A 45,024-nucleotide genomic window follows, 5' to 3' on the forward strand; every position below is an offset into this window, starting at 1 on the left:
CGGAGTGAACCCGCTTTATCACTATGCAAAGTATGGGATAAAAGAAGGGCGATACCCATCTGGCGAATTCACCGGGCGAAAAGCGCCTAACGCGGAAGAGTTGGCCGCCCATAAACCCGCCGCTCAGCGACGTTTTCATGTGGACAGCGCTGCTGTTGCGGCGCTACCACCCGTCGCCAAGCGAAATGAGCTGTCAGGCGGCGTCCAGGCTCTTCCGGTCGCTGGCAAGAACATGGCCATTTATATCCATGTCGCCAATGCGGATGACCTGGCCTTGGCGATGCCGTTCCTCGTCGATCAGACCGGGCAATACCGCGTCCATCTTTCCGCCGACAGTACCCAGTACGCGGCAGTCGTCGAGGGCGCGAAGAGGATATCCACGGATATCAAGGTGTCCGAGCTGGCGCAAGGGCGGAAGTGGTGGAGCTTGCTGCTGCCGCTGCTGAAGGCGGACCGGATGGAGTTCTTCTGCTGCATGAGTACTCAGCAGCTTCGCACCTGGCAGGATCAGGGCCTCAGTCGCTTGCACCAGGAACGGCTGATCGCCCTCAGCTTCCAGGGGCTGATCGGTTCCGAGGCAGTGCTTTCAAACGTCGTGGACGCCTTCGCGCAAAACCCCGATGTCTGGCTCATTGGCTCTGCGCTGTTCCATCGCCCCGTGGCCGCCGCAAGGGGCTTCGATCCTGCGGCTATTCATCCGATTCTGGATCGATGCTCTTCCAGCCTGGCGGGTGACTGGAGTTATTTTGCGAACCATATGTTCTGGGCGCGAATCGGCTTGCTGGAGGCGCTAGCGGAGCTACTCGAGGGCGTGTCCGAGGCTTCGGATCTGGAAGTCGCTGGCGCGGTAAGCCTGCTGCCATTGCTATCAGGGAAGAAGGTCGCGCTGCTTCACGCGCTCGATCGCTCGGCCCGGGCCCATGGGGTAGAGATACCGCAGTCTGGCGATGTTCCGTATACGAGCAGCTTGAAGAACACCATCATTCAAGAAATGAACCTGGGGCAGGACTACGATAGGCTTTTGTCGAGCGCCATGGTTGACCAGGAGTTCTATCGAACCCAGTGCGACCAGACCCAGTTCGAAAATTATGATGCGGTACTCCACTATCTCCGATTCGGTGCGCATCTGGGGCTGGACCCTAGCGAGAGTTTTTCCACCCGGAAGTACCTCTGGCGCTATCCGGATGTCGCACGAGCCGGCGTGAACCCCCTGGTTCACTACATAAAGTATGGAGCGGGCCGCCAGGCTACTCCCGTCTTGTCCAGCTCCCGGGGTGATGGTCGATATCGAGTCTTCGTGTCGTGCTGGCTGAAGAACAAGGAGTCGATACACGACGGGCTATTGGAGCTCTCCGAAAGGTTACTGGCCGATGGCGTGAGGACGACCTTCGTCACCAATGCTGCGACCTTGCTTTCGGAGCCCGGGGTCGAGGCGCTCTCGACGGACTTCCTGATTTCCAACCTGTACCCCAAGTTGTCTTCCTGCAACGTCAGTTTCCCCGATTGGTTGACAGAAATTGTGGAGATGACGAGGTGTTGGGAAGAGGTAATGATGACGTCGGGAGGCGCGGGAGGAGACGTCGGCATTGAAGCGCGAGTCAGATCCGCTTACGCCTTCTGGAAAGTACTTTTTGAAGAGTTCAAGCCGCGGATGATGCTTATCTGGGGCAGTACTGCGCCGCTGAGCAAGCTCCACTACAGACTCTGCCAGGATCTTTCCGTTCCTTCGCTGATTATTGAGCGCGGGCATTTCCCTGGAACTATTTCGATTGACCTGCTTGCTCAGTTCGGGCGAGGCGGAATCAATCTCAGGCCTCACTCCGCCCTGCTCGCCAATGTGAACTGTTCGGAGAGTGACATTCGTCACTATGCTGAGTGGGTGCGCAAGAATCAGGAGTCGCCCTATTCGAGCAAGAACTCCAAGGAGAACGTAGAGGAACTACTGTCGACCTTCCGTGCCGAGCACCGGAAAATTGTCCTGTTCATTGGCGTCAACGACCTGGGATCGGGCACGGCTTATGCGGGACGGGTGGGAGTGGAGGAGCACTCGAGTTTGTTCAGTTCCTCCTTGCAGGCGTTCCACGCGGTCAGGGATGCGCTGCGCGCTATCGATCCAAAAGCGGTGCTCATGTTGAAGCCGCATCCGTCCGACAAGACGAACTATTCAGCTCTGCTTTCGGAAAGCGATGTCCTGGTGGACTCCCATAACATCAACTCGCTGATCGTGGCGGCTGATGTTTGCGTTTCCCTGTCCACTACGGCACTGGCCCGGTGCATGCTCGAAGCCAAGGCGACATTGAATGTCGGGATATCCGATATCAGCATGAAAGGTGCTGCCTATGAGTGCTCGAGTCTGACCGATATTCCTGTACAGCTCAGGGCTGCGTTGCATGGGGAAGGGCTCGAAGAGCGTAGCCGTAAGGGCTTTGCGTTTATTAAATATATATTTGAAGAGCAGTTGGTTGGTATCGATGAAACCACTCCTGCGAGACTCGACATAAGAGATCTGAGTGAATTCATCAGTGGCCGGATAGCATCGAACCTGGTCGTGGGTAAAGTTGATGAGCGACTTCAGGGGCGGAACTTGCTTCGCCGACTCTTCAATCCTGCCAATCCCATCTTCTACAAGGAAGACTACAGTACGGCCGGCGTGAAGCCCTCCCGTGGTGTGGATGTGGTCATTCCGGTGTACGGCGACGCCGCCATCACTAAGACATGCATAGATAGCGTGCTCCTGGCTAGGGGGCAGGATGATTACCGGATCGTCGTGATCTTCGACGCCAGCCCCTATGACGACGTCAAGGCGCTGCTGGAGGGCTATCGTTCGACGGAAGGCGTAGTCGTGCTTTTCAATCCCGTCAATGTGGGATATCCCGCTACAGCCAACAGGGGGATGGCCTACTCGCAGGATAGGGATGTCATTCTGCTCAATAGCGATACGCTCGTTACCCCAGGGTGGGTAAGCAGGCTGCAGCGCCATGCGTATTCGTCGGACGAGGTTGCCACCGTTACGCCGTTCTCGAACAATGCGTCCATTTTCAGCCTTGCAGACTTCCCGCGAGGCGCAGAGCTCCATGGCGGTCTCGAGGAAGTCGCGAGGGTGAATGAGGTACTGGCTTCTGCCGGCGGCGATACGATCGACGTGCCAGTGGGCCACGGCTTCTGCATGTACGTGAAGCGCACCGCGTTACGGGAACTGGGTTTCTTCGACGAAATTCTCTTTGGGCGGGGCTACAGCGAGGAAGTGGACTTTTGTCTGCGCGCCCGCAGTCTCGGCTTCAAGAACGTCTGCGCAACGGATGTGTATGTCGGCCATGTAGGTGGGGTGAGTTTCGCAGACACCGCCAATGCGCGGAAAGTGGCAGCTCGCAAGATAATCTCGGATAAATTCCCGGACTATTTCCCCGAGATCAAGAAATTTGTGAGTGCGGACCCGTTCGCCAGCTACAGAAAGCTAGTTTGAAAGAACTATTTTTGATGTTGAGTATTCTTGGTCGTGTTATTTGATCTCCGGCCACCAAAGGAGGAAACTTGGTGATTCCCGATCGTAAAAAGTTAACGGTGCTGGATTGCACACTCCGCGATGGCGGCTATTACAACAACTGGGATTACCCGACCGGCCTGGTTCGTCGCTATCTGGAGGTCATGAAGCGAGCGGGAATCGACTACGTGGAGCTTGGTCTGAGGACCGAGTCTGCGGATTCATTCGCCGGGCCGTACGCATTCACGGTCGATGAATGGATCAGGCACATTGGCGTTCCTGAAGGAGTGCGCGTCGGTGTGATGTGCAACGCCAAGGACCTCTTGAAAGGTGGCCCGGGTGCAGTAGAGCGATTTTTTGCGAAAGCTGAAGACTCTCCTGTCGAGCTGGTGCGAATCGCTGCTCATTTTTCAGAGATAGATAATTGCGCTGAAATTGTTCTGGCTCTGCATTCGCTGGGGTATCGAGTCGGCTTCAACTTCATGCAGTCGAATGGTCGCTCTGCAGAGGAACTGAGCAGCAAGGCCAGGCTGCTCTCCGAGTGGCCCGTCGATGTGCTTTATTTCGCCGATTCCATGGGGAACATGTCGGCGAAGGACGTTGCATTCATAGTTGCCGCCCTGCGCGATGGGTGGGACAGGGAGCTTGGCTTCCACGCTCACGACAATATGGGGTGTGCGTTGAGCAACTGCATGGCCGCCATCGAGCTGGGGGTGACCTGGATCGATGCGACGGTGCTGGGGATGGGGCGTGGCGCGGGTAACGCCCGGATAGAGAATCTCTTGCTGGCCCTTGCCGAAAATGGAGGTCATGACGTCGACCTCAGCAGCTTGCTCAACCTGGTAGTCGAGGAATTCCAGCCACTGCAGAAGAAGTACGGCTGGGGGCCCAACCTCTACTACCACCTGTCGGCAATGTACGGGGTGCACCCGACCTATGTTCAGGAGATGCTGAGCGACGACAGATACAAGCCCTCGGCAATCATCACCGCATTGCGCCGGCTGGGCGAGTCGGGCGCTACGGGCTTCTCCCAGGATAGATTGCTGGACGCTACGCAAGAGCAAAGGGATTCCGTGCTGGGTACCTGGAGCCCGAAAGGATGGCTTCAAGGGCGGGATGTCCTCATGATCGGCCCGGGCTCGGGGGTAAAACAGCACCTTGAGGGGCTGCTGCATTACATAAGCACCAAGAAGCCGTACGTCATCTGCATCAACAGCAATGATTGGTTCCCTGTCGACAAGGTCGACGCGTGGGTCGCCTGTAACCGGCAGCGCCTGCTGCTGGACCGGGACTTTTACGCGAACAACCAGGGAACCCTGGTCGTGCCGGTCGGCTTGATCGACGAGGAAGAGCTTTCCGTGTGGAAACACTGGAATATCCTCGACTATGGCATGGTCGTTCAGAAGGGCCATTTCGAAGTAGGTGAATTGACTGCCGTTCTTCCTGCGGCCCTGTCGGCCATTTATGGTCTCGGGATATGCAGTTTGGCTGGTGCCAATAGAGTCTTGCTGGCCGGATTCGATGGCTACGAGTTGGGCGATCCCCGTCATAGCCAGATGGAAATGGCGTTGAAGTGCTACCGGGATTATCAGGACTCCATACCGCTGGTAGCTATTACGCCAACTTCTCTTTCGCTGCCAGAGACGTCTCCGTACGCGCCGCGGATCTAGTTAATACACTATGTGGTCGGCTCGGGGGCTACTGCCCTCGGGCCTTTTTATCTCAGAGCCTACTTGAAATAATGATAACTTCGAACGGCAGCTCGCCAACCCACAGGAACTGCTTTGATCTAGTCCGGCATTTTGCGGCGTTCATGGTGTTGTTCAGCCATCATTTTGCATTATCGGGAATGACAGAGCCTTCTTTTTTGGGTATGCATTCGCTGGGTGGACTGGCAGTTGTAATTTTCTTTTCGATATCTGGCTATCTGGTCACCAAGAGCTTCGTCCGCTCGGCCAACTTCTATGATTATCTGGAGAAGCGGGCGAGGAGGATATTTCCTGGCTTGATTGCCTGCTCTGCGGTAGTCGTATTCGTTGTCATACCTTTTTATGTGGAGCTGGGCTATTTCGACTATCTCAGCGAAGAAAGGACCTGGAAGACCTTCCTTTCGGCGTCCATGCTGCTGGGCATAAGGTATGCGGGAATTTTTTCTGATTTTATCTATAGCGGTACGATAAATGGCAGTCTCTGGACTTTGCCAATCGAGTTTCTGTGCTACCTGATTGTTGGTGTCGTACTGGTTTTCTCCAGAACTGTAAAGGCACCTCTCGCTCTTCTTGTGGTCAGCTTCGTAGGTATGCTGGTTGTTCGGGAAAACTCCATAAATTATACGTTCTATGCGATTTCCCTCGAGCGACTCATGATGTTCCTCATGGTCTTTTCGCTGGGTGGTGTGCTTGCGCTCACCGAGTCTATTTGGATGGCAAAGACCAGTAGGATATATCTGATAGTCGCCTCTATGGCTGTTCTCTTTGTTTTCAAGGGCCGGCCGGAAATGATGGTGCTTGGCAATATGGCGATCTGCGTCATTGTGATCGCATTTTGTACCTCCTTCTCTGAAAGCCTGATTGCCGGACGGTTCGATGTTTCGTACGGGGTTTATATTTACGCCTTCCCTGTGCAGCAACTGGTTATCAATAATTTCAGTTACGGACTTTATTCCGAAATGGCGCTTTCGGCGTTATTCACTCTTGTCCTCGCGATTGCGTCCTGGTTGCTCGTCGAGAAGCCTATGCTCAAGCGGGGCAAGGGCTGAAGTGCAGGCAAATACTCAACGTGATCCTCAAGGCGCCATATTCGTGTTACAGATTCGAGCTGCATGACTAGCGTTTTAATGAGGGTCCTGCGCAAGGCTTCCTCTTTGATGAGGAGCCTGTCCGGCCGGTTGCGCAGGAGCTTCTTTCAGCGCTGGCGAGCGCGTCAGTGGAAGGACAAGCATTCACGTGTCTTCATATCCTGCTGGTTGAAATCGACTGAGTCTGTCCATGGTGCGCTTGTTCAACTGGAGCGGAGTCTCGCGAATAAAGGAATTCGGCTGACCTTTGTTACAGATGCCCCCGTTCTTGTGAGTTCCTTGCGCCTGGATATCATTCGCTCAGGGTTCTTCGTCAGCTCTCCACGGCGCTATGACTCACCTGTCCCGGACAATGTGGCTCAATGGCTTTCAGGGATACTGAGCTACGAACGGTTCTGGCTCATGTCTTCCGGCAGGCCGTTGCCTGATCTGCAGCGGCATAGCGAGGCGATCAGCGATGGTTATCACTATTGGCTTGAAGTGCTGAGGGAAAACCGTCCGGCGCTAATGTTGGTTTGGGGAAGCACCGCGCCACTGAGCCAGTTGCATTTGAAACTGTGTGGCGAGTTATCCATCCCGGTGCTCGTACTCGAAAGGGGGCACTTCTCCGGAACCCTGATGCTGGATACGGTTGGCCAGTTTGCTTTCGGCGGCTTTGGGCTACAGCCTCAACGGGTATTGTTCGGTAAGTCGCAAGGGCAAGGCGGAGCATATCGCCACTATTTGGAGTGGGTTAAGTCAAACACAGCGCTACCTTACGCATCGTATAACGTTGCTGCGCTGTCAGAATTCCGCGAAATGCTGGAAAGTACGAAGAAAAAAGTGATTCTCTTTATCGGGGTCAATGATCTTGGGACTGGCAGTCTTCTCTCCTCTTTTGGAAGTTGGCAAGAAAGTGACAATCCTTTCTCATCGACACGTGCGGGATTGAAGTCAGTCATAGATGCGATGAACGTGGTCGCCCCCAATGACATTCTGCTTTTCAAGCCTCATCCATCCGATCGTGGAAATTACGCTGACCTTGTCACAGGGAACGTCCATCTTGCCAAAGATGTAAACATCAATTTCCTGATAGAGAATGCGGACGTTTGCGTTTCTCTTTCGACTACCGCCTTGGCCAGGGTATTGGCCAGCGACAAGCCGCTGGTCACGCTGGGCTTCACCGAATTGAGCCAGAGAGGTGTTGCCTATGAGTGTCAAACGATGCAGGAAGTGCCCGCCATGCTGCGGGCTGCGCTTTGTCGTGACAATTTCCCGGAGCGCGTTACCAACGGGCATGCGTACATTGGCTCTCTATTCGAGAATTACCTCATTGCAATCGACCAGGATGTTCCTTGCCGGATTGATATGGAGGATCTGTGCGAGTTCATCGTCGAAAGGGTGAGACACTGTGGGTAAAGTAATCCAAGGCATCGTCCCTGTGGGTTGCTGCCATGTCTCATGCATGGACAAACCTGAGGGGCAGGTATGATTCAGAAAGGTATCGTGTGGCATCAGGGTAATGTGACCCGCCAAGAGCGAGAAGGATTACTGCAGCAGGCCGGCGTCACGATCTGGTTGACCGGCTTGAGCGCATCCGGCAAGTCGACACTGGCATTCGCTCTGGAGCGTCGATTGCTTTCGGCCGGAAGGGCCTGCTTCACCCTGGACGGGGATAATGTCCGCCACGGCCTGAACAGGAATTTGGGGTTCTCCATTCAGGACCGCTCGGAAAATATCAGAAGGGTGGCTGAAGTTGCCCGGTTGATGAACGAGGCGGGACTGATAGTGGTCGTTGCGTTGATCTCGCCATTGCGTGCCGATCGGCTCATGGCAAAAGAGGTCATTGGTGCGGAGTGCTTCAAGGAAGTGTATGTCAGCACTCCACTCGAGGCCTGCGAGGCCAGGGATCCGAAAGGGCTCTATGGAAAAGCAAGGGCGGGAGAGCTCGCCGAGTTCACCGGGATATCTTCGCCCTACGAGTCTCCTCCTATGCCCGATCTGATCATCAATACACTTGAAGCGCATATTGATGATGCAGTCGAGCAGCTTTACGGACTTATCAAGAGTTCCTGATTCGAGGTTTCTATGCCTGGCCGGCAATTTGCGTGTTGAGAAGCGACTCGATACTGTCCTGAATGACAATTTTTTTGTCGCTGAAATATGCCGACCACTCTTTGAATTCGCTCCACGCGCTCAGGAACACGAAGTCCAGCCCAGCCGCCGCGGCGCACTGATGATCGAAGCGGCTGTCGCCAATGAACAACGCTGGCTTCTGAATGTTTTGCCGCTCGATTTCTCTTTCCAGTATGACGTCCTTTGGCGTTGGGCTGCCAAAGATGCCGCCGTCGAAGTATTCCGTCAGACCGCGGGCCATGAATACGTCCCCCAGCTCTGCCTGATCGCCGCCCGAAACAATCAGCCAGCGGCTGTCGGCAGTGATCTCGCGCAGCTTTTCGAGGCCGGGCGCGATGGCGCAGGTCAGGAGTCCATCGCGGACAAAGTTTGCGTAGTTTTCAAGGACTACCTCGAGTTCGCTGTCCCACGATGTCCTGTTCAGGATGTCGCGGAAGAAATGCTCGAATTTTTTATAGCGAGAAATACCACCATTTGCGACGTGGAATTCCACAAGCTTGGTGGCTGGGTCCTTTCCATAGTCCAGCGCCGCTCGGTAGAAGGCATCGGTTTTTATCCGATTGGAGTCCAATATAACCCCGTCGCAGTCGAAGACCAGGCACTCGTACTTGCTCAGAGTGGCATTCATGGGAGCTTGCCTTCCTGAATTGCAGCTTCGGCGCGCAACACGTCCTCGGGATTGTCCACGGCGATTGAACTGGTGGACAGTTCGATCATCCTTACTTCCCAGCCAAGTTCCAGGAAGCGAAGGATTTCGATGTCCTCTATGCTTTCCAGTGGAGTCTTTTTCGTTTGCGAGCTGAAAGCCTCGAGTGCTTTGCGGGGGAAGGCATAAACGCAAACCTGGCGATGGCCAGTAATGAACCTGTCGTCTTTCGTTCCGGGAATTGTCGCGCGGGACATATAGAGCAGTCGCCCATCAGGACGCATTACAACTTTCGGTGTACTGGTACTGCGGAAGTGCTCTTCCTCCAGTATGGGGCAGAAGCCGTTGAGGACATCACCCGGGAAATCACTGATCTTTTCGATAATCGATCTGAGGTCCTGCGGATTGAACAGGGGTTCGTCCCCCTGGACATTGATGAACACTTCAGAGTCAATCAATCTTGCGCATTCGGCGACCCGGTCCGTGCCGGTGAGGCAATCTTTCGAGGTCATCAGGACCTGGATGCCATGTGCTTCGCAGACGGTCTTGATTCTATCGTCGTCAGTTGCGACGAAGATCTTTTCCGGAGGGCAGGCCTTTGCACATTGATCATAGGTTCTTATGATCATCGGAATGCCGCATATCTCTACGAGTGGCTTTCCGGGAAGTCGGCTGGACTCATATCGTGCCGGAATGATAACGCTGAAATTGTGCTCTTTCTTCAAGTTGAAGCTCTCCGTCGCAGCAAGCGGAGCATGTTACACCTCCCCCAGTCCGCGTGGCTACCGCACCCGAGGGGCGGCGCAATGCCCAGTGTATGTTCTGGTCCACCGTTAAAACAGGGGAGATGTCCTGCCGATCCTTTCGTCGGATGGCGAGTTATTTTGGACTGGCGACTTGCTTAGTGCGGGCGCTTTTCGATGTTCCTGTATGTATCTTGTCTGCCGCTGCTCATTGATGATGCTTGGTTTATTCGGATAGTGCGATTGTGCTTTAATGGGCGGCCATATTTGAGGCGCATGGCTGCTCGCACTACTACAGCGAGGGGCTTGTTAGCGCCATCAAATGTCGTCGGTATGGACGGGGCCCCGCGGCATCAAAAGGTTCTCTGGGAGTATTCCGTGCACGAAAGTTGAGTGCGGTGTCCTTTTGTTCTTTAAGGGGGAGATCCCCAGCATCCGGAGTCGCGAGCGGGGCTTTCGAGTCCGCTGGCAGTGTTCGGGTTTATATTTGACGAGTGGGGACTTCCCATTTGCGCGTGTTTTTTTCAGATTTCTTGGCAGGACGATCTGCCTGCTATTGGTCCAACTATCAGAGGAAGGGTATGAAAAAAGAACTAATGGCGGTGCTTGTTGCAAGCGCCATGTTGAGTTTGCAAGGGTGTGGCGATGAGTCCAAGTCGGACAAGGTCGGCACTGCCGCGCCTTCTCTGACCGAAGCCGCCGTGGTATCCGCGGTGGGAGCCCCTGTGGTGAAGCGTATCGTCAAGCAGGGAGAGGCTTGCGCCATCAGTCGCTACAAGTTTTCTCGTGACACCGTTGGCATGACGCTGGAGTTCAGCTGCGGTCGCACCAATATTTCCTGGCACAAGGCTGAAGGGGAGTCTGCTAGCCAGGCCCAAGCCGGTCAGGAGCTCGCGCGGCGCGCGCTGGCGGGCATGTCGGGTGCCGATGGCGCCGAAGTGGACGCGGCTCTGAAGGGAGAGGTTTTCCGCCTCAAGAGTCTTGGTCGTGGCTTGAAACTGAGTGGCTCCTGCAAGTCCAATAATTGCCTCATTACCATCTCGGGAGAGGTTGCACGAGATTCTGAGGTTGCAAAGAGCAGCAGCTAATATATTCCGCAATTCGGAGCATGGGGGCTGGGCGGGGGATAATGACGACCGGATCTGCCCCAATGCTTCATAGGTTGATTAAGCCAAAAGAAATGATGCCTGTATGTTTGAGTCTAATTCTCACAGGAGAATGCCGGTTTCGGCTGCGGTCGCCTGGGAGTGGCATCCGTGACTGGTCGCCAACGCTAGAGCTTTTTTCGAGCTGCCTCGTTCGATGTAGGCACCGCGCACCATTTCATCTTCGGTGCGTCGGGCACAATCCTGAGCGTCGCGTTTGGTGCGGAAGGTCTTGGAGGTGGTCGGCCGGCCGGTTTTTCGGATAACCGCTTTCCAGGTGCCTGAGGGGGACTTTACGAAGGTTGCCATATGTTCTCCGAGGGTGGCTCGGCACAGGACTGTACCGATTGCGTACCTCGGGAACATCTGATTACGGGGTCAAAAACGAAGAGTCGTTCCAAACCCTTGATGTGTATGGTGCCGGCACCAGGAATCGAACCCGGGACCTACTGATTACAAGTCAGTTGCTCTACCAGCTGAGCTATACCGGCTAGAAGGGGCCGCCATTATAGCGATTGGGCGGGGCGAGTAAACCTCTGCGAAGCAGGTTGGAGAGGTTTTGTGCATCAGCGGCGATCGGCTTATGCACAATGGTGATGCTTTTGGGTGCGGTGGTTCTGGAAATTTGTGCGCTGTGTCTCGGAATTCGGCAGGTTGTTGTTTCTATTCGACTTTTGGTTTGCGATTAAAAAGTGATCAGTCCGCGTCGTTCGCGTAGACGGAGGCGTTTCGGCGGGTTGCCCAGATTTCATCAACAAAGTTATCCACAGGTTCTGTGGGTAAGGCTCAGCGTTCGGCCAGAATCAGGATGTTCCGTGGGGTGAGCTGAGTAGGGCAGAAGCTGCCGAGCCTCACCTGGTAGCCCTGCTCCTCGAGATACAAGGCTCGGTCCAGTAGCAGCCAGAGTTCCAGGGGCCGACGGAACAGGCTGCGGGGGAGTTCCAGGTTGCGCACCACGGCTAATCGTTGCCAGCCGGTGATTTCCAGTGCCTTCCAGTCGCATTCTGCTGGCTGAGGGAGTGCCTTTAGCTCGCAGAGGCCCACGCAGTACGCGGAGAATGGCTTGTCCAGCCAGTTGGTGGCGAGAGAGGGAACGGTTAGGTAGCTGTCTTCGCCAGTCAATTTCCGTTGCAGCAGGTCGAACGCCAGCCTTCGTGCCATGGAGTTGTCGCGCTGGCGGCGGTCGCGAGCGCCGGCGGTGACGGTTTCGCTCATCGGCAGGCGCAGGTCGGCTCGGCTGAGATGCAGTGTGGACGCCTTGGCTGCTGCGGAAAGCGGCTCATAGCTCGGCGTCCGGATGCGGTTGTAGCAGCAGGGGGCGACGGCCAGTTGGCGGCAACCGGCCTCGCTGGCCAGTTGCAGCAGGCGCACATGCAGATCGCCACAGGCGTGCAGCGCAACCGCGGTGTGCTCGGCCGCAACGTGGCGTATGGCGTTGTCGGCCAGGGCATCTTGCTCGCGGTGCTGGGCGGCGAGACCAAGACGCTGGCTGAGTTGCTGGCCACCAGCTACCAGCCGCGGGTCGAGTTCGATGCAGGTCAGTGGTGTGCCGTCATGGGCCAGGCGCCGCCCCAGGTGCCCCTTGCCGGCGCACCAGTCCAGCCAATGCTCTGAGGACTGGCGAAAACCCAGTCGGCTGGCGAAGGCATTGATCTGCTGCCATTTGCGTCCTGGCACGTCCACCGTGAAGGCATTGGGTAGCGTTTCTGTCCATACCGCGGGCAGTTCGCCAATGCGGCAAAGTTCGGCGGAGCGAGCTGCAAGCTGTGGATAAGGGGCCGGCGCCTGCAATTCTTCAGGGCGATTGTGGATGGCGTCGGCATCGGCCAGGGAGCGTTCGCGGAGCCATACGGCCAGCTCAGGATGCTCGCTCTCCCAAGGCAGCGTCAGTTCGGTGAAGGGGGCCGGTCGCCAGATCGACTGATGCGCGCAGAGGAATTCATCGAGGGCGGTGAAGCGTTCCCGCAGGTGCGGGCCTTGGAGGGGCGCGGGGCTGGTCATGCTGGCGAAGCGATTGGCGTCAGGGGCGGCGATTATAGCGCCGCCAAGGCCGCTCCTCATCCGGGGACGAGGAGCGGTCGAGGCTCAGCGGCCCTGGAGGGCATCCACCCGCAGTTTGTGCTCGAGCAGGCGGAAGGCCCGAACCAACACGTAGGCGATCAGCAGGTAGAAGAGGCCGGCGGCAAAGAATATCTCCACCGGCAGGTAGGTGCGGGCGATGATCGTCCGCGCCATGCCGGTGAGTTCCAGCAAGGTGACGGTACTGGCCAGGGCGCTGGCCTTGATCATCAGGATCACTTCGTTGCTGTAGGCGGGCAGGCCGATGCGCGCGGCGCGCGGCAGGATGATGTAGACCAGTGCCTGGAAGCGTGACATGCCGAGCGCCCGTGCTGCCTCGATCTCGCCTGGCGGAACGGCCTGGATGGCACCACGCAGGATTTCGGCGATGTAGGCCGCCGTGTGCATGGTCATGGTGATCACGGCGCACCAGAACGGGTCGCGCAGGTAGGGCCAGAGCGGGCCTTTGCGCACCGATTCAAACTGCGCCAGGCCGTAGTAGACCAGGAAGAGTTGCACCAGCAGCGGCGTGCCACGGAAGAAGAAAATGTAGCCGTAGGGCAGGGCGCGAACGTACCAGTGGCGCGATGCGCGGGCGATGCCCATTGGCAGCGCGAGGATCAGGCCGGCGACCACCGCAATGGTCACCAGCTCCAGGGTCAGGACTGCGCCTTGGGCCAGTTGCGGCAGGTATTTGAGGATGACTTCCCAGTTCATGCTGCGCTCCGCTTGAAGCCACGGCCTGCGCGCTTCTCAAGCCAATGCATGCCGATCATCGCAAGTATGGTCAGGCCCAGGTAGATGAAGGCGGCCACCATGTAGAAGGTGAACGGCTGCTTGCTGGCGGTCACGGCGATCTGCGAACGACGCATGATTTCCTCGAGGCCGATCACGGAGACCAGTGCGGTGTCTTTCATCAGGATCATGAACAGGTTGCCCAGACCCGGCAGAGCGATGCGCCACATCTGCGGCAGGATGACCCGCCAGAGGATGCGCGCCTTGGACAGTCCGAGGGCCATGCCGGCTTCTCTGTGTCCTTTCGGTATGGCCAGGATGGCGCCGCGGAAGACTTCGGTGGCGTAGGAGCCGAAGCACAGGCCCAGGGCAATGGTGCCGGCGGCGAAGGCGTTGAGTTCCAGTTCTGGAAGGCCCAGCCATTCGCCAAGGGTGCGCATCAGGTTGACCGTGCCGAAGTAGATCAGCAGGACCCAGAGCAGCTCGGGGACCCCGCGCACGATGGTGGAATAGGTGCCACCCAGCCACTGCAGTGGCTTGATGGAGGAAGTCCTGGCCAATGCACCGAGCAGGCCGAGCACCAGTCCCACCGCCAGCGCGGAAAGCGCCAACTTGATGGTCATGAGGGTGCCCGCGGCCAGGGCTGGGCCGAATCCGTAAAGGTCGAGGGTCATGAGAGCTCAAGCGCCGGTGCCGCGCGAGGGCGGCACCGGACGGGCAGGTCAGTAGATGCTGAAGGGGAAGTACTTGTCGTTGATCTTCTTGTAGGTGCCGTCGGCAACGATTTCCTTCAGCGCGGCGTTCAGCTTCTCGCGCAGCGGGTCACCCTTGCGCACGGCAATGGCGATCTTGTCGTTGTCGAATACCGGGTCGCCCTTGAACTCGAAGTCCTTGCCCGCGTCGCTCTTGAGCCATTCCCAGTTCACGAACTTGTCGGCCAACACGCCGTCGACGCGACCGGAGGACAGGTCGAGGTAGGCGTTTTCCTGGGTGTCGTACAGCTTGATGTCGACAACGTCCTTCATGTTGTCTTCCAGCCAGGTGCCGGCGATGGTCGCGCGCTGGGCGCCGATCACCTTGCCTTTCAGGCTTGCCTTGTCAGTCTTGAAGTCAGTGCCTTTCGGGGCAATGAACTGCAGCTTGTTGGTGTAATAGGGGTCGGTGAAGTCGACGGCCTGCTTGCGCTCTTCAGTGATGGACATGGAGGCGGCGAGGAAGTCGAATTTCTTGGCGTTCAGGGCGGGGATGATGCCGTCCCAGTCGGAGGTGACCACTTCGCACTCGGCCTTCATCTTGGCGCAGAGAGCCTGGGCGATCTCGACGTCGAAGCCGCCGGCCTGGCCGCTGGCATCGATCAGGTTGAAGGGAGGATAGGCGCCTTCGGTGCCGATCTTGAGCTTGTCGGCGGCGACGGCGCTGGTGCCGAAGGCGAGGGTAGCGGCCGCGGCCAGCAGAATCTTCTTGTAGTTCTTCATTACGCTCTTTGCTCCGTGTTTTAGCGATTGCTGGACATGAATTGTTTACAGCGCGCCGATTGCGGGTTGTCAAATACCTTCTCTGGCGGACCCTGCTCTTCTACCAGTCCCTGGTGAAGAAAAACCACTTCGCTGGAGACGTTCCGGGCGAAGTTCATTTCATGGGTGACCAGCAGCATGGTCCGGCCTTCCTCGGCCAGCGCGCGGATCACGTTAAGCACTTCTTGTACCATTTCCGGGTCCAGCGCCGAGGTGGGTTCATCGAACAGGATGACCTTCGGTTGCATGGCCAGGGTGCGGGCGATGGCCGCACGCTGCTGCTGGCCGCCGGAAAGCTGGGTCGGATAGACATGGCGCTTGTCGGCGATACCGACCTTGGCCAGCAGGGCTTCGGCGATTTCGGTGGCCTCGGCCTTGCTCTGGCCAAGCACGCGGCGCGGTGCTTCGATGATGTTGTCGAGCACCGTCATGTGCGGCCAGAGGTTGAAATTCTGGAAGACGAAGCCGATCTCGCTGCGCATGCGATTGATCTGCTTGTTGTCGGCGGCGACCAATTCGCCTGTGCGGCTCTGCTTGAGCTTGAGCTCTTCGCCAGCTACGAGGATCTGGCCCTGGTGAGGGTTTTCCAGGAGGTTGATGCAGCGCAGGAAGGTGGACTTGCCGGAGCCGGAGGAGCCGAGGATGGAGATCACATCACCGTCATTGGCGGTGAGGGATATGCCCTTGAGCACTTCGAGATCGCCGTAGCGTTTGTGCAGGTTGCGGATTTCAAGCGCTGGCGTGGCTTGGGCCATGGGGGGTCCTCTTGTTTTTCGTGGGCACTCTGGCGGTGGGGCGGCCTTCCTGGCGAGGGCAAGCTAGCATAGCGCTTTGCCACGCGAAAGCCGACGAAGGCCCCTTGGATGGCTCTATGGGCGTGTTTGTCGCATCGCTGCAGTTGCTTGTCGCGGTAGCAAAAAAGCCTCGGCTGCAGGCTGAAATGCCCGGAAATTGCACCTTGGTGCAAGCTTTCTGCCTTTTTCCTTTTGGATCAATCAGTTATTGGATTGGCGTGACGAAAGCGCCGGGATCGGTCCCTGTTTGCCCAAGGGGCTGCGGTCTGTCCTGAAGCAGCGCGATGAGGGCGGGCTCGGGTAGGGGCTTGGCGAAGTAGTAGCCCTGGCCGAAATCACAGCCCAGGGATTTGAGAATCGTCAGGTGCCGTTGGGTCTCGACTCCTTCTGCAACGACTTCCAGTCCCAGGTTGCGGGCCAGGCTGAGGATGGTTTGCACGATTTGCAGGCCTTCCGGGCACTGGTCTAGCTGGATCATGAACGAGCGGTCGATCTTCAGGACGTCCAGCCGGAAGCGATGCAGGTAGCTCAGGGAGGAGTAGCCCGTGCCGAAGTCGTCGATGCTGATGCGTACGCCGAGGTCGTGTAGTTGCTGGAGCACGATGATGGTCCGCTCGGAGTCGGCCATGGATACGCTCTCGGTGATTTCCAAATGCACGCAATCTGGAAGGATGCCGGTTTCATTGATGATGGCGCCCACTTGCAGTACCAGGTCGTGTTGCGCGAACTGCCGGGCGGAGAGGTTGATGCTGACTGTCAGTGGCGGCTGAGTTGGCAGCTCGCGTTGCCAGCGAGCCACACTGCGGCAGGCTTCGCGCAGCACCCACAATCCGAGGGGCAGAATCAGTCCAGTATCTTCGGCAACCTGGATGAATTCGCCTGGGTAGACCAGGTCTCCTTCTGGAACCTGCCAGCGCACCAGTGCTTCGACACCGACCAGTGCCCCGCTGGCCAGGCAGACGATGGGCTGGTAATGGAGCACGAACTCGCCATTTTGCAGGGCGTTGCGCAGGCGTGTTTCCAGGGTCAGCCGGCCCACCGCCAGCTCGTGCAGGCTGTGGTCGAACATCTCGAAGCGGTGCTTGCCCAGCGTCTTGGCGCGATACATGGCGAGGTCCGCGTGGCGCAGGATTTCCTCGGCCGATTCGTAACCCAGGTCGCTTGGCGCGATACCGATGCTGGCGCTGATATAGAGCTGCTCGCCATTGATCAGGAAAGGTGGCTCCAGGGCGTCGAGAAGGCGCTCGGCGACTCGTACCGGGGCGTCGGGATTGCCGATGCAGTCCAGCAGGATGGTGAATTCATCGCCGCCCATGCGTGCCAGGGTGTCGGTCTGTCGCAGGCAGCCACCCAGGCGCGTGGCGACCTGGATGATCAACAAGTCGCCGGCGAGGTGTCCGAGGCTGTCGTTGACCAATTTGAAGCGGTCGAGGTCGATGAACAGGACGGCGAAGGCTGCTTCCCGGTGCCGGTTGCAGCGAGCTACCGCGCGGGATAGCCGATCAGAGAAGAGCGCGCGGTTGGGCAGGCCGGTCAGCGGATCATGGAAGGCGTCGACCAGTTGCTCTTCGGCGCGTTTGCGTTCGACCACTCGCCCCATCTGGACGCCGATCTGTGCCATCAGGTGCAGCAGCTTCTCATCGGGCTCCAGCACGCAGTTGGCGAAGAACTCCAGTACGCCGACGACCTCGCTGCCCGCCAACACAGGGAAGGCCGCCGCGGCCCGGAGGCCGGCTTGGCCCGCGGCATCCACGCGGCAAAATTCGGGGGTCTGACTGATATCGGCGATCCACGCCGGGGTGCCGCTGCAGAGCACGCGGCCAGGTAGGCCGAAGCCCGGAGGAAACTCCATGGTTTCGGTTACCTGGCGGAATTCGTGGAAGCGCTGCTCATCGGCGTAGTGCCAGATTGCAGCCGAGCGCAGCCGCGCTTCGCCTTCGACTTGGTCGGTCAGGTAGGCGTGGCCGATCTGCCAGCCGGTGTACTGGCAGACGCTGGCTACAGTGAAACTCAGTCCGTCGGCTACGGTCGCGGCACCGTTGGCGGCATCGGCGATGGATTCGAGCAATTGCAGCTGCAGTTGTTTTTCGTAGAGTTCGCGCAGGCCGTGCTCGGCTATCTGCTCCGCTTCCAGGCGCGCCTGGTGTTCGCGTTGCAGGCGCCGGCGAAGTTTGTCGGCTTCCGGATCGCGCGATGCACCGTCCATGCTCGATCAGCCCTGGCAATTGCCGTAGAAGGTGATTCGGCAGCGGCATTCATTGTCGCCGCGGTGCATGCAGGCAAGGTGGTCGATGCCCAGGGACTCTCCAAAATGCATCGCCGCACCCTCGATGAAGCCGTGGGCCAGAGCACATAGGCGGCGTGGCGAGCGGTAGGTCATCATCAGTGTGCCGTCGGGGTCGTCGCGGAACCCGAAAGTGGGAACGTCCGCGCCGGGATAGATCATGCGAACTTCGGGATGAATGATCTGATTGACGCTGAGGATGAAGGAGTGCGTCGAGTCGTGGGCATCGAAATAGGCCGGGTAGCGTTTGGCTAATAACGGCATGGCCTCGCGGCCGAACCAGCGCAGCACTTCGAAGGAGGGCATGTCGAGGGCCTCGGCGGCGGCGGCCACCAGGCGGTAGATGTGCTCGTCGGGGTAGCTGCCGAGGGCCGTGTATACACCGTCCAGGCCGCTGCCATCCAAAAGGGCGTCCCAGGCATCTTCGCCCTGGTGCCGGGTGACCACTTCTTCGAGCAGGTTGAAGACGATTCCCTTCATGCAGCCCCCCCCCCCAGGTGCCCTCGGGTCGAGTCCCGTTGGGGGCTGCTTCGAGGCGCTTCGCAGTGAGGTTAGCAGCGCCGTTCATATCGTGCCCGGCGGCTTTGAGGGGTGCTGAAAACAAAAAGCCCCAGCACATGGCCGGGGCTCTTTGGATGGTATTAGTGGTGCCCAGGGACGGAATCGAACCGCCGACACGGGGATTTTCAATCCCCTGCTCTACCAACTGAGCTACCTGGGCAACGGGGCGCTATTAAACGGATTTGCCGGCCCCTCGTCAACACCCTTTTGAAAATTTTTTTAGTTATTACGGGCGCTTACGCGCTTGGGGGGACGTAACCCTCTGCCTGGGCGTAGTCCTCGCCGGAAAGGAACTTGTCCATTTCAGCCTGTAGGAACTTGCGGTCCTCGGCGTTCATCATGTTCAGGCGGCGCTCGTTGATCAGCATGGTCTGGTGGGCCTGCCACTCATCCCAGGCCTTCTTCGAGACGTTGTTGAAGATGTCCTCGCCCTTGGCGCCCGGATACGGCGGACGCTCGAGGCCCGGCAGTTCCTCTTTGTATTTGCGGCACATGATGGTGCGGGTCATCGCGGTTCTCCTGCATTCAAAACGTCGGCCGCGCGCTTGAGCAGCTTCTTCACCGGGGCTGCTAGCCCCAGGCGCGGCGGGGTGGCGAGGTTATACCAGAGCCAGTCGCCCTCGGCCACGGCGGGGGCGCTGCCTTCCACGGCCACCAGCCAGGGCTCGATGGCCAACTGGAAGTGACTGAACGTATGCGTCAGGCCGGGCAGTTCGCGGCGCTCGCCAAGGCGCAAGGCATGCTGGCTCGCCAGCGGGGCGAGCGCGTCGAGATCGTCCATTTCCGGCAGGCTCCAGAGCCCGCCCCAAAGTCCGCTCGATGGCCGGCGGTAAAGCAGGATGGAGCCATCTCGGCTGGCCAGCAGGGGCATCAGCGTGCGCTTCTGCGGCAGGGACTTGCGCGGCTTCGGGACGGGGTAGTGGGTCTCCCGGCCAAGCTGGTGCGCGCGGCAGCCTTTCTGTAGCGGGCACAGCAGGCAGCTGGGCTTGCTGCGGGTACAAAGGGTGGCGCCCAGGTCCATCATCGCCTGGGTGTAGTTGTTGACCCGCGCGTGAGGGGTGAAGCGCTCGGCTACTTCCCAGAGCTGCTTTGCCACTTTCGGCTCGCCCGGGTAACCGTCCTGCGCGACGTAGCGGGCCAGTACGCGCTTGACGTTGCCGTCGAGAATCGGTGCGCGCAATCCCATGGACAGGCTGGCGATGGCGCCGGCGGTGGAGCGGCCAATGCCCGGCAGCTCCGCGAGTTGGTCTACATCGCGCGGGAATTCGCCGCCGTACTCGGCCACGACCTGCTTCGCGGTCTTCTGCAGGTTGCGGGCGCGAGTGTAGTAGCCAAGGCCGGTCCAGAGGTGCAGCACTTCGTCTTCCGGCGCTGCGGCCAGGTCCTGCACGCTGGGCAGGGCTTCCATGAACCGGTCGAAGTAACCCAGGACCGTGCTGACCTGGGTCTGCTGCAGCATGATTTCGGATACCCAGACGCGATAGGGAGTAATGCCCTGCTGCCAGGGCAGATCCTTGCGGCCGTGGCCGTCGTACCAGTCGAGTACGGCGCCGGAGAACTGCTCGGGGGTCATCGTTTGAACAGCCCCTTGAGCGCGTCCTTGAGTTCCGGGCTGACCTTGTCGCCGAGCTTTTCTTCGAGTTTTTCGTTGAGCTTGTCTCCGGCCAGCTTGGCGGCGACCTTGCCCATGCCGTCCTTGTCCAGACGACAGGCCTTGGCGCCCAGTTCCAGCGGGCCGCGGCAGCGCAGTGGCCACTCGATGCCGACATAGCGCTCGTTGACCTGGCAGGCCGGGTCCGGCATTGCGCTCTTGTCACCTTCGATGATCACGCCGACGCGGTAGTCCAGGCCAAGCACGCGCAGGTCCACGGCTCCGTCGCCCTTGACGCTCAGGCCGGGAATGCTGGCGAGCAGGTCGGGGTTGGTGGCTACGCCGTTGTTGAAGGCGAGGGAGCCCTTGAGTTCGCGGAAGGGGGTCTCGCTGCCACCGCGGGTTTCACTCAGGCTCTTGCGATTAAGGGTGGCGATGCCCTGGCAAAGCTGCTGTTCGAGGTTGGCGTCGAGCAATGCCCCGTCGTTCAAGGCAAAGCTGGCCGTGCCGTTAAGGCCATCGATCCACGCCTTCTGGCTATTGCCGCTGCTGGTGATGTTGGTGTTGAGGTCGAGCAGGCCGCGCACCGGGGGTTTCTGGTCCTGGGCCTGGAGGAGTTTCTCCACCGGCACGTTGTTGATGCGTTTCTGCGCCTTGAGCAGCGGCACGGCCGGACGCGCGTCGATCTGCGCGTTGGCCACGAAGCTGCCGCCGAACAGGCCACCGCGCAGGTCTTCCAGTGTCAGCAGGCCGCCTTTGCCGTTGGCCTTGAGGCTGACGTCATCCATGGGCAGCTTGTCGACGGTGAGCTGGCCGAAGTTAAGGGTGGCCTCAAGGTCGACCTTGCGCAGCTGATCCACAGGCAGTACCGGGTTTTCGCTCCAGGCAGCCTGGGTAGGCGCATTGGGCAGAGGCGTGTTGCCCTGGCTGGCTGCGGCCACGGCGGGCTTCACCTCGGCCTGGCGGGCGGTCTGGGCTTCCTGTTTGGCCTTGGACTTGGGCGGCAGGTAGCGATCGAGGTCCAGCTTGTCGCCCTTGAGCTGAATGCGTACGGCTTTCCTGGCGAAGTCAGCCACGGCCAGGCGGCCACTGAGGGTACTGTCGTCGAGCTTCAGGTTCAGGCCTTCAAGAGCGAGGCTGTTGGCGCTGCCGTTGAGCTTGGCGACCAGCTCGAGTTTCTGCAGGGTCGTGGCGTCGCTCATCGGCGGCAACTCCACGCCGATGCCGGTGAGGAATTCGCGCAGATTGAGTGGGGCGATGGACAGGCCGCCTTCCAGCCGCGCGTCCTTGTCCAGGTCATGCACTTTCAGTTCGCCGAGGGCGCGCAGCTGGTTGCCTGACAGCTTGAGTCCGTTCCACTCGGCGACGTTCGCTGCCAGGTCGGCCAGCAGTTGGCCCTGGGCATTGAAGGCAAGGGTCTTGCCCTTGAACGGTTCGCCCGAGGCTTCGCCGTTCAGCTTCAGGTCTTCCAGCTGGTAGCGCTTGAGTGCGCGTTCGAAGCGCAGGTTGGCAACGAGTTCGGTCTTGGCGCGCAGTACCGGTTGGTTGGTGCCAAAGAAGGCGCTGAGCTTGAGTGGAATACTGGTGCCTTCGCGGATGGCGCCTGTGGTCAGCTCGATGCCTTCAGCGCTGAATTGCTTGCCGCTCTTGGCATCGGTGTAGTCGATGCGGGCGTTGTGCACGGTGAGGCTGTCGATATCCAGTTTGATCGGGCGTGCGGGCTCTTCGTCACTGGGCGCCGGTTTGGTCTCTTCCGCAGGGGTGCTGGGCGTTGGGGTGCCTGTCTGGGCGGTTTCCGGCGCCTTGGCCGGGCGGCCGATATCTTCCCAATTACCGCGGCCTTTTTCGTCGCGCTGCAGGTCAAGGTTGAGACCTTCTACACGGATGTCGCTCATCTGCACTTCACGGCGCAGCAGTGGCAGTACGCGCACCGACAGGCCAATCATGTCGAGATTGGCGAAAGGTTTTTCCGGGGTGACGGCGCTGGCCAGGGTCGCCTGGTGCAGTTCGAGGCCAAGCCAGGGGAACAGGCTCCAGCCGATATCGCCGTTCAGGGTAAGTTCCAGGTTGGCCTTGTCCCGGGCCAGTTGCTGGATTTCATCCTTGTAGTCGTTCGGGTCGAACAGGTGGGTCAGGGCGAAGCCCAGGGCCACTATGATCAGCAACAGCCCGACGAAGATAAGGCCCAGAATTTTGCCGAAGGCTTTCATTGGCCAGTCCTTGTGGTGGATCGTGTGTGAATTGAAGGTGCCGAGTATAGCGCCGGGCCATTAGCGATGGCGCGTGGCGGCACGAGGCTCGGTGCCCTGGTCAGGGACTTTGGATGGTGATTTTCGCCGTCGGTTCAGCGCAGCGGCCGGGCGTTGGCTTAGAGGCTTTCCAGCGGCAGGTGCAGATGCGCGGCCAGTGCCTGGCATTCCAGGTGGTCCAGTGGAGCGGCCAGGTGCAGAGATTTGCCTGATTCCCGTGCCAGGCGTACGGCTTCTTCCACAATTCGACGGCCGACGCCGCGATGGCGGGTTACTTTGCGCACGCACAGATGGGACAGTCGCCAATGAGTTTCGCCGCGCTCCAGAAGGGCTGCGCCCAGCAGGCGGTCGTTGAAACGCCCCGTAAAAAGCAGGCCATCGGCCTCGCCGCATGTCACCAGTTCCGCCGCGCTGGCGTAGGGCGCAAGCAACCAGTCAGGGGCGTCGGCGTAGATTTTCGCCAGGTCGCCACGGTCCTGTTCGGAGGGGCTGTTCGGGGTCTCGACGATCACGGGCATGGTGGCTCCTGGAGGGCATTGCGGGCGCGGCCCGGCAGTGTAAACGCCGCCGACCGTCGTCGGTAGCGGCGCCAATGGCCTGCGGCCTATAATGGCGCTCTTTTTCGTGAGCCTTTTTGTGGAGCTGGTGATGGCCGAACGCACGGCGTCCGTCGAACGCAATACCCTGGAAACCCAGATCAAGGTTTCGATCAACCTGGATGGCACCGGCAAGGCACGCTTCGATATCGGCGTACCTTTCCTCGAGCACATGCTCGACCAGATCGCCCGTCATGGCCTGATCGACCTGGATATCGAGTGCAAGGGCGATCTGCATATCGACGACCACCATACCGTGGAAGACGTCGGTATCACCCTTGGCCAGGCCTTCACCCAGGCGATCGGCGACAAGAAGGGCATCGTCCGCTATGGCCATTCCTATGTGCCCCTGGATGAAGCCCTGTCTCGCGTGGTCATCGACTTCTCCGGCCGTCCCGGCCTGCAGATGCACGTGCCCTTCACCCGTGCCGTGGTTGGTGGCTTCGACGTCGACCTGTTCCAGGAATTCTTCCAGGGCTTCGTCAACCACGCTCTGGTGAGCCTGCACATCGACAACCTGCGTGGCCATAACACCCACCACCAGATCGAGACCGTGTTCAAGGCATTCGGTCGTGCCCTGCGCATGGCCGTCGAGCGTGATCCGCGCATGGCTGGCCAGATGCCCTCCACCAAGGGCGTGCTCTGATGCAGACGGTTGCAGTCATCGACTACGGCATGGGCAACCTGCACTCGGTCGCAAAGGCTCTGGAACACGTCGGTGCAGGCCGCGTCCTGGTCAGCAGTGACGCCAACGTGATCCGCGAAGCCGACCGGGTGGTTTTCCCCGGTGTTGGCGCCATCCGCGATTGCATGGCCGAGATCCGTCGCCTGGGCTTCGACGAGCTGGTACGCGAAGTCAGCAAGGATCGCCCGTTCCTCGGTATCTGCGTCGGCATGCAGGCGCTGCTGGAGCGCAGCGAAGAGAACGACGGCGTCGATTGCATCGGCCTGTTCCCTGGCCAGGTACGCTTCTTCGGCAAGGGCCTGGTGGAGGATGGCGAGCACCTGAAGGTGCCGCACATGGGCTGGAACGAGGTGGAGCAGAGCGTCGCCCACCCGCTCTGGCACAACATTCCCGACCGCGCGCGTTTCTACTTCGTGCACAGTTATTACATCGAGGCGGGCAATCCCAAGCAGGTGGCCGGTCGCGGCCATTACGGCAAGGACTTCGCCGCGGCGCTGGCCGAGGGTTCGCGCTTCGCCGTGCAGTTCCACCCGGAAAAGAGCCACACCCACGGCCTGCAGTTGTTGCAGAACTTCGCCGCCTGGGACGGCCGCTGGTAAGCATGAGCCGCGCGAAGAAGGCCCCGGGCCTGCAACTCGACGCCGCCCAGACCGACACTGCGGTGCTGGCGATCAAGCGTTTCATGGCTGATCGCTTCGAGCTGGAGCTGGGGTCCTTCGAGGCTGAGGAAGTGCTCGACTTCTTCGCCCGGGAATTCGCGCCGCATTTCTACAACAAGGCGATCTTCGATGTGCAGGCGCACCTGAAAGACAGGTTCGAGAGCATCGAAAGCGACTTGTGGGCGCTCGAGAAAGACTGAGCGTCAAGCCGATACCACTGACTTCGAACAGGTTGAACCGATGCTGATTATCCCCGCTATCGATCTGAAGGACGGCGCCTGCGTGCGTTTGCGCCAGGGCCGCATGGAAGACTCCACCGTATTCTCCGACGACCCGGTGAGCATGGCTGCCAAATGGGTGGAAGGTGGCTGCCGTCGCCTGCACCTGGTGGACCTCAACGGTGCCTTCGAGGGCAAGCCGGTGAACGGTGAGGTGGTCACTGCAATCGCCAAGCGCTATCCGAACCTGCCGATCCAGATTGGCGGCGGTATCCGCTCCCTGGAAACCATCGAGCACTACGTCAAGGCCGGTGTCAGCTACGTGATCATCGGCACCAAGGCGGTGAAAGAGCCTGAGTTCGTCACCGAGGCCTGCAAGGCTTTCCCGGGCAAGGTCATCGTCGGCCTGGATGCCAAGGATGGATTCGTCGCCACTGACGGCTGGGCTGAAGTCAGCAGCGTGCAGGCCGTCGACCTGGCCAGGCGTTTCGAGGCTGATGGCGTCTCCGCCATCGTCTACACCGACATCGCCAAGGACGGGATGATGCAGGGGTGCAACGTCGAGGCTACTGCAGCCCTGGCCGCTGCCAGCCGCATCCCGGTGATCGCTTCCGGTGGTATCCACAACCTCGGTGACATCGAGAAGCTGCTCGCCGCCAAGGCCCCCGGCATCATCGGTGCCATTACCGGCCGCGCCATCTACGAAGGCACCCTGGACGTCGCCGAGGCCCAGGCCTTCTGCGACAGCTACAAGGGTTAATCGACGGCTAACGGTGCGCGCGGCGCACCCTGCGATAGCTGAAGCCCTCTCTGGCCGAGCGAGCCGCTCAGCCACCAGGCGCCTGGCGCGCAGCGACGAGACAGTACTTCAGGACGGCGAGGAGCGAGCACCACGCAACGACGTGGATGTGCGGCGCAGCCGGTAACAGAGGGTTTCAGTATGGCTTTGGCAAAACGCATCATCCCCTGCCTCGACGTGGACAACGGCCGCGTGGTCAAGGGCGTCAAGTTCGAGAACATCCGCGACGCCGGTGACCCGGTGGAAATCGCCCGCCGCTACGACGAGCAGGGCGCCGACGAGATCACCTTCCTCGACATCACTGCCAGCGTCGACGGTCGTGATACCACCCTGCACACCGTCGAACGCATGGCCAGCCAGGTGTTCATCCCGCTGACCGTTGGCGGTGGCGTGCGCACCGTGCAGGACATCCGCAATCTGCTCAATGCCGGCGCCGACAAGGTATCGATCAACACGGCCGCGGTCTTCACGCCCGAGTTCGTTGGCGAGGCCGCCGCGCGTTTCGGCTCGCAGTGCATCGTGGTCGCGATCGACGCCAAGAAGGTTTCCGCACCTGGGGAAACACCGCGCTGGGAAATTTTCACCCATGGCGGGCGCAAACCCACTGGCCTCGACGCCGTGGCCTGGGCGAAGAAGATGGAAGACCTGGGGGCCGGCGAGATTCTTCTCACCAGCATGGACCAGGACGGCGTGAAGAGCGGCTATGACCTTGGCGTGACCCGTGCCATCAGCGAAACCGTCGGGATTCCGGTGATCGCCTCCGGCGGCGTCGGCAATCTTGAGCACTTGGCGGCCGGTATTCTCGAAGGCAAGGCTGACGCCGTGTTGGCAGCCAGTATCTTCCACTTCGGTGAGTACACCGTGCCCGAGGCCAAGGCGTATCTCGCCAGCCGTGGAATCCTCGTGCGCTGAGCACGATTCTTGCCTAGCATTCGCCCAGGCTGTCTGCGTGACGGACTTCGCAGCCTGGGTTGCTGATGCCCGAGCCTTGCTCCCGCAAGGTTAAGCTCAGCGCATTTCCCATCTCTCCTGGAAGGTAGTCGCATATGTCGAAACGCCTGCTGCTGGCGCTGGCTGGCACCCTGATGGTGTTTGTCGGCGCCGCCCGCGCCGAAGTGGATGAGAACTACAGCGTCGTTCTCCTGACCGAAAACTTCCCGCCCTACAACATGTCGATCAACGGGAAGAACTTCGCCCAGGAAGACAACATCGACGGTATCGCCGTCGACATCGTGCGTGAGATGTTCAAGCGCGCCGGGGTCAAGTACAGCCTGACCCTGCGCTTCCCCTGGGATCGTATCTACAAGCTGGCGCTGGAGAAGCCGGACTACGGCGTCTTCGTGACTGCTCGACTGCCTGAGCGTGAGCAGTCCTTCAAGTGGGTCGGCCCGATCGGTCCGGATGACTGGATCATGCTGGCCCGTGCCGACAGCCAGATCGCACTCGGCAGCCTGGAAGATGCGCGCAAGTACAAGGTGGGTGCCTACAAGGGCGACGCTATCGCCGAATACCTGGGCCAGCAGAAGCTCGAGCCCATCACCGCCCTGCGCGACCAGGAAAACGCGAAGAAACTGGAGAAGGGGCAGATCGATCTCTGGGCAACCGGCGATCCGGCTGGCCGTTACCTGGCCAAGCAGGAAGGCGTGGGCGGCCTGAAGACCGTGCTGCGTTTCAACCAGGCCGAGCTGTTCCTGGCGCTGAACAAGGAGGTCCCCGACGAAGTGGTGAAGAAGCTGCAGGGCGCGCTGGACCAGATGCGCGCCGAAGGTTTCGTCGACGAGATTCTCAACAGCTACCTGTAACGGGTAGCGCTTCGAAAGTAGTTACAAGACCTCAGCGACCGGCCAAAAGCCGGTCGCTTGCCATGGAAGGCAGGACGGGTCGAGCCGTACGTCCGTGGGTGGGGAGCCCACGCAAGGAAGCCGCTTAGCCACAACCACAAATCAAGCGAGCGGTATGACAATGCAGAAGTTGATCCAACGTGCCCTGACCCTGGGCCTGATGTTCCTCGCCTTCACAGCGCGCGCCGAAGTGCCGGCGGATTACAAGGTGGTGTTGCTCACCGAGAACTTCCCGCCGTTCAACATGGCGGTGGATGACAAGAACTTTGCCCGTGACGACGGCATCGACGGTATCAGCACCGATATCGTGCGCGAGATGTTCAAGCGCGCCGGCATCAACTACAGCTTGACCCTGCGCTTCCCCTGGGACCGCCTCTATCGCCTGACCCTGGACAAGCCCAGCTACGGCCTGTTCTCCACCACCTTCACCCCTGAGCGCCAGCCACTGTTCAAGTGGGTCGGCCCCATTGCCAAGACCGAGTGGGTGCTGCTTGCCGCACCGGGCAACAACCTCAGCGTCAAGGACCTGAAAAGCGCCTCCCAGTATCGAATCGGCGCCTACAAGAACGATGCGGTCAGCCAGCACCTGGAGAGCCAGGGCATGGCACCGCAGAACGCCCTGCGCGACCAGGAAAACGTGAAGAAGCTGCTCAAGGGCCAGATCGACCTCTGGGCCACCACCGATCCGGTGGGCCGTTACCTGGCCAAGCAGGAAGGCGTCACCGGTCTGCAGACCGTGCTGCGCTTCAACAGCGCCGAGCTCTATCTGGCCTTCAACAAGGACACGCCGGACGAGGTCATCGAGCGCCTGCAGAAGGCTCTCGACCAGATGCGCAGCGACGGTTACGTCGACGAGATCACCCAGAACTATCTGTAATCGCCGGTTTATTCGCGATGCTTTTCTGTAGGGGCGATTTCAATCGCCAAGGGCGGCGAAGCCGCCCCGTGAGGGCTTGCAGGGCAGACCTGCGGCCTGCTTGGCGAATGAATTCGCCCCTACAAGGTGTCCCGACCGCCTACCGGTAAACCCCCGCCTTGCCATGGGCCGCCATGGCTCGATTGCCGCGCAGGGCGATCAGCATTTCCACATCGATCAGTTCGAAGCCCCTTTCCTTCAGGCGCGGCAACTCGCGCTCGAGCAGCTCCAGGGTCGCCGGATGCGGATGGCCGATCATCAGTGCCGAGCCTTGCTTTCGCGCGAGCTTGAGGGCGGCATCGAACTGCGCGGCTATGGCGGCCGGGCTCTGGTCGTCATCGAGGAAAATGTCCCGCGAGAGGCTGGGCAGCCCGACTTTCTGGGCTTCGGCGGCGGCCACCGTGGCGGCGCTGGTGCGGCTGTCGATGAAGAAGCGGTGCTCCTGCTGCAGGCGATGCATCAGCCAGGACATGGCTGGGCGCTGGACGGTCATGCGGCTGCCCATGTGGTTGTTCAGGCCGCGTGCGTAAGGCACCTGGCGCAGTGCGGAGTCGAGGCGCTTCTCAAGCTCGGCTGTGGATAACTCAGGGCGCCAGGCGTAAGGACCGGTGGCCGGGTCCATGGGTAGGTGCAGCATCACGGTCTTGCCTGCTGCGTGAGCGGCCTCGGCCAGTTCGCGGGAGTGGCGGGCATCCGGCAGGATGGAAAGCGCCACCGGGCCGGGTAGGGCAAGGACGCGACGGTCTCGGACGGGGGTCTGGCCCAGGTCATCGATCACCAGGGCCAGCCGCGCGACAGGGGCGGCCCAGGCACCAGCTGCCGTCGCGCTCAACCACAGCGCCAGCAGCCAGATGCCCCATTTCATGTCAGTTCTTGCGAGTGACGTTCAGGCCTTTCAACAGGTTGAGGGCCTGACTGAGTTGGAAGTCGTCGTCCTGCGGGCGTGGTTCCGCGGATTTCTTGCTCGAACTCGGGCGGTCGGCGCCGCCATTGCCATTGCCGAGGTGGCCTGCGAGGTCGGCTTCCTTGAAGGTTTCGCCGTCCTGCTCGCGGGTTACCTTGGCACGTGCTACCTCGATATCCGGGACGATGCCCTGGGCCTGGATCGAGCGGCCGTTCGGGGTGTAGTAGAGCGCAGTGGTCAGCTTCAGGGCGCGGTCGTTGTTCAGCGGCAGAACGGTCTGCACCGAACCCTTGCCGAAACTGTCGGTGCCCATCAGAACACCACGCTTGTGGTCCTGCAGCGCGCCGGCAACGATCTCGGCTGCCGAGGCACTGCCGCCATTGATCAGCACCACCAGTGGTACGCCTTCACTGGCGTCGGCCGGGTCGGCGGAGAAGCGAAGCTCGGAGTTGGCGATGCGGCCCTTGGTGTAAACGATCAGACCCTTACGCAGGAAGTGGTCGGAGACTTCCACTGCTGACTGCAACACGCCGCCCGGGTTGTTGCGCAGGTCCAGGACCAGGCCGGAAAGCCGGCTGCCGTTGTCCTTGCGCAGCTTGGCCAGGGCCTTGCCGACTTCTTCGCCGGTGTTGACCTGGAACTGGGTGATGCGCAAGTAGCCATAGCCTTTCTCGAGCAGCTGGCTCTTCACGCTCTTGACCTTGATCGCGGCGCGCACAAGTTCAACGTCGAAGGGCTGCCCGCCATCGCGTACCAGGGTCAGGGTGATCTTGCTGCCGGCCTTGCCGCGCATCTTGTCGACCGCTTCCATCAGCGAGATGCCCTTGGTCGGCTGGCCGTCGATCTTCACGATCAGGTCGCCAGGCTGGATGCCGGCCTTGGATGCCGGCGTGTCATCGATGGGGGAAACCACCTTGACGAAGCCGTCCTCGGTGCCGACCTCGATGCCGAGGCCGCCGAATTCACCACTGGTGCTTTCCTGCAGCTCCTGGAAGTCTTCTGGCTCCAGGTAGGCGGAATGCGGGTCGAGGTTGCTGAGCATGCCCTTGATGGCGTTTTCCAGCAGGGTCTTGTCGTCAACTGGCTCGACGTATGCGGATTTGATGCGGTCCAGCACCTCGGCGAAGGTTCGCAGCTCGTCAAGTGGCAGCGGCGCCTTGCCGTTCACCGCGGTGGCAGGGAGGGTTGCCGGCTCCTCGGCGGCCAGCAGCTGCGAGGCGCCACCGAGCAGCGCCAGTGCCATGGCCAGGGAAGTGAGGCGGGACAAATGCGGCATGCGAAACTCCTGCTAGATGGGATGGCGCCTATCCTTGCGCGCGGCACCACTGTGCCGGGTCGGTGGGTCGGCCCTGCTGGCGAATGGCGAAGTACAGCGCGGGCGTGTCCTGCCCGCCGCTGTTGCCGACGGTGGCGATGGATTCGCCCGCCTTGACGATATCGCCGGCACTTTTCAATAGACGCTGATTGTGTCCGTAGAGACTCAGATAGCCATTGCCATGATCGAGAATGACCAGAAGCCCGGCGCCGCGCAACCAGTCAGCGAAAACCACGCGACCGCCGTGTACAGCGCGGACAGAACTGCCTTCGCTGGCGCCGATCAGCACGCCATCCCATTTTGCGCGGGAGTCGCCGCCACGGGCCGAACCGAAACGCGCCACCAGTCGGCCATCCACCGGCCAGGGTAACTTGCCGCGCGCCTGGGCGAAGGGGCCACCGAAGTTGCCACCGGTGCTGGATACCATCGGTCCGCTAGTGGGCCTGGCTGGGCTGCCGGCTGGATGCTCGCGGAGCTGGCGCTGCTGTTCCGCGAGGACACGCTTGCGGGCTTCCTCAGCCTCGCGGGCCTCACGCTCCTGGCGAGCCAGCGTCTCTTCGATGGTCTTGAGTACCTTGCCGAGCTGCTCCTGGTCCTGCTGGCGGGACTTGAGCTTCTTGTCGCGGTCGCTGACGTCCTGGTTGAGCTTGGCCAGGGCCTGCTGACGCTCCTTGCGCGCCGCCGCCAGTTGCTCGCGACGGCCATCGAGCGCTGCCTTCTGCTCGTTGAGCTGGTTCTGCTGGGCGGTAATTTCCTGCTCGACGTTGTTCAGCTGGCGAAGGGTTTCGTTGAATGCGGCCAACTGCTCCAGGCGCGCCTTGCTCAGGTAGTCGTAGTAAGTAAGGGTGCGGGCGAACTTCTCGGGGTGCTGCTGGTTGAGCAGCAGCTTGACATATTCCTGCTGGCCGCTCTGGTAGGCGGCGCGGGCCTGGATACCGATCAGGCGCTGCTGTTCAGCGCGCGCTTCCTGGAGTTTTTTTTTCTCCTCGCCCAGGCGCTGGACTTCGCCTTCGCTGTCCTTGAGCTCCTGCTGCAGGTCTTTGACCTGCTGCTCCAGGTTGCCCATTTCTGTTTCGGTCTTCTTCAGGTCGGCCTGGACGTCGGACTTTTCGTCCTGCAACTGCTTCAGCAGTTTCTTCAGTTCGGCGACATCCTTGCCGGCCTGGTCCAGCTGCTGCTGGGTTTCGGCGCGTTGGTCGGCCATGACCGGGGTGGTCAGGCTGGCGAAGATAACGAGGGCGAGGGCGCGAAGCATGGGGGGTGGGGTACCAGGGGGGAGGACCGGCCTAGTATGCCCGTGGCGGGGGGCAAAAAAAACGCCCGGAACCAGAGGTTCGGGGCGTTTCCTGACAAGGCGCGCAGATTTGCTGCGCCTGGGCCGCGCCGTGGCGTCGGCCCGGGTCGATCATTGCAGTTCGACGATGGTCTTGCCGGACATCTCGGCCGGTACCGGCAGGCCCATCAGGGTCAGCAGGGTCGGGGCCACGTCGGCCAGCACGCCGCCTTCGCGGATCTTCGCCGGGCGCTTGCCAACATAGATGAAGGGCACCGGCTCGCAGGTGTGCGCTGTATGGGCCTGACCGGTCATTTCGTCTTCCATCTGCTCGACGTTGCCGTGGTCGGCAGTGATCAGCGCTTCGCCGCCGACCTTGTCCAATGCTTCGACGATGCGGCCGACGCAGTTGTCCAGGCACTCCACGGCCTTGACCGCAGCTTCGAACACGCCGGTGTGGCCGACCATGTCGCCGTTGGCGTAGTTCACCACGATCACGTCGTAGCGCTGGTTCTCGATGGCATCGACGATCTTGTCGGTGACTTCGGGGGCGCTCATTTCCGGCTGCAGGTCATAGGTGGCGACCTTGGGCGACGGGATCAGAATGCGCTCTTCGCCTTCGAAAGGCTCTTCACGGCCACCGGAGAAGAAGAAGGTCACGTGAGCGTACTTCTCGGTCTCGGCGATGCGCAGCTGGGTCTTGCCGTTCTTCGCCAGGTATTCGCCCAGCACGTTTTCCAGGGATTCCGGCTTGAAGGCGCTGGGAGCGGGGATGCTCGCCGCGTACTGGGTCAGCATCACGTAGCCGGCCAGTTTCAGCTCGCGCTGGCGGGCGAACTCCTTGAAACCGGGCTCGACGAAGGCGCGGGACAGCTCACGGGCGCGATCGGCGCGGAAGTTCATGAAGATCACCGCGTCGCCATCTTCCACTTTCACCTGATCGCCAATGCGGGTGGCTTTCACGAACTCATCGCTCTCGCCGCGCTCATAGGCCGCGGCGAGGCCTTCAACCGCGCTGGCAGCGGTGAATTCGGCCTGGCCTTCGGTAATCAGGTTGTAGGCGGCTTCCACGCGGTCCCAGCGATTGTCGCGGTCCATGGCGAAGTAGCGGCCGATGAGGCTGGCGACGCGACCCTTGCCGAGGCGGGCGAAGGTTTCGTCCATCAGCTTGATGGAGGGCTCGGCGCTCTTGGGCGGCGTATCACGGCCGTCGAGGAAGGCGTGCAGGTAGATCTTCTCGGCGCCGCGCTGGGCGGCCAGTTCGGCCATGGCAACCAGGTGGTCCTGATGGCTGTGCACGCCGCCATCGGAAAGCAGGCCCATGAAATGCACGGCCTTGCCGGCAGTCACGGCCTTGTCCACTGCGGTGGTGATTTCCGCGTTGGTGAAGAAGTCACCGTCGCGGATCGACTTGGTCACGCGGGTGAAGTCCTGGTAAACCACGCGGCCTGCACCCAGGTTCATGTGGCCGACTTCGGAGTTGCCCATCTGTCCGTCAGGCAGGCCGACGTCCATGCCGCTACCTGAAATCAGGCCATGGGGCTGGGTGGCGCGCAGGCGATCGTAGACTGGGGTGCTGGCGGCGTAGATGGCGTTGTATTCGGGGCTGTCACTGTGACCGAAACCGTCCAGGATGATCAGGACCAGGGGTTTGGGCGTGGCTGTCATAGTGTCCGACTCGTCTGCGGCATTAGAAGGAAAGTTGCGGGCAAGGCCCCGGAAAAAGGACGCGGCATTCTACGTTCTGGTTCCATCGGCGTCACCGCCGGACGGGGTTTGGCCGACCTGTGGGGCTGTGTATACTGGCCGGCATTTTACCGTCCCGGAAGACGACGATGCTCGCTAAGCTGATTGAATTTGCCACTAACCACTATGTACTGAGTGGATCGTTCGTGCTGCTGCTGGCCCTGCTGCTGGCCCACGAACTGCGCCGCAGTGGCCGCGCCATCTCCACCCGCGAGCTGACCTCGCTGGTCAACGGCGGTCAGGCCGTAGTGCTGGACGTGCGCGGCACCAAGGATTTCTCCGGCGGCCATATCGTCGACGCCCTGAACATCCCCTACGAAAAGCTCGCCAGCCGCCTCGCCGAACTGGAGAAGCACAAGGACAAGGCCATCATCGTGGTCGACTCCATGGGTCAGCACGCCGGCACTGTCTGCCGCGACCTGAAAAAGGCCGGATTCAATGCCATCAAGCTGTCCGGCGGTATCGGCACCTGGCGTGGCGACAACCTGCCGCTGGTGAAGTGAGATGGCCGGGACAGTCATCTATTCGAGCGCCTGGTGCCCTTTCTGCATCCGTGCCAAGCAGCTGCTGGACAGCAAGGGCGCGCGCTATGAAGAGATCAGCGTCGACGGCAACCCCGCAATTCGTGCCGAGATGACCCGCAAGGCCGGGCGCACCTCGGTGCCGCAGATCTGGATCGGCCAGACCCACGTGGGCGGCTGTGACGATCTGTACGCCCTGGAACGTGCCGGCAAGCTCGACGCGTTGCTCCAGGCCAGCCCGCAAACGGAAACGCACTAGAACAAGGCAGAACCATGACCGAACAAGCAAGCAACGGCGCCAACCAGAACCCTCAGTTCTCCCTGCAGCGCATCTACGTGCGCGACCTGTCCTTCGAAGCGCCGAAGAGCCCGGAAATCTTCCGCCAGGAGTGGGCGCCGAACGTTGCCCTGGACCTGAACACCCGTCAGAAGCAACTGGACGGCGACTTCCACGAAGTCGTGCTGACCCTGTCCGTGACCGTGAAGAACGGCGAAGAAACCGCCTTCATCGCTGAAGTGCAGCAGGCCGGCATCTTCCTGATCAAGGGCCTGGATGCGGCTTCCATGAGCCACACCCTGGGTGCCTTCTGCCCGAACATCCTGTTCCCCTACGCCCGTGAAACCCTGGATAGCCTGGTTATCCGTGGCTCCTTCCCGGCGCTGATGCTCTCCCCGGTGAACTTCGACGCCCTGTACGCCCAGGAACTGGCGCGTCTGCAGGCTGCTGGCGAAGCCCAGGCCTGATTATCAGGCTCCATGAAAAAGCGCCCTTCGGGGCGCTTTTTCATTGGGGTGAGGAAACCCTGTAGGGGCGAATGAATTCGCCCCTACAGGGAAAGTGCGTCCGGAAACGCTCTGCGCCATTCAATCCAGGCTGAAATCATGCTGCCGCCACGCCTCGTAAACTGCCACGGCAACGGTATTGGACAGGTTCAGGCTGCGGCAGTTGGGGCGCATCGGCAGGCGCAGGCGTTGTTCCGGGGGCAGGCTTTCACGGACTTCCTGGGGCAGGCCACGGCTTTCCGGACCGAAGAGGAAGGCGTCGCCCTTCTCGAAGGCCACTTCATGGAACAGTTTGGTGCCCTTGGTGGTGAAGGCGAATACCCGAGGTTGGCCCAGGGCCGCCAGGCAGCTTTCCAGGTCGCTGTAGCGCTTGAGCGTGGCGTACTCGTGGTAGTCCAGCCCGGCACGGCGCAGACGCTTGTCGTCCAACTCGAAACCGAGGGGTTCGATCAGGTGAAGGTGGCAGCCAGAATTGGCGCACAGCCTGATAATGTTGCCGGTGTTCGGCGGAATTTCCGGTTGAAACAGGATGACGTGAAACATGGGTAGCCCCGGGCCCGAAGACGGGCGGCATTCTACTCCCGATGATGATCCGCGACCGAGCCTATGGCCGCGCTTTTTGTTCTCCCTTGCCCTGCTGGGGCTGCTGGTTGGAATGATGCTCGGCCGCCTGACAGCGCCGGAGCCCGTGCACCTGGAGCGGATCGAAGTGCGCCAGGGTGGCCTGGCTCTCTGGTTCGACCACGAACCCGAAGTGCGCGTGGAAGCGTTGGAAGGCGCCTACGCACTGGTGCTGGGTGCGGATGGGCAGTCTGCCAAGGGCCAATTGACCCTGGGCGATGCGCCGGTGAGCTGGAAAGTGTTGCGCTCGACCCACGGGGTGATGGTGCGCTTCGTTGCGGCGCGGCCACTGCACGGTGAGTGGCGCGGTGCCGCGGAGAATGGACGCTGGCGGCTGGAGGTCAGCCTGCGCGCCGAATAAGAAAGGGGATTCCCCGGCCTGCCTGTACCAAGGCCCCCTGAAGGGTGGTCACCCGCCGTGACGAATGACGCGGTCCTGCATCGGGCCTTGGCGTGGCCCGAGGCGACTGGATTCCAGTGCGCCTGTGGATAAAAGAGGGGATTCCCCGGCCTGCCTGTACCAAGGCCCCCTGAAGGGTGGTCGCCCGCCATGGCGAGTGACGCGGTCCTGCATCGGGCCTTGGCGTGGCCCGAGGCGACTGGATTCCAGTGCGCCTGTGGATAAAAGAGGGGATCCCCGGCCTGCCTGTACCAAGGCCCCCTGAAACCTGGTCGCCCCAGGGCGACGCTGTCTTGCTTAGCCCCTTCTGGGGCCGTGGCGGCTAGAGGTCAGCCTGCCTGTCATAAGAGTGGGGATTCCCTGGCCTGCCTGAACCAGGGGCCCCAAAACCGCTGTTGCCTGGACTATTGCAGGGGGCGTGCCAGTTTTCCGGAGAGTCGTCCGATGAGCCTTGTGACCCAGCGGTAAGCCGCGCCATTGCTGACGTTGACGATGGTGTGCGGGCTTTTGGATAGGTACTTTGGGGCGAATTTCATACCAGCCGTGAAGCACTTTTTTGAGGCGGGAAGGTGAATCGGGCACCAGGGATGATCCTTTTTCCTGGTCCGAACCGGCTGGGAACGATTGAAAAGGACCCCGTCGAGGCGGGGCCCATTTCGGCATCAGTGCTTGGGGGAGGCGAGGTAGTCTTCGGTGGATTGGCACTTGCGCAGCCGCTCCACCTTCAACGAGAAACCCTTCGGCGCGCGAATGCCGATACGTGAACGGCCGCCTTCCATTGGGCCTACCACGATCTCGATGCCTGTCGTTCGAAGCATCTGCGCCAGTTCGGCGTCGCTACAGCCGTCCAGCGCCTTGAGTCTCAGAACGTCTCCTTCCTTTCGAATACCCATATGTAACTGCATGGTTTTCATCCTGTCTCTGGTTCAGGTCCGGGCAGCATCACGCCCTGATTCGCCGGGGTCCACGACCTCAGGGAAAACCAGATTTTTCATACGGGGGAGTTGGAGAAGGAGCGCAGCTGTGATGGCGCAGGTGGCCGGTGTGATAGGCGGAAAGTGCAGCGGATGTCGGAAGGGGAGTGACGGGGCGCATGGCCCCGCCAGGGCGGATCAGGCGTCGTCGCCGTCGTCGTCGTCGCCGCCGTCCACCTTCATGCCCAGTTCCTTGATCTTCCGCGTCAGGGTGTTGCGGCCCCAGCCCAGTAGCACGGCAGCGTCTCGGCGACGTCCTGCGGTGTGCTTGAGGGCGGTCTCGATCATGATTCGCTCGAAGGCCGGCACGGCGGAGTCGAGCAGGCTGGACTGGCCACGGGCCAGGGACTGATCGGCCCATTGGCGCAAGGCCTGCTCCCAGTTGGTCACCGGGGCGGCGTCCTGGGGCTGGGTGAGCAGTTCCGGAGGCAGGTCGTCGACGTGCACCTCTCGACCCGAAGCCATCACGGTGATCCAGCGGCAGGTGTTCTCCAACTGACGCACGTTACCCGGCCAGGGCAGGTGCTTGAGGTAGTCCTCGGTCTCGGCCTTCAGCAGCTTGGGCTCCACCGCCAGTTCCTGGGCGGCGCGGGCGAGGAAGTGCCGCGCCAGTGCCGGGATATCTTCGCGGCGGTCGGACAGGCGCGGAATATGAATGCGGATGACGTTGAGGCGATGGAACAGGTCTTCGCGGAACTTGCCGGCCTGCACCAGGTTTTCCAGGTTCTGGTGAGTGGCGGCGATGATACGCACATCCACTTTCACCGGGGTGTGGCCGCCGACCCGATAGAACTCGCCATCGGCCAGCACTCGCAGCAGGCGGGTCTGGGTATCCGCCGGCATGTCGCCTATCTCGTCGAGGAACAGCGTGCCGCCGTCGGCCTGCTCGAAGCGGCCGCGCCGCTGGTTGGCCGCGCCGGTGAAGGCGCCCTTTTCATGACCGAACAACTCGGACTCCATCAGATCCTTCGGGATTGCCGCCATGTTCAGGGCGATGAAGGGTGATGCGGCGCGCGGGCTATGGCGGTGCAGGGCGTGGGCCACCAATTCCTTGCCGGTACCGGATTCGCCGTTGATCAGTACGGTGATGTTGGAGTGGCTGAGACGGCCAATGGCGCGGAAGACCTCCTGCATGGCCGGGGCTTCGCCGATGATTTCCGGAGTGCGCGCCTGGCTTGCCGGTGCCTCCAGGCCTTGCTGCTCCTGGGCGTGCTGGAAGGCCCGCTTGACCAGGGACACCGCTTCGTCCACGTCGAATGGCTTGGGCAGGTACTCGAAGGCACCGCCCTGATAGGAGGCGACCGCGCTGTCCAGGTCGGAATGAGCGGTCATGATGATCACCGGCAGACGCGGATGCGCCTCGCGGATCTGGGCCAGCAGATCGAGGCCGCTGGCGCCGGGCATGCGGATGTCCGAGATGATCACGTCCGGCTGTTGCCTGGAGAGGCGTCCGAGCAGGCTGTCGGCACTCTCGAAACTCTGGGTGGTCATGCCTTCCTGCTGCAGGGCCTTCTCCAGGACCCAGCGGATGGAACGGTCGTCGTCGACGATCCAGACGGTTTCACTACGGCTCATGACGAGGAAGCTCCTTGTTCCAGCGGCAGGAAGATCGAGAAGACGGTATGGCCGGGATGGCTTTCACACTCGATCAGGCCCTGGTGCTGACTGATGATGTTCTGGGCGATGGCCAGGCCCAGCCCGGTACCGTCCGGACGACCGCTGACCATGGGATAGAAGATGGTTTCCTGGAGCTCGGCCGGGATGCCCGGGCCGTTGTCGATGATTTCCACCTTGGTTACCAGCCGATGGCGCGTATGGCCGATGGTGAACTGGCGCAGGGTGCGGGTGCGCAGGGTAATGCGGCCGAGGCGCAGATCGCTCTGGGCGGAGAGGGCCTGCATGGCGTTGCGCACGATATTGAGCACGGCCTGGATCATCTGCTCCTTGTCGATGAACACGTCAGGAATGCTCGGGTCGTAGTCGCGCACCAGATTGATGCCGCCCTGGCTTTCCGCTTCCACCAGGCTGAAGACCCGCTCCAGCACTTCGTGGACGTTGGTCATGGCCAGCGACGGCAGCTTGTTCGAACCGAGCATGCGGTCCACAAGGTTCCGCAGGCGATCGGCCTCTTCGATGATGACGTTGGTGTAGTCCTTCAAGTGCTCTTCCGGCAGTTCGCGGGAGAGCAGCTGCGCGGCACCACGGATACCGCCGAGGGGGTTCTTGATTTCGTGGGCGAGCCCGCGTACCAGCAGCTTGGTGGTTTCCTGTTTGGACAGCTGCGCCTCTTCCTTGGTTATCCGCAATAGGCGGTCACGCGGATGGACTTCCAACAGCAACAGGGTTTCGCCGCGATTGAGGATAGGCGTCACCGCATAGTCCACGGTCAGGGTCTGGCCCGAAAGCGAAGTCAGCATCGCCTCGCGCTTGGTGAAGGGGTGCGCCTGTTCAACCGCCTGGCGTAGCGAGGCGAGGGCTTCGGGAGATTCGGTGAAGAGTTCGCTGATGAACTGGCCATGGCTGCGCTGGCCGCTGACGGCCAGGAGCATTTCCGCCGCCGGGTTCATGTACTCAAGGCGCAGGTCGGCGTTGAGCAGGATCACCGCGGTGGTCAGGTTGTCGAGCAACAGTCGGTGCAGGGCGTCGTTGATGGTCATGGCTTCGGCGCTCGTGGCGATGACAGGAAAATGCAAGAAGCAAACCAAAGCCCTGAAAAGTCGCGTTGATACAGGATTTATGCCGGTGGCGGCCGCTTTTCAGAGCAGATCGTCCGGTTCGAGGTGAACCAAAATGGGGAGAGTATAGAAAGCGGTGCAGTGCGTTGCACCGCAATGGTGCGCATTGGTCGGGTGGGCCAGGGCGAACCTCAGCCCACCGCTGGGAGGGTGGGATCAGATGAACGGCAGGATGGCGATGTCGTCATCCTCTTCCTCGGGCTTGTCCTTGAGTGGGCATTCGGGGCGTACGCCGTAGTCGTCTTTCTCGCAGGGGCGGGCCAGACGCTTCTGCGATAGCGATATACGCACGATATGCACTGGCTGACCGGGGGTGCGCTCAACCATTCGGCCCTGAGCGTCGATGATCTCAACTGCCAGTTGATGGGTGCCGCGGTCCAGGTTCTTCAGCGGGAACACCGGGCTGCGGCCCGGTTCGCCCACAGGTTTGCCGTCCAGCAGCAGGCGATAGCTGTGATTGGCGCGCAGGCCGGGTTCGCTCACCGCACTGACGATCAGGTTGCCTTCGCCATCGCGAATAGTGGCGTCGGGCTCGGGTACCAGGATACGCAGGACCTGATAGCCCTGTTCGCGGGGAATGGGCTTGGGGTAGAGAGGCGGCGGCTGGATATCCCTGGGTGCGTTCATTTCGTTGGGAGCGGGGGCGATTTCCAGGCGCTTGGCGTTGCCCGGCTTGGGCTGGTCGGTGAAGACGCGGTTACCTTCATCGTCGATGTAGGTGTAGACCTCGGCCAGCGCGGGCTGGCCGAGGAGCAGCAGGGCGAGGAGCAGGAATCGGGTCATCAGTCAGTTACTGGGCCGTGGAGTGGGAGCTGGCGGCGGGCGCAGCGCTGGGCTGCTGGTGTTGACCCGCTGGACGGTGAAGGAGACGGGGGCGCTGCTCTGCACCACAGTGGTGCCGGAGAGAACATCCACCGCCACGCTGTGTTCGCCGCGGTCGACGTTCGTCAGTTGCAGGCGCGGCACGTTGGTTGGCGGCCCATAGGGCTCGCCGTCCAGGCGCAGGCGCAGGCTGTGGCCGGGTTGCAGGCGCGGTTCCAGGCGCACGCCGACGCTGAAGGTGCCGTTGTTGGCGCGCAGGGCCTCTTCATCCGGAATGTCGGTCAGTTCTAATACGCGGTAGGCCGCCTGCTGCTCCGCACTGGCGTCGTTGATCGGTTGGCTCGGCGGCTGGATCTGGACGGCGTTGGTTGGTGGCAGCTCTACCTTCTCGGTGGCGGTGCCATCCGGAGGCTGGTTGGTGAATACCGTGTTGCCGTTGGCGTCCGTGTACTTGTAGATCTGTGCGGCGGCTGGCAGCGCGACGGCAAGCAGCAGGCAACTGATGATGAGGCGCATGGTGGCGGTCTCCGGAAGGTCATGCCAAGCCTTGCACCCGGATGGCGGGCTGGCAAGTCGGGCATTGTGCGACAGCGTCGGGGCCGCCGGTGTGCGCTGCAACACGTTGGGACATTTCTGGAATTCCCGTGCTACTCCCGGCCCGAGCGAACTGTGGGCGACCGCCGCTGTCAGTCTTGCCTTCGTGGCCTGCTCCGCCGCCCGCTGCTTGCGGATGGGCCGGGAGCCGGCTTTTGTATGATGCGGATCGCTTTCATCGTTTGTTGGATGACTCTCTCGTGCCGATACCATCCTTTTTCGCCCCCCGTTTCCTGTATCCGTTGCTCCTCTGCCTGCTCGTCGGACTGCTCTGTCCGGCGCAGGGGCAGGCGGCGCTGCCCAATCCGCTGGCGGGGAGTACCTCGGGCGGCGAGCAGGTCAGCAATGCCCAGCTCGAACAGTCGCTCAACCAGGTGATCAAGACCCTGGAGAACGATCAGCAGCGCACCGACTTGCTGAAGAAACTGAAGCAATTGCGTGACGTTACCGGCAAGGAGAAGGAGAGCGAGAGCGGGGTGCTCGGCTTGATCGGCGATACCCTGGGCAGCCTGGAGAAGCAGTTCCAGGGCGACAACAGTCCGTTGGTGATCTGGAGTAACCAATTCCGACTGGCGCGCGCGGAGGTGGAGGAGCGCCTGCCCGGATGGCGCGACTGGCCGGGCATCGTGTTCAACTTCGCCGTGGTCATCCTGCTCTGGGCCTGCCTGGCCAGCGCCCTGCTCTGGCTGGGGCGGCGCATGCGCGAGCGTTTCGGACTGTCGGCTGAGCTGCCGCAGCATCCGAAGACTCGCGACCTCGTGCTGTTCGCACTGCGCAAGCTGGGCCCGTGGCTGATCGCCTTTTTCATAACCCTGTACCTGTCGTTCGTGTTGCCAAGTTCACTGAGCAAGATGCTGGCGATGCTGATGGCCTACGTGCTGGTTTGCGGCACCTTGTTCTCCGCGCTCTGCGTGATCTGCCTGTCACTGCTCAGCGGTCCGCACCGTATTCGGGCATTGGACATCCTGCGTCGCCAGGCTTTCCGACCGCTATGGTTGATTGGCAGCCTGGCCGCGCTCGGTGAGGCGGCCCATGACCCAAGGCTGATCGCCGGCCTTGGTGAGCACACGGCGATTTGTCTTAGCACCCTGGCCAACGCCACTGCCGCCGTGCTCACTGCGCTGTTCGTGCTGCGTTTCCGTCGTCCCATCGCCCACCTGATCCGCAATCAGCCGCTGGAGCGCCGCCTCAAGCGCCGGGGCCTGCACGAGCTGGTGGAACTGGTCGGTTCTCTGTGGTTCGTGCCGGTGCTGCTGCTGGTAGGGACCTCGCTGTTCGCCACTTTCGTGTCCGCGGCCGATAGCAGTGTCGCCTTGCGCCGCGCCCTGGTCTGCGCCGTGCTGGCAGTGGTGGCCATGACGGTGATCGGCTTGCTCAGTCGCCGCTCCGGTCGCAGTGGCGATGGGGGCCGGCGCAGTGCTCCTTACATCGAGCAATTGCAGAAGTTCGGTCTCACCCTAGTGCACCTCTTCGTGGTGCTGGCCTTCATCGAGGTGGGGCTGAGGGTCTGGGGCATGTCGCTGATTCGCTACGCCGAAGGCGAGGGTTCGGAAATCAGCATGAAGATGGCCAGCTTCGGCACCACCTTGCTGGTGGCCTGGCTGATCTGGATCCTCACCGACACGGCCGTACAGCACAGCCTCGGCGTTGGTGGCCGGAGCCGGCCGAATACCCGCGCCCTGACCATGCTGCCGCTGATTCGCAATGTGCTGTTCGTTACCATCGCGGTGATCGCCCTTATCGTTGCCCTGGCCAACATGGGCATGAATGTCACGCCGCTGCTGGCCGGCGCCGGCGTAATCGGCCTGGCGATCGGTTTTGGTGCGCAGTCTCTGGTGGCGGACCTGATCACCGGCCTGTTCATCATCATCGAGGACTCGTTGTCCATCGACGACTACGTCGACGTCGGCGGGCACCTTGGCACGGTGGAGGGGCTGACTATCCGCACCGTCCGTCTGCGCGACCTGGATGGTGTGGTGCACACCATCCCGTTCAGTGAGATCAAGAGCATCAAGAACTACTCTCGGCAGTTCGGCTACGCCATGTTCCGCTGGCCAGTGCCGTCGAGCATGCCGATCGACGATGCCGTTTCGCTGGTGCAGGAGGTGGCGAAAGAGCTACGCGGCGATCCGTCGGTCTACCGGAGCCTGTGGTCACCCCTGGAGTTGCAGGGCGTGGAAAGCTTCGACAATGGCCAGGCAATCCTGCGCTTCCGCTTCAAGACCGCTCCGATCAAGCAATGGGAAGTGCAGCGGGCGTTCAACCTGCGCCTGCGCAGGCGTCTCGACCAGAGTGGCCTGGAGTTGGCGATGCCGCGCCTGAACGTGCAGCTCAGCCGGATGCGCCAGCCAAGGGCTGAACCGTCGGAAGGGCAGGGCGTGCCGGCGGATGGCGGGATCTGAGGGGAGGGATCGGCTCCCACGGTACAGGGTGTCCGGGCAACAAAATGGCTTCCCGGACGTAGGTTGGGTAGAGGAGCGAAACCCAACAATAGGGGCATCCAGGCCCGGCGTATGTCGAACCGCACCGCTAATCGTTGGGTTTCGCTGCGCTCTACGCCAACCTACCTTGCGGTCACGCTCCGCGTTTCCTCAATAAAAAAGGGTTCATCGCGCTTTCCCGGGGAAGGCGGCCTTGATTTTCAGGAAGAAGTAGTTGGAGTCCCGGAAGCCATAGGCCATCCGCTTGATCACCTTGATGCGGTTGTTCACGCCTTCGAGGACGCTGGTGTGCAGGGGGAAGCGGGCGCTGGCCAGGATGCCCCGGGCGTATTTGCGCAGATTCCGGGCAAAGCGTTGGAGCGGCGCCAGACCGCTGTCCCGAGCATGCCGTAGCCAACTTCGCCAGCGCCGCCAGCCCTCCCGCACAGTGGGGGCGTACCAGACTTCCTTTAACGCATCCTTGAGCAGGTAGACCGTGGCCAGCGGCTGGTTGGCGTCGAGCAACTCCTGCAACTGCACGGCCTGCCCGTCCTTCAGGTTTTCGCGATTGCGCAGCAACAGCCAGCGGCTCTGCTTGACCACCTTGCGCGCCGGCTTGTCCTCGCGCAGGCGGTTGGCCTGGTCGACGCGGATCCGGTCGATCACCTCGCGGCCGTAGCGCGCCACCACATGAAACAGGTCGTACACCACTTCGGCCTGCGGGCAATGCCGCTGCACCTCCAGGTCGAAGGCGGTGTTCATGTCCATCGCCACCGCTTCGATCCGTTGGCAGTGCTCGCCCAGTAACTCAAAGAATGGGCGGATCGCCTCGCGGCTGTTGCCATGACCGACCCACAGCACCCGCGTGCGCTCGGCATCCATGATCACCGTGGCGTAGCGATGGCCTTTGTGCAGGGCGAACTCGTCCATCACCAGGTGACGCACATCACCCGGCTCGAAGGTGCCGACGGCGGCATCCAGGCGACGTTTGTCGAGCTGCTTGAGCGTGTGCCAATGCAGGCCGGTGAGGCGGCTGACGTGGCTGATCGGCAGCAGTTGCAGCAAAGCCTCGAGCCAGGCCTGCAAGCGCCGCGTCAGGCGTGACGCCGGCGCCAGCCAGGCGATCCGCTCGGTCACCCGCCCACATCGCAGACAATCGACGCGGCGCACTGGCACCTGGAGCAGAACGCGCTGATCCAACAAATCCCGATCGCGCACCCGACGCAGTCGGCGCTCATGGATCAGCGGACAAGCTTGGCCACAGCCCCCACATTCGGGGATGGCGTCGGCTTGAGGCTTGAGTTCGATCAGCAGGGTGTTGTCGGCAGAGGGGCGACAGGCGACGACTTCGTAGCCTGGCCAGAACTGGGCAAGATCAATAGGATGCACGGCGGCAGCAGGGAATGGGGGTTGGTTCGTTTGGCGACTGCCAATTTACCCACTTCCCTGACTGTCAACGCGCTCTTCCCCCAGACTCCGCGAAGAACCT

42 protein-coding genes, 2 tRNA genes and 1 pseudogene (1 of these 45 only partly in view) are annotated in these 45,024 nt (G+C 61.2%); 18 read left to right on the forward strand and 27 right to left on the reverse strand.

What is annotated here, in order from left to right; translation table 11 throughout:
• The 5 genes from E8E75_RS24790 to cysC all read left to right on the forward strand — a co-directional run.
• Window positions 1–3,463 carry the 3' portion of a glycosyltransferase gene (locus tag E8E75_RS24790; protein ID WP_153918955.1) on the forward strand. Its footprint begins 227 nt before the window's first position, so 3,463 of the gene's 3,690 nt are visible here — the last part of the coding sequence; its start codon lies off the left edge, out of view; its stop codon occupies window positions 3,461–3,463.
• Window positions 3,464–3,534: 71 nt separating this feature from the next.
• Window positions 3,535–5,151: an aldolase catalytic domain-containing protein gene (locus E8E75_RS24795; RefSeq protein ID WP_218584163.1), complete on the forward strand. Its 1,617-nt coding sequence runs from the start codon at window positions 3,535–3,537 to the stop codon at window positions 5,149–5,151.
• A gap of 71 nt (window positions 5,152–5,222) precedes the next feature.
• Window positions 5,223–6,239 carry an acyltransferase gene (locus E8E75_RS24800; protein ID WP_120654075.1) on the forward strand — a complete coding sequence of 339 codons (1,017 nt, stop codon included), beginning with the start codon at window positions 5,223–5,225 and terminating at the stop codon, window positions 6,237–6,239.
• Window positions 6,240–6,347: 108 nt separating this feature from the next.
• Entirely contained in the window at window positions 6,348–7,676 is a 1,329-nt protein-coding gene (locus E8E75_RS24805; RefSeq protein ID WP_162945863.1) for a hypothetical protein, read from the forward strand.
• Window positions 7,677–7,745: 69 nt separating this feature from the next.
• Window positions 7,746–8,333 (forward strand): adenylyl-sulfate kinase, encoded by a 588-nt coding sequence (cysC, locus tag E8E75_RS24810; RefSeq protein WP_120654077.1) that lies wholly within the window; start codon window positions 7,746–7,748, stop codon window positions 8,331–8,333.
• 10 nt (window positions 8,334–8,343) lie between these two features.
• Here the strand turns inward: cysC and E8E75_RS24815 are convergent, their stop codons facing one another.
• Together E8E75_RS24815 and E8E75_RS24820 are read right to left on the reverse strand one after the other, a co-directional pair.
• Complete coding sequence (locus E8E75_RS24815; RefSeq protein WP_120654078.1) at window positions 8,344–9,021, reverse strand: HAD family hydrolase; 678 nt, start codon at window positions 9,019–9,021, stop codon at window positions 8,344–8,346.
• Window positions 9,018–9,764: a 3-deoxy-manno-octulosonate cytidylyltransferase gene (locus E8E75_RS24820; protein ID WP_120654079.1), complete on the reverse strand. Its 747-nt coding sequence runs from the start codon at window positions 9,762–9,764 to the stop codon at window positions 9,018–9,020. The genes E8E75_RS24815 and E8E75_RS24820 overlap by 4 nt, the downstream gene beginning before the upstream one ends.
• Before the next feature lie 599 nt (window positions 9,765–10,363).
• Between E8E75_RS24820 and E8E75_RS24825 the strand changes: the two genes are divergently transcribed.
• Window positions 10,364–10,870: a hypothetical protein gene (locus E8E75_RS24825; RefSeq protein WP_120654080.1), complete on the forward strand. Its 507-nt coding sequence runs from the start codon at window positions 10,364–10,366 to the stop codon at window positions 10,868–10,870.
• A gap of 192 nt (window positions 10,871–11,062) precedes the next feature.
• Here the strand turns inward: E8E75_RS24825 and E8E75_RS24830 are convergent.
• The 14 genes and pseudogenes from E8E75_RS24830 to E8E75_RS24895 all read right to left on the reverse strand — a co-directional run.
• Window positions 11,063–11,236, reverse strand: a pseudogene (locus E8E75_RS24830) (site-specific integrase); the annotation flags it as partial.
• Window positions 11,237–11,342: 106 nt separating this feature from the next.
• Window positions 11,343–11,418: transfer RNA gene (locus E8E75_RS24835), tRNA-Thr, on the reverse strand.
• 295 nt (window positions 11,419–11,713) lie between these two features.
• Window positions 11,714–12,928: a methyltransferase gene (locus tag E8E75_RS24840; protein WP_153919426.1), complete on the reverse strand. Its 1,215-nt coding sequence runs from the start codon at window positions 12,926–12,928 to the stop codon at window positions 11,714–11,716.
• A gap of 84 nt (window positions 12,929–13,012) precedes the next feature.
• Window positions 13,013–13,702, reverse strand: a complete 690-nt coding sequence (locus tag E8E75_RS24845; RefSeq protein WP_120654081.1) for an ABC transporter permease — start codon at window positions 13,700–13,702, stop codon at window positions 13,013–13,015.
• The gene (locus E8E75_RS24850; protein ID WP_120654082.1) at window positions 13,699–14,394 is read right to left on the reverse strand and encodes an ABC transporter permease; all 696 of its coding nucleotides are present in this window, start codon (window positions 14,392–14,394) and stop codon (window positions 13,699–13,701) included. Before E8E75_RS24850 ends, E8E75_RS24845 begins: the two co-directional genes overlap by 4 nt.
• A gap of 48 nt (window positions 14,395–14,442) precedes the next feature.
• Window positions 14,443–15,195, reverse strand: coding sequence for an ABC transporter substrate-binding protein (locus E8E75_RS24855; protein WP_120654083.1), 753 nt, complete (start codon window positions 15,193–15,195; stop codon window positions 14,443–14,445).
• A gap of 20 nt (window positions 15,196–15,215) precedes the next feature.
• Complete coding sequence (locus E8E75_RS24860) at window positions 15,216–15,989, reverse strand: ABC transporter ATP-binding protein (RefSeq protein WP_120654084.1); 774 nt, start codon at window positions 15,987–15,989, stop codon at window positions 15,216–15,218.
• 244 nt (window positions 15,990–16,233) lie between these two features.
• A complete protein-coding gene (locus E8E75_RS24865; RefSeq protein ID WP_280359869.1) occupies window positions 16,234–18,234 on the reverse strand; it encodes an EAL domain-containing protein in 2,001 nt (666 codons plus the stop codon).
• Between the two features lie 6 nt (window positions 18,235–18,240).
• A complete protein-coding gene (locus E8E75_RS24870) occupies window positions 18,241–18,792 on the reverse strand; it encodes a heme NO-binding domain-containing protein (RefSeq protein WP_120654086.1) in 552 nt (183 codons plus the stop codon).
• A 165-nt stretch (window positions 18,793–18,957) separates the two neighbouring features.
• Window positions 18,958–19,033, reverse strand: a tRNA-Phe gene (locus E8E75_RS24875).
• A 76-nt stretch (window positions 19,034–19,109) separates the two neighbouring features.
• On the reverse strand, window positions 19,110–19,382 hold the full coding sequence (locus E8E75_RS24880; RefSeq protein ID WP_077525683.1) for an oxidative damage protection protein: 273 nt from the start codon (window positions 19,380–19,382) through the stop codon (window positions 19,110–19,112).
• Window positions 19,379–20,446: an A/G-specific adenine glycosylase gene (gene mutY / locus E8E75_RS24885; protein ID WP_120654087.1), complete on the reverse strand. Its 1,068-nt coding sequence runs from the start codon at window positions 20,444–20,446 to the stop codon at window positions 19,379–19,381. The genes E8E75_RS24880 and mutY overlap by 4 nt, the downstream gene beginning before the upstream one ends.
• Complete coding sequence (locus tag E8E75_RS24890; protein WP_153918946.1) at window positions 20,443–22,674, reverse strand: AsmA family protein; 2,232 nt, start codon at window positions 22,672–22,674, stop codon at window positions 20,443–20,445. Before E8E75_RS24890 ends, mutY begins: the two co-directional genes overlap by 4 nt.
• Window positions 22,675–22,832: 158 nt before the next feature.
• Complete coding sequence (locus tag E8E75_RS24895) at window positions 22,833–23,231, reverse strand: acetyl-CoA sensor PanZ family protein (RefSeq protein ID WP_120654089.1); 399 nt, start codon at window positions 23,229–23,231, stop codon at window positions 22,833–22,835.
• A gap of 130 nt (window positions 23,232–23,361) precedes the next feature.
• Between E8E75_RS24895 and hisB the strand changes: the two genes are divergently transcribed.
• The 7 genes from hisB to E8E75_RS24930 all read left to right on the forward strand — a co-directional run bounded on the left by hisB (window position 23,362) and on the right by E8E75_RS24930 (window position 28,388).
• Entirely contained in the window at window positions 23,362–23,955 is a 594-nt protein-coding gene (gene hisB / locus E8E75_RS24900; protein ID WP_028629882.1) for an imidazoleglycerol-phosphate dehydratase HisB, read from the forward strand.
• A complete protein-coding gene (gene hisH, locus E8E75_RS24905) occupies window positions 23,955–24,593 on the forward strand; it encodes an imidazole glycerol phosphate synthase subunit HisH (protein WP_120654090.1) in 639 nt (212 codons plus the stop codon). Before hisB ends, hisH begins: the two co-directional genes overlap by 1 nt.
• A 2-nt stretch (window positions 24,594–24,595) precedes the next feature.
• Entirely contained in the window at window positions 24,596–24,853 is a 258-nt protein-coding gene (locus E8E75_RS24910) for a DUF2164 domain-containing protein (protein ID WP_120654091.1), read from the forward strand.
• 40 nt (window positions 24,854–24,893) lie between these two features.
• Window positions 24,894–25,631, forward strand: coding sequence for a 1-(5-phosphoribosyl)-5-[(5-phosphoribosylamino)methylideneamino]imidazole-4-carboxamide isomerase (hisA, locus tag E8E75_RS24915; protein ID WP_016495212.1), 738 nt, complete (start codon window positions 24,894–24,896; stop codon window positions 25,629–25,631).
• Window positions 25,632–25,811: 180 nt separating this feature from the next.
• Complete coding sequence (gene hisF, locus E8E75_RS24920) at window positions 25,812–26,582, forward strand: imidazole glycerol phosphate synthase subunit HisF (protein WP_077525689.1); 771 nt, start codon at window positions 25,812–25,814, stop codon at window positions 26,580–26,582.
• 134 nt (window positions 26,583–26,716) lie between these two features.
• On the forward strand, window positions 26,717–27,472 hold the full coding sequence (locus E8E75_RS24925) for an ABC transporter substrate-binding protein (RefSeq protein ID WP_120654092.1): 756 nt from the start codon (window positions 26,717–26,719) through the stop codon (window positions 27,470–27,472).
• 160 nt (window positions 27,473–27,632) lie between these two features.
• Window positions 27,633–28,388 (forward strand): ABC transporter substrate-binding protein, encoded by a 756-nt coding sequence (locus E8E75_RS24930; protein ID WP_120654093.1) that lies wholly within the window; start codon window positions 27,633–27,635, stop codon window positions 28,386–28,388.
• Window positions 28,389–28,527: 139 nt separating this feature from the next.
• On the opposite strand, the gene E8E75_RS24935 is transcribed toward E8E75_RS24930, so the two are convergent.
• From E8E75_RS24935 to gpmI, 4 genes are all read right to left on the reverse strand, one after another.
• Window positions 28,528–29,292 carry a divergent polysaccharide deacetylase family protein gene (locus E8E75_RS24935; protein WP_153918943.1) on the reverse strand — a complete coding sequence of 255 codons (765 nt, stop codon included), beginning with the start codon at window positions 29,290–29,292 and terminating at the stop codon, window positions 28,528–28,530.
• A gap of 1 nt (window position 29,293) precedes the next feature.
• Window positions 29,294–30,607 (reverse strand): S41 family peptidase, encoded by a 1,314-nt coding sequence (locus tag E8E75_RS24940; RefSeq protein WP_120654095.1) that lies wholly within the window; start codon window positions 30,605–30,607, stop codon window positions 29,294–29,296.
• 28 nt (window positions 30,608–30,635) lie between these two features.
• Complete coding sequence (locus E8E75_RS24945; RefSeq protein ID WP_153918940.1) at window positions 30,636–31,901, reverse strand: murein hydrolase activator EnvC; 1,266 nt, start codon at window positions 31,899–31,901, stop codon at window positions 30,636–30,638.
• Window positions 31,902–32,051: 150 nt separating this feature from the next.
• A complete protein-coding gene (gene gpmI / locus E8E75_RS24950) occupies window positions 32,052–33,587 on the reverse strand; it encodes a 2,3-bisphosphoglycerate-independent phosphoglycerate mutase (protein WP_120654097.1) in 1,536 nt (511 codons plus the stop codon).
• 167 nt (window positions 33,588–33,754) lie between these two features.
• Between gpmI and E8E75_RS24955 the strand changes: the two genes are divergently transcribed.
• Genes E8E75_RS24955 through secB form a run of 3 tightly spaced genes read left to right on the forward strand, consistent with a single transcriptional unit; the run spans window position 33,755 to window position 34,930 of the window.
• On the forward strand, window positions 33,755–34,168 hold the full coding sequence (locus E8E75_RS24955) for a rhodanese-like domain-containing protein (protein WP_120654098.1): 414 nt from the start codon (window positions 33,755–33,757) through the stop codon (window positions 34,166–34,168).
• 1 nt (window position 34,169) lies between these two features.
• Window positions 34,170–34,445, forward strand: coding sequence for a glutaredoxin 3 (gene grxC / locus E8E75_RS24960; RefSeq protein WP_153918937.1), 276 nt, complete (start codon window positions 34,170–34,172; stop codon window positions 34,443–34,445).
• 14 nt (window positions 34,446–34,459) lie between these two features.
• Entirely contained in the window at window positions 34,460–34,930 is a 471-nt protein-coding gene (gene secB / locus E8E75_RS24965) for a protein-export chaperone SecB (RefSeq protein ID WP_120654100.1), read from the forward strand.
• A gap of 120 nt (window positions 34,931–35,050) precedes the next feature.
• On the opposite strand, the gene trmL is transcribed toward secB, so the two are convergent.
• Window positions 35,051–35,512, reverse strand: coding sequence for a tRNA (uridine(34)/cytosine(34)/5-carboxymethylaminomethyluridine(34)-2'-O)-methyltransferase TrmL (trmL, locus tag E8E75_RS24970; RefSeq protein ID WP_120654101.1), 462 nt, complete (start codon window positions 35,510–35,512; stop codon window positions 35,051–35,053).
• Between the two features lie 76 nt (window positions 35,513–35,588).
• Between trmL and E8E75_RS24975 the strand changes: the two genes are divergently transcribed.
• Complete coding sequence (locus E8E75_RS24975; protein ID WP_306109938.1) at window positions 35,589–35,951, forward strand: hypothetical protein; 363 nt, start codon at window positions 35,589–35,591, stop codon at window positions 35,949–35,951.
• Between the two features lie 701 nt (window positions 35,952–36,652).
• On the opposite strand, the gene E8E75_RS24980 is transcribed toward E8E75_RS24975, so the two are convergent.
• From E8E75_RS24980 to E8E75_RS25000, 5 genes are all read right to left on the reverse strand, one after another.
• On the reverse strand, window positions 36,653–36,904 hold the full coding sequence (locus E8E75_RS24980; protein WP_256660897.1) for a hypothetical protein: 252 nt from the start codon (window positions 36,902–36,904) through the stop codon (window positions 36,653–36,655).
• A 198-nt stretch (window positions 36,905–37,102) separates the two neighbouring features.
• A complete protein-coding gene (gene ntrC, locus E8E75_RS24985) occupies window positions 37,103–38,539 on the reverse strand; it encodes a nitrogen regulation protein NR(I) (RefSeq protein ID WP_153918931.1) in 1,437 nt (478 codons plus the stop codon).
• On the reverse strand, window positions 38,536–39,621 hold the full coding sequence (gene glnL / locus E8E75_RS24990) for a nitrogen regulation protein NR(II) (RefSeq protein ID WP_153918928.1): 1,086 nt from the start codon (window positions 39,619–39,621) through the stop codon (window positions 38,536–38,538). Before glnL ends, ntrC begins: the two co-directional genes overlap by 4 nt.
• 234 nt (window positions 39,622–39,855) lie before the next feature.
• Complete coding sequence (locus E8E75_RS24995) at window positions 39,856–40,482, reverse strand: DUF4124 domain-containing protein (RefSeq protein WP_120654106.1); 627 nt, start codon at window positions 40,480–40,482, stop codon at window positions 39,856–39,858.
• Between the two features lie 3 nt (window positions 40,483–40,485).
• Window positions 40,486–41,037: a DUF4124 domain-containing protein gene (locus tag E8E75_RS25000; protein WP_120654107.1), complete on the reverse strand. Its 552-nt coding sequence runs from the start codon at window positions 41,035–41,037 to the stop codon at window positions 40,486–40,488.
• 311 nt (window positions 41,038–41,348) lie between these two features.
• Between E8E75_RS25000 and E8E75_RS25005 the strand changes: the two genes are divergently transcribed.
• Entirely contained in the window at window positions 41,349–43,517 is a 2,169-nt protein-coding gene (locus E8E75_RS25005) for a mechanosensitive ion channel domain-containing protein (RefSeq protein WP_153919424.1), read from the forward strand.
• Window positions 43,518–43,721: 204 nt separating this feature from the next.
• On the opposite strand, the gene E8E75_RS25010 is transcribed toward E8E75_RS25005, so the two are convergent.
• Window positions 43,722–44,924 carry an ISL3 family transposase gene (locus E8E75_RS25010; protein WP_280359870.1) on the reverse strand — a complete coding sequence of 401 codons (1,203 nt, stop codon included), beginning with the start codon at window positions 44,922–44,924 and terminating at the stop codon, window positions 43,722–43,724.
• Window positions 44,925–45,024: the final 100 nt, after the last annotated feature.

This window comes from Pseudomonas sp. BN606 (genome assembly GCF_029873115.1).
Lineage (GTDB): Bacteria > Pseudomonadota > Gammaproteobacteria > Pseudomonadales > Pseudomonadaceae > Metapseudomonas.

Excerpts from the sequence above, each read along its gene's own strand:
- E8E75_RS24800 (WP_120654075.1), top strand. The coding sequence starts at position 5,223 with ATGATAACTTCGAACGGCAGCTCGCCAACCCACAGGAACTGCTTTGAT.
- E8E75_RS24805 (WP_162945863.1), top strand. The coding sequence starts at position 6,348 with ATGAGGAGCCTGTCCGGCCGGTTGCGCAGGAGCTTCTTTCAGCGCTGG.
- cysC (WP_120654077.1), top strand. The coding sequence starts at position 7,746 with ATGATTCAGAAAGGTATCGTGTGGCATCAGGGTAATGTGACCCGCCAA.
- E8E75_RS24815 (WP_120654078.1), bottom strand. The coding sequence starts at position 9,021 with ATGAATGCCACTCTGAGCAAGTACGAGTGCCTGGTCTTCGACTGCGAC.
- E8E75_RS24825 (WP_120654080.1), top strand. The coding sequence starts at position 10,364 with ATGAAAAAAGAACTAATGGCGGTGCTTGTTGCAAGCGCCATGTTGAGT.
- E8E75_RS24840 (WP_153919426.1), bottom strand. The coding sequence starts at position 12,928 with ATGACCAGCCCCGCGCCCCTCCAAGGCCCGCACCTGCGGGAACGCTTC.
- E8E75_RS24845 (WP_120654081.1), bottom strand. The coding sequence starts at position 13,702 with ATGAACTGGGAAGTCATCCTCAAATACCTGCCGCAACTGGCCCAAGGC.
- E8E75_RS24850 (WP_120654082.1), bottom strand. The coding sequence starts at position 14,394 with ATGACCCTCGACCTTTACGGATTCGGCCCAGCCCTGGCCGCGGGCACC.
- E8E75_RS24855 (WP_120654083.1), bottom strand. The coding sequence starts at position 15,195 with ATGAAGAACTACAAGAAGATTCTGCTGGCCGCGGCCGCTACCCTCGCC.
- E8E75_RS24860 (WP_120654084.1), bottom strand. The coding sequence starts at position 15,989 with ATGGCCCAAGCCACGCCAGCGCTTGAAATCCGCAACCTGCACAAACGC.
- E8E75_RS24865 (WP_280359869.1), bottom strand. The coding sequence starts at position 18,234 with ATGGACGGTGCATCGCGCGATCCGGAAGCCGACAAACTTCGCCGGCGC.
- E8E75_RS24870 (WP_120654086.1), bottom strand. The coding sequence starts at position 18,792 with ATGAAGGGAATCGTCTTCAACCTGCTCGAAGAAGTGGTCACCCGGCAC.
- E8E75_RS24880 (WP_077525683.1), bottom strand. The coding sequence starts at position 19,382 with ATGACCCGCACCATCATGTGCCGCAAATACAAAGAGGAACTGCCGGGC.
- mutY (WP_120654087.1), bottom strand. The coding sequence starts at position 20,446 with ATGACCCCCGAGCAGTTCTCCGGCGCCGTACTCGACTGGTACGACGGC.
- E8E75_RS24890 (WP_153918946.1), bottom strand. The coding sequence starts at position 22,674 with ATGAAAGCCTTCGGCAAAATTCTGGGCCTTATCTTCGTCGGGCTGTTG.
- E8E75_RS24895 (WP_120654089.1), bottom strand. The coding sequence starts at position 23,231 with ATGCCCGTGATCGTCGAGACCCCGAACAGCCCCTCCGAACAGGACCGT.
- hisB (WP_028629882.1), top strand. The coding sequence starts at position 23,362 with ATGGCCGAACGCACGGCGTCCGTCGAACGCAATACCCTGGAAACCCAG.
- hisH (WP_120654090.1), top strand. The coding sequence starts at position 23,955 with ATGCAGACGGTTGCAGTCATCGACTACGGCATGGGCAACCTGCACTCG.
- E8E75_RS24910 (WP_120654091.1), top strand. The coding sequence starts at position 24,596 with ATGAGCCGCGCGAAGAAGGCCCCGGGCCTGCAACTCGACGCCGCCCAG.
- hisA (WP_016495212.1), top strand. The coding sequence starts at position 24,894 with ATGCTGATTATCCCCGCTATCGATCTGAAGGACGGCGCCTGCGTGCGT.
- hisF (WP_077525689.1), top strand. The coding sequence starts at position 25,812 with ATGGCTTTGGCAAAACGCATCATCCCCTGCCTCGACGTGGACAACGGC.
- E8E75_RS24925 (WP_120654092.1), top strand. The coding sequence starts at position 26,717 with ATGTCGAAACGCCTGCTGCTGGCGCTGGCTGGCACCCTGATGGTGTTT.
- E8E75_RS24930 (WP_120654093.1), top strand. The coding sequence starts at position 27,633 with ATGCAGAAGTTGATCCAACGTGCCCTGACCCTGGGCCTGATGTTCCTC.
- E8E75_RS24935 (WP_153918943.1), bottom strand. The coding sequence starts at position 29,292 with ATGAAATGGGGCATCTGGCTGCTGGCGCTGTGGTTGAGCGCGACGGCA.
- E8E75_RS24940 (WP_120654095.1), bottom strand. The coding sequence starts at position 30,607 with ATGCCGCATTTGTCCCGCCTCACTTCCCTGGCCATGGCACTGGCGCTG.
- E8E75_RS24945 (WP_153918940.1), bottom strand. The coding sequence starts at position 31,901 with ATGCTTCGCGCCCTCGCCCTCGTTATCTTCGCCAGCCTGACCACCCCG.
- gpmI (WP_120654097.1), bottom strand. The coding sequence starts at position 33,587 with ATGACAGCCACGCCCAAACCCCTGGTCCTGATCATCCTGGACGGTTTC.
- E8E75_RS24955 (WP_120654098.1), top strand. The coding sequence starts at position 33,755 with ATGCTCGCTAAGCTGATTGAATTTGCCACTAACCACTATGTACTGAGT.
- grxC (WP_153918937.1), top strand. The coding sequence starts at position 34,170 with ATGGCCGGGACAGTCATCTATTCGAGCGCCTGGTGCCCTTTCTGCATC.
- secB (WP_120654100.1), top strand. The coding sequence starts at position 34,460 with ATGACCGAACAAGCAAGCAACGGCGCCAACCAGAACCCTCAGTTCTCC.
- trmL (WP_120654101.1), bottom strand. The coding sequence starts at position 35,512 with ATGTTTCACGTCATCCTGTTTCAACCGGAAATTCCGCCGAACACCGGC.
- E8E75_RS24980 (WP_256660897.1), bottom strand. The coding sequence starts at position 36,904 with ATGAAAACCATGCAGTTACATATGGGTATTCGAAAGGAAGGAGACGTT.
- ntrC (WP_153918931.1), bottom strand. The coding sequence starts at position 38,539 with ATGAGCCGTAGTGAAACCGTCTGGATCGTCGACGACGACCGTTCCATC.
- glnL (WP_153918928.1), bottom strand. The coding sequence starts at position 39,621 with ATGACCATCAACGACGCCCTGCACCGACTGTTGCTCGACAACCTGACC.
- E8E75_RS24995 (WP_120654106.1), bottom strand. The coding sequence starts at position 40,482 with ATGACCCGATTCCTGCTCCTCGCCCTGCTGCTCCTCGGCCAGCCCGCG.
- E8E75_RS25000 (WP_120654107.1), bottom strand. The coding sequence starts at position 41,037 with ATGCGCCTCATCATCAGTTGCCTGCTGCTTGCCGTCGCGCTGCCAGCC.